General features: G+C 66.1%; 46 protein-coding genes (2 of these 46 running past the window's edge). 29 read left to right on the top strand and 17 right to left on the bottom strand.

The window, feature by feature from the left end; translation table 11 throughout:
- Window positions 1–872 carry the 5' portion of an ionic transporter y4hA gene (locus tag GJG85_RS19535; protein WP_124631091.1) on the bottom strand. The gene continues 217 nt to the left of window position 1, outside the view, so the window shows 872 of its 1,089 coding nt (coding positions 1–872); its start codon is at window positions 870–872; its stop codon lies off the left edge, out of view.
- Window positions 873–1,413: 541 nt separating this feature from the next.
- Here GJG85_RS19535 and GJG85_RS19530 point away from each other — a divergent pair.
- From GJG85_RS19530 to GJG85_RS19510, 5 genes are all read left to right on the top strand, one after another.
- Entirely contained in the window at window positions 1,414–2,970 is a 1,557-nt protein-coding gene (locus tag GJG85_RS19530; RefSeq protein ID WP_124631092.1) for a 3-hydroxyacyl-CoA dehydrogenase, read from the top strand.
- 55 nt (window positions 2,971–3,025) lie between these two features.
- On the top strand, window positions 3,026–4,348 hold the full coding sequence (paaK, locus tag GJG85_RS19525; RefSeq protein ID WP_089489422.1) for a phenylacetate--CoA ligase PaaK: 1,323 nt from the start codon (window positions 3,026–3,028) through the stop codon (window positions 4,346–4,348).
- A 38-nt stretch (window positions 4,349–4,386) separates the two neighbouring features.
- Window positions 4,387–5,187: an enoyl-CoA hydratase-related protein gene (locus tag GJG85_RS19520; protein ID WP_050012764.1), complete on the top strand. Its 801-nt coding sequence runs from the start codon at window positions 4,387–4,389 to the stop codon at window positions 5,185–5,187.
- Window positions 5,188–5,324: 137 nt separating this feature from the next.
- Complete coding sequence (locus tag GJG85_RS19515) at window positions 5,325–5,996, top strand: MarC family protein (protein ID WP_027780810.1); 672 nt, start codon at window positions 5,325–5,327, stop codon at window positions 5,994–5,996.
- Between the two features lie 160 nt (window positions 5,997–6,156).
- Window positions 6,157–7,137 (top strand): aldo/keto reductase, encoded by a 981-nt coding sequence (locus GJG85_RS19510; RefSeq protein ID WP_050012763.1) that lies wholly within the window; start codon window positions 6,157–6,159, stop codon window positions 7,135–7,137.
- A gap of 33 nt (window positions 7,138–7,170) precedes the next feature.
- Here GJG85_RS19510 and GJG85_RS19505 read toward each other — a convergent pair whose 3' ends face one another.
- The 4 genes from GJG85_RS19505 to GJG85_RS19490 all read right to left on the bottom strand — a co-directional run bounded on the left by GJG85_RS19505 (window position 7,171) and on the right by GJG85_RS19490 (window position 11,250).
- Window positions 7,171–8,037 carry a CPBP family intramembrane glutamic endopeptidase gene (locus GJG85_RS19505; protein WP_050012870.1) on the bottom strand — a complete coding sequence of 289 codons (867 nt, stop codon included), beginning with the start codon at window positions 8,035–8,037 and terminating at the stop codon, window positions 7,171–7,173.
- A gap of 85 nt (window positions 8,038–8,122) precedes the next feature.
- Window positions 8,123–8,779, bottom strand: coding sequence for a VC0807 family protein (locus tag GJG85_RS19500; RefSeq protein WP_050012762.1), 657 nt, complete (start codon window positions 8,777–8,779; stop codon window positions 8,123–8,125).
- A gap of 318 nt (window positions 8,780–9,097) precedes the next feature.
- Window positions 9,098–10,162: a 2,3-butanediol dehydrogenase gene (locus GJG85_RS19495; protein ID WP_089489421.1), complete on the bottom strand. Its 1,065-nt coding sequence runs from the start codon at window positions 10,160–10,162 to the stop codon at window positions 9,098–9,100.
- 347 nt (window positions 10,163–10,509) lie between these two features.
- Window positions 10,510–11,250, bottom strand: coding sequence for a GNAT family N-acetyltransferase (locus tag GJG85_RS19490; protein WP_089489420.1), 741 nt, complete (start codon window positions 11,248–11,250; stop codon window positions 10,510–10,512).
- 371 nt (window positions 11,251–11,621) lie between these two features.
- On the opposite strand from GJG85_RS19490, the gene GJG85_RS19485 reads away from it, so the two are divergent.
- Window positions 11,622–12,119, top strand: coding sequence for a DUF3331 domain-containing protein (locus tag GJG85_RS19485; RefSeq protein ID WP_089489419.1), 498 nt, complete (start codon window positions 11,622–11,624; stop codon window positions 12,117–12,119).
- Here GJG85_RS19485 and GJG85_RS19480 read toward each other — a convergent pair.
- A complete protein-coding gene (locus GJG85_RS19480) occupies window positions 12,088–13,290 on the bottom strand; it encodes a GNAT family N-acetyltransferase (RefSeq protein ID WP_050012758.1) in 1,203 nt (400 codons plus the stop codon). The genes GJG85_RS19485 and GJG85_RS19480 overlap by 32 nt on opposite strands.
- Window positions 13,291–13,485: 195 nt before the next feature.
- Here GJG85_RS19480 and GJG85_RS19475 point away from each other — a divergent pair, with 195 nt between their 5' ends.
- The 7 genes from GJG85_RS19475 to GJG85_RS19445 all read left to right on the top strand — a co-directional run bounded on the left by GJG85_RS19475 (window position 13,486) and on the right by GJG85_RS19445 (window position 21,621).
- Window positions 13,486–14,964, top strand: coding sequence for a PLP-dependent aminotransferase family protein (locus GJG85_RS19475; RefSeq protein ID WP_050012757.1), 1,479 nt, complete (start codon window positions 13,486–13,488; stop codon window positions 14,962–14,964).
- Window positions 14,965–15,006: 42 nt separating this feature from the next.
- Window positions 15,007–15,408, top strand: coding sequence for a hypothetical protein (locus tag GJG85_RS19470; protein WP_239468975.1), 402 nt, complete (start codon window positions 15,007–15,009; stop codon window positions 15,406–15,408).
- Between the two features lie 368 nt (window positions 15,409–15,776).
- Window positions 15,777–16,622: a type II CAAX endopeptidase family protein gene (locus GJG85_RS19465; protein ID WP_050012756.1), complete on the top strand. Its 846-nt coding sequence runs from the start codon at window positions 15,777–15,779 to the stop codon at window positions 16,620–16,622.
- A 44-nt stretch (window positions 16,623–16,666) separates the two neighbouring features.
- The gene (locus GJG85_RS19460; RefSeq protein WP_050012755.1) at window positions 16,667–17,572 is read left to right on the top strand and encodes a hypothetical protein; all 906 of its coding nucleotides are present in this window, start codon (window positions 16,667–16,669) and stop codon (window positions 17,570–17,572) included.
- Between the two features lie 348 nt (window positions 17,573–17,920).
- Window positions 17,921–19,516, top strand: coding sequence for a trypsin-like peptidase domain-containing protein (locus tag GJG85_RS19455; protein WP_179233170.1), 1,596 nt, complete (start codon window positions 17,921–17,923; stop codon window positions 19,514–19,516).
- A 227-nt stretch (window positions 19,517–19,743) separates the two neighbouring features.
- A complete protein-coding gene (locus GJG85_RS19450; protein WP_204384287.1) occupies window positions 19,744–20,955 on the top strand; it encodes an MFS transporter in 1,212 nt (403 codons plus the stop codon).
- Between the two features lie 126 nt (window positions 20,956–21,081).
- Complete coding sequence (locus tag GJG85_RS19445; RefSeq protein ID WP_050012752.1) at window positions 21,082–21,621, top strand: DUF4303 domain-containing protein; 540 nt, start codon at window positions 21,082–21,084, stop codon at window positions 21,619–21,621.
- 55 nt (window positions 21,622–21,676) lie between these two features.
- Here GJG85_RS19445 and GJG85_RS19440 read toward each other — a convergent pair whose 3' ends face one another.
- The 6 genes from GJG85_RS19440 to cobA form a co-directional block, all read right to left on the bottom strand.
- On the bottom strand, window positions 21,677–22,375 hold the full coding sequence (locus GJG85_RS19440) for a fumarylacetoacetate hydrolase family protein (RefSeq protein WP_050012751.1): 699 nt from the start codon (window positions 22,373–22,375) through the stop codon (window positions 21,677–21,679).
- Between the two features lie 117 nt (window positions 22,376–22,492).
- Window positions 22,493–23,434 carry a helix-turn-helix transcriptional regulator gene (locus tag GJG85_RS19435; RefSeq protein WP_050012750.1) on the bottom strand — a complete coding sequence of 314 codons (942 nt, stop codon included), beginning with the start codon at window positions 23,432–23,434 and terminating at the stop codon, window positions 22,493–22,495.
- A 90-nt stretch (window positions 23,435–23,524) separates the two neighbouring features.
- Complete coding sequence (locus GJG85_RS19430; protein WP_050012749.1) at window positions 23,525–24,124, bottom strand: uracil-DNA glycosylase family protein; 600 nt, start codon at window positions 24,122–24,124, stop codon at window positions 23,525–23,527.
- A 134-nt stretch (window positions 24,125–24,258) separates the two neighbouring features.
- Window positions 24,259–25,311: a CmpA/NrtA family ABC transporter substrate-binding protein gene (locus tag GJG85_RS19425; protein WP_050012748.1), complete on the bottom strand. Its 1,053-nt coding sequence runs from the start codon at window positions 25,309–25,311 to the stop codon at window positions 24,259–24,261.
- A gap of 5 nt (window positions 25,312–25,316) precedes the next feature.
- Entirely contained in the window at window positions 25,317–25,910 is a 594-nt protein-coding gene (locus GJG85_RS19420) for an ANTAR domain-containing protein (RefSeq protein WP_050012747.1), read from the bottom strand.
- A 120-nt stretch (window positions 25,911–26,030) separates the two neighbouring features.
- The gene (cobA, locus tag GJG85_RS19415) at window positions 26,031–26,792 is read right to left on the bottom strand and encodes a uroporphyrinogen-III C-methyltransferase (protein WP_050012868.1); all 762 of its coding nucleotides are present in this window, start codon (window positions 26,790–26,792) and stop codon (window positions 26,031–26,033) included.
- Between the two features lie 659 nt (window positions 26,793–27,451).
- On the opposite strand from cobA, the gene GJG85_RS19410 reads away from it, so the two are divergent.
- The 4 genes from GJG85_RS19410 to GJG85_RS19395 are packed head-to-tail and all read left to right on the top strand — an operon-like array spanning window position 27,452 to window position 35,968.
- On the top strand, window positions 27,452–28,777 hold the full coding sequence (locus GJG85_RS19410) for an MFS transporter (protein ID WP_050012746.1): 1,326 nt from the start codon (window positions 27,452–27,454) through the stop codon (window positions 28,775–28,777).
- A 21-nt stretch (window positions 28,778–28,798) separates the two neighbouring features.
- Window positions 28,799–31,372, top strand: coding sequence for a nitrite reductase large subunit NirB (gene nirB, locus GJG85_RS19405; protein ID WP_050012745.1), 2,574 nt, complete (start codon window positions 28,799–28,801; stop codon window positions 31,370–31,372).
- A gap of 38 nt (window positions 31,373–31,410) precedes the next feature.
- On the top strand, window positions 31,411–31,758 hold the full coding sequence (nirD, locus tag GJG85_RS19400) for a nitrite reductase small subunit NirD (RefSeq protein WP_050012744.1): 348 nt from the start codon (window positions 31,411–31,413) through the stop codon (window positions 31,756–31,758).
- 16 nt (window positions 31,759–31,774) lie between these two features.
- Entirely contained in the window at window positions 31,775–35,968 is a 4,194-nt protein-coding gene (locus GJG85_RS19395; RefSeq protein ID WP_204384286.1) for a bifunctional nitrate reductase/sulfite reductase flavoprotein subunit alpha, read from the top strand.
- A 139-nt stretch (window positions 35,969–36,107) separates the two neighbouring features.
- Here GJG85_RS19395 and GJG85_RS19390 read toward each other — a convergent pair whose 3' ends face one another.
- From GJG85_RS19390 to GJG85_RS19370, 5 genes are all read right to left on the bottom strand, one after another.
- Window positions 36,108–37,211 carry a type VI secretion system ImpA family N-terminal domain-containing protein gene (locus tag GJG85_RS19390; protein ID WP_089489414.1) on the bottom strand — a complete coding sequence of 368 codons (1,104 nt, stop codon included), beginning with the start codon at window positions 37,209–37,211 and terminating at the stop codon, window positions 36,108–36,110.
- Window positions 37,208–38,281, bottom strand: coding sequence for a type VI secretion system baseplate subunit TssG (tssG, locus tag GJG85_RS19385; protein ID WP_089489413.1), 1,074 nt, complete (start codon window positions 38,279–38,281; stop codon window positions 37,208–37,210). Before tssG ends, GJG85_RS19390 begins: the two co-directional genes overlap by 4 nt.
- A complete protein-coding gene (gene tssF, locus GJG85_RS19380; RefSeq protein WP_050012740.1) occupies window positions 38,281–40,170 on the bottom strand; it encodes a type VI secretion system baseplate subunit TssF in 1,890 nt (629 codons plus the stop codon). The genes tssG and tssF overlap by 1 nt, the downstream gene beginning before the upstream one ends.
- A gap of 32 nt (window positions 40,171–40,202) precedes the next feature.
- A complete protein-coding gene (tssE, locus tag GJG85_RS19375) occupies window positions 40,203–40,760 on the bottom strand; it encodes a type VI secretion system baseplate subunit TssE (protein WP_050012739.1) in 558 nt (185 codons plus the stop codon).
- 133 nt (window positions 40,761–40,893) lie between these two features.
- A complete protein-coding gene (locus GJG85_RS19370) occupies window positions 40,894–41,565 on the bottom strand; it encodes a TagK domain-containing protein (protein ID WP_050012738.1) in 672 nt (223 codons plus the stop codon).
- Between the two features lie 488 nt (window positions 41,566–42,053).
- Between GJG85_RS19370 and tssH the strand changes: the two genes are divergently transcribed.
- From tssH to GJG85_RS19310, 12 genes are all read left to right on the top strand, one after another.
- A complete protein-coding gene (tssH, locus tag GJG85_RS19365; RefSeq protein WP_204384285.1) occupies window positions 42,054–44,747 on the top strand; it encodes a type VI secretion system ATPase TssH in 2,694 nt (897 codons plus the stop codon).
- A 38-nt stretch (window positions 44,748–44,785) separates the two neighbouring features.
- Window positions 44,786–45,328 carry a type VI secretion system contractile sheath small subunit gene (gene tssB, locus GJG85_RS19360; protein ID WP_050012736.1) on the top strand — a complete coding sequence of 181 codons (543 nt, stop codon included), beginning with the start codon at window positions 44,786–44,788 and terminating at the stop codon, window positions 45,326–45,328.
- A gap of 27 nt (window positions 45,329–45,355) precedes the next feature.
- Window positions 45,356–46,849 carry a type VI secretion system contractile sheath large subunit gene (gene tssC / locus GJG85_RS19355; protein WP_050012735.1) on the top strand — a complete coding sequence of 498 codons (1,494 nt, stop codon included), beginning with the start codon at window positions 45,356–45,358 and terminating at the stop codon, window positions 46,847–46,849.
- A gap of 93 nt (window positions 46,850–46,942) precedes the next feature.
- Entirely contained in the window at window positions 46,943–47,428 is a 486-nt protein-coding gene (locus GJG85_RS19350; protein WP_050012734.1) for an Hcp family type VI secretion system effector, read from the top strand.
- Window positions 47,429–47,515: 87 nt separating this feature from the next.
- Window positions 47,516–48,022 (top strand): type VI secretion system lipoprotein TssJ, encoded by a 507-nt coding sequence (gene tssJ / locus GJG85_RS19345; protein WP_050012733.1) that lies wholly within the window; start codon window positions 47,516–47,518, stop codon window positions 48,020–48,022.
- Window positions 48,023–48,053: 31 nt separating this feature from the next.
- On the top strand, window positions 48,054–49,400 hold the full coding sequence (gene tssK, locus GJG85_RS19340) for a type VI secretion system baseplate subunit TssK (protein WP_050012732.1): 1,347 nt from the start codon (window positions 48,054–48,056) through the stop codon (window positions 49,398–49,400).
- 67 nt (window positions 49,401–49,467) lie between these two features.
- A complete protein-coding gene (locus GJG85_RS19335) occupies window positions 49,468–49,803 on the top strand; it encodes a hypothetical protein (protein WP_124631106.1) in 336 nt (111 codons plus the stop codon).
- 75 nt (window positions 49,804–49,878) lie between these two features.
- Entirely contained in the window at window positions 49,879–52,608 is a 2,730-nt protein-coding gene (gene tssI / locus GJG85_RS19330; RefSeq protein ID WP_176015749.1) for a type VI secretion system Vgr family protein, read from the top strand.
- A gap of 30 nt (window positions 52,609–52,638) precedes the next feature.
- Complete coding sequence (locus GJG85_RS19325; protein WP_204384284.1) at window positions 52,639–54,609, top strand: phospholipase D-like domain-containing protein; 1,971 nt, start codon at window positions 52,639–52,641, stop codon at window positions 54,607–54,609.
- A 12-nt stretch (window positions 54,610–54,621) separates the two neighbouring features.
- Window positions 54,622–56,268 carry a DUF6396 domain-containing protein gene (locus tag GJG85_RS19320; protein WP_239468974.1) on the top strand — a complete coding sequence of 549 codons (1,647 nt, stop codon included), beginning with the start codon at window positions 54,622–54,624 and terminating at the stop codon, window positions 56,266–56,268.
- Window positions 56,265–57,455, top strand: coding sequence for a DUF6396 domain-containing protein (locus GJG85_RS19315; protein WP_239468973.1), 1,191 nt, complete (start codon window positions 56,265–56,267; stop codon window positions 57,453–57,455). Before GJG85_RS19320 ends, GJG85_RS19315 begins: the two co-directional genes overlap by 4 nt.
- 16 nt (window positions 57,456–57,471) lie before the next feature.
- On the top strand, window positions 57,472–57,671 hold the 5' portion of the coding sequence (locus tag GJG85_RS19310) for a PAAR domain-containing protein (protein ID WP_080334197.1). 64 nt of this gene lie beyond the right edge of the window; 200 of the gene's 264 nt are visible here — the first part of the coding sequence; the start codon lies at window positions 57,472–57,474; the stop codon falls past the right edge of the window.

The raw sequence follows: 57,671 nt of genomic DNA, 5'->3' as shown, positions 1-57,671 counted from the left end.
AGGGCCGAACCGAGCGCGAGGTTCATGCTGGTCTGCAGGCGGTTCGCACGCGCGGCGGTGACGGCCGCGAGCCCTTCCGGCAGCAGCACGAGCGCGGCGATCACGATACCGACCGCGGCTTCGGGCGCGCCGAGCTTCAGCACCGCATGCTCGACGGCCGGCGACAGCAGCTTCGCGAGCAGCACGACCGCGACGAGGCTCGCGAACAGCAGCACCATGCTGATGATCGCGGTGCGGTTGCTCGGTGCGGCGGCATGCACCGCTTCGTCCGCGCTGTCGTGCGCGGCGAGGAAGTAGTCGCGGTGGCGCACGGTCTGCACGAACACGAACGCGCCATACAGCACGAGCGACGCGACGCCGGCGAACGCGAGCTGCGATTTCGAGAAGAACGGGCCGGGCGCGGCGCTCAGGTAGTTCGGCATCACGAGCGACAGCACCGACAGCGACGCGAGCACCGCGAGCGCCTTGCTCGCGCCGCGCCCCTGGAAGTCCTGTTCGCCGTGCTTCCATGCGCCGACCAGCAGGCAGATGCCGACGATGCCGTTACAGATGATCATCACGGCGGCGTACACGGTGTCGCGGGCGAGGCCCGATTTTTCCGGGCCGGCGCCGAGCATCACCGACACGATCAGCGCGACCTCGATGACGGTCACGGCGACCGCGAGCACCAGCGTGCCGAACGGTTCGCCGACGCGGTGCGCGACGACTTCCGCATGATGGACGGCGGCGAACACGGCGCCGGCCAGCGCGGCGGCGAACACGGCGATGACGAGGCCTTCGGCCGGCACGACGCGCGACAGCGCGAGTACCAGCCACGCGGCAAGCGGGGCCCAGAGGGTCCAGCGCGGGAGCTGGTTGGACGAGAGCGGCATGAGGGATTCCTTATGCGAGTGGCGGCGCGCGACGCGCCGTCACGGGTTGACGAAGCCCGGCCGTACTATCCGCCGAACGAGGACGATGAAACCGATGGGTGGCGGCACGCAGCGGTGCCGCCCTGGGTTCGCTGCCGCGAGGCGGCGACGGCGCGGGCGGGCCGAAGCCCGTCGCGGGATGAAACGATTCGATGCGGTTGCCCGCTGACAGCGCGACGAACATCACGTGGCGACGCGCGGGCCGGAGCCGCGATTCGACCCCGAAAGGGAGCGACGGACGGCGGTGATGTCGCGACACGCGTTTCCCCTGGAATCCGGCGATTTGTCGAATTTTATCAGGCGATCGGGGGGCACTATCTCATATTCGAATCATTACATTGACCTTTCGGTTTACAAAAAGTGCCCCGGCCTGTCGATTTTTTGTCGTTGCAGCTTCCGTAACGGTGTCTTGCACGACACATTCGGGCTCGCCCTGACATAAATCTACCGACCGGTCGGTTTATAATCGCTCGCACTTCCACTTCATGACGGATCGCAAGCGATGGCTGTTTCCTCTGCACATTCGGTGAATTCGGGCGCGCTGGCGCCGTCGGCCGTCGTCGGCGTGATCGGCGCCGGCGCGATGGGGGCGGGCATTGCGCAGGTCGCGGCCGCGGCCGGCCATCCGGTGCTGCTGTACGACCTGAACGAAGCGGCCTGCGACAAGGCGCTGGCGGGCATCCGCGCGCAGTTCGCGCGGCTCGCGGAGAAGGGCCGGCTCGAACCGGCGCAGGCCGACGCGGCCGGCAACCGAATTCGCGCGGTGCGCGCGCTGGCCGATTTCGCGGGCGCCGCGCTGATCGTCGAGGCGGCGGCCGAACGGCTCGACGTGAAGCGCGAAATCTTCGCGACGCTCGAGCGTCATGTCGACGACGCCTGCGTGCTGGCGACCAACACGTCGTCGATCTCGATCACGTCGATCGCGGCCGGGCTGCGCGTGCCGCAACGCGTCGCCGGCCTGCATTTCTTCAACCCGGCGCCGCTGATGGCGCTCGTCGAGGTGGTCTGCGGGCTCGCGACCGCGCCCGAGGTCGCGCGGATGCTGCATGCGACCGCCGCCGCGTGGGGCAAGCAACCGGTGATGGCGAAATCGACGCCGGGCTTCATCGTGAACCGCGTCGCGCGGCCGTATTACGCGGAGGCGCTGCGCGTGCTGAACGAACAGGGCGGCGCGCCGGCCACGATCGACGCGGTGATGCGCGAAGCGGGCGGCTTCCGGATGGGGCCGTTCGAGCTGATGGACCTGATCGGTCACGACGTGAACTTCGCGGTGACCGAGTCGGTGTTCCGCGCGTACTTCAACGATCCGCGCTACACGCCGTCGCTGATCCAGCAGGAGCTCGTGAACGCGGGCTTTCTCGGGCGCAAGTCCGGGCGCGGCTTCTACTCGTATGCGGACGGCGCGACGCCGCCCGCGCCCGACCTCGAACCTGCACGTGACGCGCCGGCCGACGTCGCGCTGTTCGCGCAGGACGGCCCGGCCGCCGCGCTGCATGCGCGCTTCGTCGAACGCATCGCGACCGCGCGGCGCCACGACGCGCATGCCGACGCGCTGCTCGCCGTGGCCGGCCGCGCGTCGATCGCGTTGACCGACGGCCGTACGGCGACCGCGCGCGCCGCCCGGACGGGCGTGGCGGATCTCGTGCTCGTCGACCTGGCGCGCGATTACGCGCAGGCGGGGCTCGTCGCGCTGACGCGCGCGCTCCAGTGCAGCGACGCCGCGTATGCGGACGCGGTCGGCCTGTTCCAGCACGCGGGCTTTCGCGTCGTCGGCATCGCGGACGTGCCGGGGATGGTCGCGATGCGCACCGTCGCGATGCTCGCGAACGAGGCGGCCGACACGGTGAACCAGGGCGTGTGCTCGCCGGCCGATCTCGATCTCGCGATGGAGAAGGGCGTGAACTACCCGTGCGGCCCGCTCGCATGGGCCGATGCGATCGGCATCGGCCGCGTGCATCGCGTGCTGTCGAACCTGGCGGCGAGCTACGGCGAGGACCGCTATCGCGTGTCGCCGCGTCTTGCCGCGCTGCACGCGGCCGGCCGCACGTTCCGATCGTGACCACCGCGTCACCTCGAACACGACAACGACATCACTCCATTGGAGGAGTACCCCGATGACTCACCCGACGCATCCCGCCGCCGCCCTCGAGCCGATCGAGACCGCCAGCCGCGACGAACTGCAGGCGCTGCAGCTCGAGCGCCTCAAGTGGTCGCTGCGCCACGCGTACGACAACGTCCCGCACTATCGGCGCACGTTCGATGCGGCGGGCGTGCATCCGGACGACCTGAAGTCGCTCGCCGATCTCGCGAAATTCCCGTTCTCGACCAAGAGCGACCTGCGCGACAACTATCCGTTCGGCCTCTTCGCGGTGCCGCGCGAGCAGGTCGTGCGCGTGCATGCATCGAGCGGCACGACGGGCAAGCCGACCGTGGTCGGCTACACGGCGCGCGACATCGACACGTGGGCGAACGTGACCGCGCGCTCGATCCGCGCGGCCGGCGGCCGCCCGGGCGATACGCTGCACAACGCGTTCGGCTACGGCCTGTTCACCGGCGGCCTCGGGATTCACTACGGCGCGGAGCGGCTCGGCTGCATGGTCGTGCCGATGTCCGGCGGGCAGACCGAGAAGCAGGTGCAGCTGATTCGCGATTTCGAGCCGAAGATCATCCTCGTCACGCCGTCGTACATGCTGAACCTGATCGACGAGATGGTGCGGCAGGGGATGGACCCGGCCGAATCGTCGCTGAAGATCGGCATCTTCGGCGCCGAGCCGTGGACGCAAGCGCTGCGCAATGAAGTCGAGACGCGCGTGGGCATCGACGCGCTCGACATCTACGGGTTGTCGGAAGTGATGGGCCCGGGCGTCGCGTGCGAATGCGTGGAGACGAAGGATGGCCCGGTGATCTGGGAAGACCATTTCTACCCGGAGATCATCGATCCCGTCACCGGCGAAGTGCTGCCCGACGGCAGCCAGGGCGAGCTCGTGTTCACGTCGCTGACGAAGGAGGCGATGCCGGTGATCCGCTACCGCACGCGCGATCTCACCGCGCTGCTGCCGCCGACCGCGCGCGCGATGCGCCGGCTCGCAAAGATCACGGGCCGCTCCGACGACATGCTGATCGTGCGCGGCGTGAACGTGTTCCCGAGCCAGATCGAGGAAATCGTCGTCGCGCTGCCGCAGTTGTCGGGCCAGTTCCAGATCACGCTGTCGCGCGACGGTCACATGGACCGGCTCGACCTCGCGGTCGAATTGCGCTCCGAGGCGGTGGCATCGGTCACCGATGGCGATCGCGCGGCGCTCGCGCGCGAGCTGCAGCACCGGATCAAGACGATGGTCGGCGTGTCGTCCGGCGTGACGGTGCTGGCGGCCGGTGGTATCCCCGCGACCGCGACCGGCAAGGCGCGGCGCGTGATCGATCGCCGCCAGGCCGCCTGATGTCGATGTGTGCCGTTCTACCCGAGGAAACCTGTTCGATGGATGAATTGAAGACCCTGGCCGTCGCGGTCGATGCGCGCGGCATCGCGACCGTCGCGCTGCAGCGCGGCGACGTGCTGAACGCGTTCGACGAGACGATGATCGCGGAGCTGACCGACGCGTTCGCGACGCTCGGCCGGCGCGACGACGTACGCGCGATCGTGCTGCGTTCGGATGGCCGCGCATTTTGCGCGGGCGCCGACCTGCAGTGGATGCAGCGCGCGAGCGCGAACGACGCCGCCGCGAACCTGCGTGACGCCGAGCGGTTCGCCGCGATGATGCGCGCGATCCGGCAGTGCCCGAAACCGACGGTCGCACGCGTGCAGGGCCACGCGTTCGGCGGCGGCGTGGGCCTGTGCGCGGCGTGCGATATCGTGATTGCGAGCGACCACGCGCGTTTTTCGGTCAGTGAGGCGCGCTTCGGAATCCTGCCGGCCGTGATCGGCCCGTATCTGGTCGAGGCGGTCGGCCAGCGTCAGGCGCGCCGGCTTGCGTTGACCGCGACGCAGCTCGCGGCCGCCGAGGCCGTCGCGATCGGCCTGATCCATCAGGCCGTGCCGCTCGATGCGCTCGACGACGCACTCGAGCGGACGCTTTCGGAACTCGGCCGCAACGGCCCGCACGCGCTGATGGAGATCAAGCGCTTTTTCGATGCGATCGGCGAGTATCCGCCGTCGGACGAACGCACGGCGTTCACCGCGCAGACGATCTCCCGCGTGCGGGCGACGCCGGAGGCGAAGGAAGGCTTCGCGGCCTTCTTCGCGAAGCGGCCGCCGGCGTGGGAGACGGGCACCGAATAAGGCCGCGCGACGAACTTTCACGACGATCGACGGCGGAACCGGGCCGGCCGCATTTTGCATCTCGGGCGCGGGCGCTTGCACTACAATGCGTGACCCCCGGCGCGCTGCCGGCCCCGTCCCGACCGATGCTTCGCACGATGATCGTCAATCGCCTTGTCTCCGAGATCCTGTTCGGCTTTACCGGCCTGATCGGCATCATCAATCCGATCGGTATCGCGTTCCTGTTTCTTGAACGAACCGAGGCGCTTACCGCGCACGAACGGGATCTGCTCGCGCGGAAGGTCGCGTTCAATGCGTTCGTCGTGCTGATGGTCGCGTTCTTCGCCGGCACGCCGGTGCTGCATTTCTTCGGGATCTCGATGGAAGCGCTGCGGATCGGCGGCGGCTTCGCGGTTGCCGTCGCCGGCTGGCAGATGCTGAACGAACCGGACGGTCCGGGTGGCGGCGACACGCCGGTCAAGCCGATCGACGCGAACGCGATCATGACGCGCGCGTTCTTCCCGTTGACGGTGCCGCTGACGGTCGGCCCCGGCTCGATCGCGACCGCGATCGCGCTGAACGCGAACCGCACGCACAAGCTGTCGGAATTCATGCTGTCGAGCATCGTGTCGATCGCCGTGTCCGTGCTCGTCGCGCTCGTGATCTGGCAGGTCTACAGCCGCTCCGCGCTGCTCGCGCGCTACCTCGGTAGCGAAGGGACCAAGGTCGCGAAGCGCGTGTCGGCGTTCCTGCTGCTGTGCATCGGCGTGCAGATCATGCTGACCGGCTTCTCCGCGTTCCTGCAGCCGATCGCCGACCAGGCCAAGTAACCGGGGCCTTCCGGTTCGTCCTTCGAGGTCCGTCCTTTCACGCAGCCTGCATGCGGCGCGCGGTCATACGCGTTCGCGGCATGCGGGATACCATGCAACGTCTGGCGGATGCGCGGCGCGCATCCGGCCGCAACCCCCAACTTGAGTGGCGAGGCGTGCAATGGAATACGTGAAATTCGGGTCGACCGGGCTGGATGTGTCGAAGCTGGTGCTGGGCTGCATGACATTCGGCGAGCCGTTGCGCGGCACGCACCCGTGGACGCTGCCGGAAGCGGAAAGCCGCCCGATCATCCAGCGCGCGGTCGAGGCCGGCATCAACTTCTTCGACACCGCGAACATGTATTCGGACGGGACGTCCGAGGAGATCGTCGGCCGCGCGCTGCGCGATTTCACGAAGCGCGACGACGTCGTGATCGCGACGAAGGTGTTCTACCGGATGCGGCCGGGGCCGAACGGCGCCGGCCTGTCGCGCAAGGCGATCATGACCGACATCGACCAGAGCCTGAAGCGGCTCGGCACCGACTACGTCGACCTCTACCAGATTCACCGCTGGGACTACGGCACGCCGATCGAGGAGACGCTCGAGGCGCTGCACGACGTCGTGAAGGCCGGCAAGGCGCGCTATATCGGCGCGTCGTCGATGTTCGCGTGGCAGTTCGCTAAGGCGTTGCACACGTCCAAGCAGAACGGCTGGACCCGCTTCGTCAGCATGCAGAACCACCTGAACCTGCTGTATCGCGAGGAAGAGCGCGAAATGCTGCCGCTGTGCGAGGACGAACGCATCGCGGTGATCCCGTGGAGCCCGCTCGCACGCGGGCGCCTGACGCGCAACTGGGACGAGTCGTCGGAACGGCAGCAGAAGGACGACGTTGGCCAGCGGCTCTACGACGCGACGGCCGACGCCGACAAGGCGGTCGTCGAGGCCGTCGCGGCGATCGCCGCCGCGCGCAACGTGCCGCGGGCGCAGGTCGCGCTCGCGTGGGTCGCGCAAAAGCGCGGCGTGACCGCGCCGATCGTCGGCATTTCGAAGCCGCGGCAACTGGACGATGCGCTCGGCGCGCTCGCGCTGAAGCTGACCGACGACGAGATCGCCACGCTCGAACGCCCGTACGTGCCGCACGCGGTGGCCGGGTTCAACTGAGCGGCGGCGCGGGCGACACAGGCGTCGGCGCGATCACCGCGCGGTAGCGAGCATTGGATAGGTGAACAGGCCGAAGTGCACGACGTTCAGCCCCGCATGCGCGAGCGCGGCGGCGAGCAGGCCGCCGCGCCGCCACGCGAGCCCGTAGCCGACGCCGGCCACCGTGCCCAGCACGATCCATGGCCAGCCGCCGGCCGCATGCGCGGCGCCGAACAGCACCGCGCCGGCCGCGAGCGCGACCCACGGGCCCCATGACCAGGCGCGGAGCACGCGGGTCAGCCCGCCTTGCACGTAGCCGCGGAACAGCGCTTCCTCGGCGAGCGTCACCAGCAACAGGTTGTTCGCGAGCCACAGCCAGCCGGACGGCGGCCATTTGGGCGCCCAGCCGACCATCCCGAACGCGAGCGCGCCGACCAGGCACGCGGCAGCCGTCGCGACGGCCGCCACGACGCCGGTGCGCAGCGCGCGCGACAGCGCGACGTCGGGGGCGACCCACGGCAGCATCCACAGCAGCCACAGGCCGACGAGCGGCTTGTCGAAATTCAGGTACATCGTGAACGGCACGGCGTCCGGCGTGAAGCGGATCGGCCCGATCACGCGCGGATTATGGAAGCCGGGAATCAGGTGCAGGCTCAGCGCGATCGCGAGCGCGGCAAAGACGACGTGCGCGGCGATGCGCACCGCGAGCGGGCGCCCGGGCAGCACGCCCCAGCCGGCCGCGATCAGCAGCGCGAACGGCGCCAGCGTGATCGGCGCAAGCTGGCCGAACGCCAGCGCGCCCGCATAGCCGAGCGCGGCGAGGCCGATGCTCAGGCCGTGCAGCGGGCGATGCCATGCGAATGCGGCGGCCGCGAACAGGGCGATCCAGATCGTGGCACACGGAAGGAGCGAAAGGGACATGACGGGAAACGGATCGGCGGACGAGACGCCGCGCATCATACAGCAGGCGCCGTGACATGCCGCCGGGCAACGGGCCAGCCGCGTGTCAGCGGCCGGCCGTCTCGGTGACGCCGCTGCGGCCGGGGATGTCGACGCTGTTGCGCACGCGCATCCGCCGTCGGTACCAGAACGTCCACAGCAGCAGGCAGGCAAACACCGTATAGCCCATGACCGGCGACACGACGAGCACGCGCTCGACCGGCCAGTTGACGACCATCCACCAGCGCAGCAGCATCTCGATCGTCATGATGGCGCCCCACACGAACGTCATCAGCCGCAGCATCTGCCGCAGGCCCGGCTGCGCGTCCCAGACGGCTTCGAAGTGTGCGGCGCCGCCGTCCATCTCGCGGGCCACGGTGGCGCGGGCCAGATAGTAGATCAGCGGGCGTTCGCGGAACAGCGACAGCAGGAACACGATGCCGATCGTGCCCGACCCGATCGATTCGCGCATCAGCAGCGTGCGCGGGCTGCCGCCGAACGCCATTCCGACGATCGACAGCGTGATGCCGAGCAGCACGATGGCCGCCACCGCGTCGACACGGCGCGAGCGGATGAATTCGACGATCGACCAGACGATCGGCGGAACCGCCGACGCGTACAGCGCGCCGGTTTCGCCGAAATACGGATGCGCGACCCGATAGGCCACCCAGGGCAGCACGAGGTTGACGAAGAGTTCGAGAATCAGTCCGGCTCGCGGTTTCACGGTGCGCTAGTCCACGCAGGTCGGGGCGGACGCGCGAAAGGCGCCGTTGCCCTTGTTGCCCCGAAAAGGGTTCGGCCCAGTATATCGAAGAATCGTGCGCGGTTGCGGTGTCGCCTGCCGCGACGGCGATCCGCCGGACTCGCGTGCGGCGGCCGGCGGATTGATCGGCGCACGCGGCAGCAGGGCCGGGGGCGTCCTGCACGATCGCGCCGTGGTGTCGTGTCGTGTCGCGGCACGTCGTCGATCGGGATGCGTTGGCGGTACGCGAGCCTGCGCGGCGCGGCGTGAATCGACGCCGCGGCCGCGCATGCCGTGCGGTCAGGAGACGGCCGGCTGGACGATGATCTTCACGTTGCGGTCCTTGTGGTTGACCAGTTCCTCGAAGCCGCGCGTGACGATGTCGCCGAGCGCGATGCGTCCGGTGATGAGCGGCTGCACGTCGATGCGGCCGTCCGCGATGAAGCGGATCACGTCCGCGAATTCGCCGTTGTACGCGAGCGAGCCGATCACTTCCTTCTCGGTCGACACGATGTCGAAGAAGTTGAACGGCGCCGGTTCCTCGAAGATGCCGACCATCACCGACTTGCCGGCCTTGCGGATCACGTCGATCGCGAGCTTCGCGGTGGTCGTGTGGCCGATGCACTCGAACGACACGTCGGCGCCGTAGCCGCCCGTCAGCGCCCTGACTTCCGCGATCGCGTCGGACGTCTTCGGATCGATCACGACGCTCGCGCCGACCTCCAGCGCCTTCTGCTTGCGCGCGGCCGACATCTCCAGCGCGATCACGCGCCCCGCGCCCGCGGCCTTCGCGCACATGATCGTGCACAGGCCGATCGTGCCCGCGCCGACCACGACGACGGTCTGCCCGACGATGTTGCCGGCTTTCTTCACCGCATGCAGCCCGACCGCGAGCGGTTCGATCAGCGCGCCGGCCTCGGTCGGGAAATTATCGGGGAGCTTGTACAGCAGTTCGGCCGGCACGTTCACGTATTCGGCGAACGCGCCGTTGTTCATCAGCCCGGTGAACGCGAGGTTCTCGCAGATGTTGTACAGCCCGTGCCGACAGTACCAGCAGGTGCCGCAATGCTGGCACGCGTCGGCCGTCACGCGGTCGCCGACCGCGAAGCCCGACACGCCCGCACCGAGTTCGGCGATCTCGCCGCTGAACTCGTGGCCGAGGATGCACTGGCCTTTCAGGCCGGTCAGCGGATGCGGCGCGTCGACCGGGATGAACACCGGCCCGGCGACGTATTCGTGCAGGTCGGAGCCGCAGATGCCGCACCAGTGCACGCGGATCGTGACCCAGCCTGCGGGCGGGCGCTCCGGAACGGGAACCTGTTCGACGCGGATGTCGTGGCGGCCATGCCAGACGGCGGCTTTCATGCTGGGCGGGGTGATCGATGCCGGTGTACTCACGTTGCTGTCTCCGTCAGGTTGTCGTCGGGCGTGCGGCAACGCTGCCGGTGCGCCCGTCGCGCGATTGCGCGATCGACCGGTATGCAGGAACGGGGCCAGCGTGAATCGGGGCTGTGCGTGGCGGTCGGAAGATGCCGGTACGCGCACTGCACCATGTCGCTTTTCGCCGTCCGGTAAAGGTTCGGAAGAAATGGCGGGTCGAATTTGCTGCGATAGCGAAGCGGCGAGTCGAGTGAGACGCCGGGACGTTCGTCTCAGCGCAATGAGACGAATCGCGAGACGAACCGCCACGGGCAGCGTTGCTCGATCCGCAGTCAGGCGAGCACTTCGTCGACGGCAACCGTCGCGAGCGCCGTGAATCCCGCAGCGCGGTACAGCGGCTGGCCGGCTTCGGTCGAGATGAGCCATACGCGCTGCGCACCGCGGTGCCGCGCGTGCGCGACGATCGCGGCGAGCAGCTGCGTCGCCAGGCCGCGACGCCGGTATGCGTCCGCCGTCCCGACGCGGTCGACGACGATATCGCGCGGCGACGCGAAACCATAGCGCGCGGTGGCCGCGATCTGGCCGTCGATGCGGTGCGCGAACAGGACCGCGGCCGGATTCGGCTGGAACGGCGGGAAGACGCCGCTGGCGTTGAACGCCGCGATGGCGTCCGGCGTGTCGCAGGCGAGTGCTCGCGCGAGCGCGTCGTCGCCGGACAGCCCGTCGATATCGGCGGCCATGAAGTGCTCGTCGGTCAGCCGGCGCGTCCTGCCGTGCAGCGCGGGCGGCAGCGGGGCCGCGCCGTAGCGCGTGATCCACGCACCGACGGCAAACGGGCCGGCGCCGGCGACGGGCGCACCCTCGATCATGAAATGCTCGAACGGCCGGCCCATCGCGTCGTCGAACTGCACGACATGGCCGTCCGGGCCGTCGTGCAGCGGCGCATCGCGCCGGTCGCGCGCGGCGCAGTATCCGGCGATGAACGCGCGTACGGCCGCCTTGCGGCGCGGGAAGGCGGACCACGCCTCGTCGAGCGGAAACAGCGTGGCCGGGGCGGGGGAGGCGGTCGGCATGCGTAGGTGCGCAGCGTTGTCGGGGGCGAGGCCAACAGCTTAAATCAGGACGCCGTCGGGCGTCGCGCCGGCCATTGTCGTCATCGCCGAAACGGATCGTTGCGCACGCTACCCCTTTACTTGAAGTTAACTTCAATTTGTATCATGTGCGGCAGTCCGATTGCGCTCGCGTCAGGCATCCCGTTGCACGCTGCCGCTTCGATGGCGGTGACGATGACCGAAGCGCCGGTCGCGGCCGATGCCGCCATGCCGCCATGCCGCCGTCGCGCGGCTGCCGGCGCGGCGATCGGTCTGTTCCTGCGGCGCGAACCGATGGGGCGGCGCTGAGTGCTGCGCCTGCGTCGGTCCACCTGCACGGAAATCCGTCAAGCATGCTCGACATCATGGAAAGCCTGATCTGCGAAGAAGACCGATCGTGCGATGTGCTCGCGTCCACGCTCGACGGAGACGATGCGCCGCCGTCGCGCGACGGCGTGGTCGCGCATCCGCTCGCGCCGATTCCGGCGCACGCGACGGCCGCGGCGTCGCCGTTGCGCCCGCAACTGTTCGTCACGGTACTGGAGGCGGGCGACGATGCACTGCTGGTGCGATGGGTCGAGAGCGGCCGCTGTCATTACGGCGAGCAGCGCTGGCGCCTGCGCGTCGCGTTGCAGCCCGGTCGCTGCGCGCTCTCGGGGCAGACGATCGAGCCGGGCGAGCCGGTGTTCCGGCCGGTGCGGCGGCCCGTGCCGGCCAATGGCGACGAGATGATCCACCCGGCAGCGGTGTCGGGTATGGACGGTTCGGCGTGTGATGGCGCGCCGGAGGACGGCGACGCACGCCGTCCGGGCGACGACGTTACTTCTTCAGATCGTGCCGGTACTGGATGAACCCGGCGTTGTTCGCGAGCTTGTCGTACAGCGCACGTGCGGTCGTGTTGGTTTCGTGCGTGAGCCAGTACACGCGGCTCGCGCCGGCTTCGCGGGCCCGTTCGTACACGGCCTCGATCAGCGCGCCGCCCGCGCCTTGCCCGCGCGCGTCGGGCGCCGTGTACAGGTCCTGCAGGTAGCAGTACGGCCCTTCCGTCCAGCACGAGCGGTGGTAGATCGCATGCACGATCCCGACCATCGCACCGGACGCGTCGAACGCGCCGAGCACGAACATCGGCTCGGCCGGGTCCATCAGGCGCGCCCAGGTCGTCGCGAACACCGCGCCGCTCAGCGCGGTGTCATAGAACGTCTGGTAACCCTGCCACAGCGGACGCCACGCGGCTTCGTCGGCGGCGACGAGCGGGCGCACCGTGACGCGCGTGGCGTCGTTTGCGCGGCTGGCCGCATCGCGCGCGGCGGCTTGCGCGTGGCGGATCGCGGTGAGCGACTGGCGCTGGTTGCCTTCGGCGTCGAAGTTATCCGGGGCGAGCCACGCGTCGAACGCGGCGCGGACGTCCGGCCATTCGCCGTCGATGATCGAGAACCACGCGGTGTCGCGATTGCGGCTGCGGTAGACGATCGCCTGCCGGAACGTGCCTTCGTAGCGGAAGCCGAGGCGCGCAGCCGCCTTGCGCGACGGCGCGTTCAGGTCGTCGCACTTCCATTCGTAGCGCCGGTAGCCGAGCGTGTCGAACGCATACTTCATCAGCAGGAACTGCGCTTCCGTCGACACCGGCGTGCGCTTGAGCAGTGGCGAGAACGTGACGGAGCCGACCTCGATCACGCCGTTGGCCGGATCGATGCGCATCAGCGCGAGCGTGCCGACCGCGCGGCCCGTGGCGCGATCGATCACCGTGTAGTGGAGCGGATCGGCGCTCGCCTGCGCGCCGCGCGCGTAGTCGCGGTAGCTGGACGCGTCGGCGTACGGGCCGTGCGCGAGATAGGTCCAGTCGCTGCCGTCGGGCGCTTGCGCGTAGGCGGCGTACAGGTCGGCCGCGTGGCGCTCGGCGTCGAGCGGTTCGAGTCGGCAGTAACGGCCTTCGAGCGCGATGCGCTCGGGGCGCGGACGCGCGGACCAGTCGGGAACGGGGTGGCCGATGGGCTGCTGGAAAGCGTTGGTGAGCGTGGGCAAGGTCGATCTCGCTTCGGTTGTCGGCCGGCGACATGCCGGCATGCAGACGATCGTAGTCCCGGCGAGGTACCATGAGAAGCGCCAGAGTATGGCAAATTTATGGTGCCATGAGCGGTGGCCGTCAGGCGTATGAGCGCTTACCGGTGCGCCACCGCCCATCCGTCCCGTTCCCGCCTTTCACGCTGCAATGTTCCGATGACGACTGCCTTTCCTTCCGCCGACGCGCCGTTGCTGCCGCTCGATGCGCCGCTGGCGCGCGCGCCCGGCGCGCCTTCGCTGCAGCGCCAGTTGCTGCGCCGCGTGCGCGACGCGATTCTCGGCGGCGCGATGCCGGCCGGCACGCGGCTGCCCGGCACGCGCGCGCTGGCCGAAACGCTCGGCGTGTCGCGCAATACGACGGCCGCCGTGTACGAGCAGCTCGTCGCCGAAGGCTTCCTGCAGTCGGACCGTCGCGGCACGCGGGTCGTCGGGCTGTCGCGGCCCACGCCGCCGCGCCGGCGTGCGGCGCCGCCGGCCGTCGCGCAGCGGCTTGGCCGGATTCGCCCGAGCCTCGTCGGCACCGGCGAATCGGAGGGTTTCCGGCCGGGCGTGCCCGCGCTGTCGCATTTCCCGGTGGACGCGTGGCGGCACGCGATCGACCGCGCGTTGCGCCGCGCGGGCCGCGACCTGCTGGCGTACGGCGATCCGCTCGGCGAGCCCGCGTTGCGCGAATCGATCGCGCGCCATCTGGCCGTCACGCGCGGCGTGCGCTGCGACCCGGAGCAAATCGTGATCACCGAGGGCGCGCAGGGCGCGATCGCGCTGTGCGCGCAGTTGCTGACGAATCCGGGCGATACGGTGTGGGTCGAGGAGCCCGGCTATCGCGGCGCGCGCACCGCGATGCAGGCGGCGGACCTCGACGTCGTGCCGATGCCGGTCGACGCGGAAGGGCTGCGCGCGGAACCGGACGACTGGCGCGAGCGACCGCCGCGCCTCGTCTACACGACGCCGTCGAACCAGTTCCCGACCGGCGCCGTGCTGTCGATCTCGCGCCGGCTCGCGCTGATCGATGCGGCGCGCCGCCATCGCGCGTGGATCATCGAGGACGACTACGACAGCGAATTCCGTCACACCGGCGAGCCGATCGGCGCGATGCAGGGGCTCGCGTCCGATTCGCCGGTCGTCTATCTCGGTTCGTTCAGCAAGACGATGTTTCCGGCGCTGCGGATCGGCTTTCTCGTGCTGCCCGACACGTTGCTGGCCGCCGTGCGGCCGGCGCTGCCGGAGATGCTGCGCGGCGGGACGCGCCACGTGCAGCTCGCGCTGGCCGATTTCATCGAGACGGGCGAGTACGGCCGGCATCTCGGGCGGATGCGCCGGCTGTATCGCGACCGGCGGCGTTTGCTGCTCGCCGCGCTCGACAGCAGCCTGAGCGTGCCGCATCAGGTCGAGGGCGGCCCGTGCGGGCTGCATCTCGCGTTGCGGCTGCCGGCGCGTTATCGCGATCGCGCGATCGTCGAAGCGGCGCGCGCGCATGGCATCGGGCCGTTTCCGCTGTCGGGTTTCGCGATCGATGCGGCGCGGGCCGGCAACGGGCTCGTGCTCGGCTTCGGCAATACGTCGGCCGACGCGTTCGAGCCGATGTTGCGGATGGTGTCGACGATCGCGGAGCGGGTGGGCGCGGGTGGCGCGTGATGGTATGGTTTCTCGATTTCAACTGCTTGCTGCCCGATCGTGATGACGCTCCGCCCATCCCTGCTGTTCGCTGTGATTGCCTGCACGTCGTGGGCGACCGTCGCCGCTCACGCGCAACCGACGCGCGACGGCTTCGTCTGCGATACCGACAAGCATCACATCGTGATCGACCACGCGGCGGATCGCGCATTGCGCTACCGCGCATGGAACAAGCCGCATCCGGTCGACGGGAAGCCGGACGTCGACGTGCGCGGCGGCACGGAAACCACGGGCGGAACGAATCCGTGCGTGAGCACCGACTGGTCGTTCAAGCGCGGCAATATCACGTACGAGGTATCGGACAGCGCCGCCTGCACCGACGGCAAACCGCCGCGCGGCGCTTACGGGACGGTCTCGGTGACAATCAACAAGGAATTCGCCGCGCGTTACTGGTGCGTCAAGTAACCGGTGCTTTAAAACACCGAAAGGCTGCGCCGTCAGCAAAACATTCAATATTTTAAAAAATCGGCCGATATCCTGATATTGAAGTTTCCTGAACGCGCGACGTGAATCGAAAGTCTTGCTTTTTCGATCGTAAGGGATGTTCAATGTCGCTTGCCACGACACATGCCATGAGCGACGATTCTGCCCCGTGACAAGCGGTTACTTTTTCATGATGAATGGATAGTGGAGGACGAAGGCCGGCGCAAGTCGCGATGCGTCGCATCGGCCATGTGCTCCTATAAATAAAAATGCCGATCCGATGAGATCGGCCGCAGGCATCCGAGCGCGCAATCACCGCGTGTGCCGTCTGCGACATCGTACAGAGCCAGATGAAACCCGATTCAAGCCACTATTGCTTCCCGAATCTGCTGGAAGCGTTTTTTATCGTCGTCGTGCTGAACCTGGTCGAGTATTTGACGAACTCGATTATCTGGTCGCTCGGCCGCAACGCAGGGCTTCAGACGATGGCGATCGCCAGCATCGGAAGGGTGCTCGCGAACGGGCTCTTATTTACGGTGCTGCTTCATCACAGCAAATTGACCTACCGTAGCCTGCTGCACGACAGCGTGGATTCCTGGCGAACGACGATCAGGCGATTTCTCGTGCCCGTTTTGCTGATCACACCGGCATTGCTCGTGGCGATGAGCGTGCTTGAAGTCGGCGTCGGGCAGTTTTTCCCGTGGAGCGGAAGCCGGGAGGACGCCGACGAGGTTTATGCGAATGGCGGACTCGGCCTGATCGTATTGACCTGCGTGATTGCGCCGCTACTCGAAGAGATGTTGTTTCGCGGCGTGATGCTGCGCAGCTTCTTGCGACAGTACCCGGAGGGAACGGCTATCGCGCATTCGGCCGCCGTGTTCGGTCTCGCACACTTGAATGTGTATCAATTCGCGCTCGCATTCGGACTCGGTTTGTTGATCGGAAAGCTCTATGCGGCTACCCGATCGTTGTTGCCGGGAATGTTGATTCACGCCTGCTACAACACCGCGGTGGTCATCGTCGCACTGAAATCGCCGTTCGTCCTCACCAGGGAGAGCCTGCTCGAGATCTGGCCGACGTCCTGGTGGTTCGGCGCGCTCGCGTTGGGCGGCGTCGGCGCATGGGGGCTGGTCAAGTCGGTGGATGCGCTGCGAATGGCGCCCGCGCGTACGGCAAACGACAACGGCGCGAACTGAGCGCGCGTCATGATGGTTTCTACAACGAGAAAACGAGGTAAAGCATGCGGGGCAAGCAAGTCTGTCTGGTGGGTCTGGCGAGTACGGTGTTGATGCTGGCGGCGTGTGGCGGCGGCGATGACGGTGGCGCGGCCAAAACGGGCAGCAACGCATCGAACAACGATACGGCGGGAACGCCGACGGTCACGCCGCCCGCCACGCCGGCGCCGGGCGCGCCTGCCCAGCCGTCCGCACCCACGGCCTGCCGACCGAACGGCCGCTTCAGCTATTCGGGCGCGGCGTCGCCGGTTGCGGCGAACAACGGCCAACTGGCGGTGCTCGTAGTGCCGAATTTGCCGAGCGAGTGGGCGAAGAACCGCAACATGACGGCGGACAATGTGCCGGCGACGAGCCTGGTTCAGCAGGGAAGCGGCGCGTTTACGACGCTGGCGTCGTCGGCGGCGGCGACCGACTGCCTCGGGCTCGACCACGGGGCCGTGACCGAGATCCAGGGCGTCGGCACCGATGTGGCGATCGGCCGGTGGAATCGCGCGATGGACACCGACGGCAATACCTATACCGATGCGCAGGGCGTGCACTACGCGGTCGGCACGCCGCTGTCGTTGCCCGCCACGGGCGCTCCGCTTTCGTGTACGCAGGTAATCTCCGACACGGTGGCGAGCAACAACGGCGGCGCGGATGGGACGCTCGTTTCGGCTTCGGCCATGCTGGATCCGGTCACGCGCATGCTCACCACGCTGAACCTGTCGATCCAGCTCGGAAGTGCGCAACACGGGCTGACATATACGCAGGTGCCGTTGAACGGTGTGTTGAAGACCACCGGGCCCGCAACGATTCAATCGATCGTTGTCGGACATGACGCGGCCCAGCCGCTGGTCGCCGTCGGTTACACGGCTGCGTTGCCGAACACGCAAGGCGTCGGCGGGGTGGCGGTATTGTCGTGCCACTGAACGGAGCGGGTGCCGGCTCGTCGACGGATGCGGACCGATGACGGACCATCCGCGCTTCGCATGCTGTCTGTCGGTGATGCGCGACAGGCTGATGATTGCCCGCAGACCGTCACGCTGACGCCGGCACGCGCACCGCTGCGTGGTGGATATTCGGATTGACGAACCGCGCGCTTTGTTCGAAACGAACGCCGTCGCGGTTCCGCCGCCACGGCGCCTCCCGGCATACGGGTTTCGATTCGTGTGTTCCAACCGGCGCGTGCGCTATAAATGGTTGGGTGTACCGGTGCTTGTCGGGCGCCTGCGCGTCTCGCGCAGGGTAGCGTCGCGGCTGCCGGGGGAGGTGGCACCGTGGTTTGCCAGACGCTTGCTCGCGCCGTGCTTCGCACCGCGTTGATCGGGGGCGTGTTTGCCGGATGTTGGCCGCCGCCCGCCGCCGTTGCCGGCACCCTCGCACCGCACGCCGCACCACCGGCGATGAAGGTGCGGCCGCCCGCCGCGCCTTACGCGATGCCGGTCGATTTCCCGGCGATCGTCGAGCGCTACGGCCCGGCGGTCGTGACCATCGTGGCCGCCACACCCGATCCGCAAACCGGCGGGCCGGCCTTTGCCGCCCTCGATCCCGACGATCCGCTCGCCGCGTTCTTCCGGCACGGTGCGGCGCCGCCCGCACAGGCGGCGCCGGCGTCCGATACGCCGCGTGCGGTGTCCGGCAGCGGCTCGGGCTTCATCGTCAGCGCCGACGGCCTGATTCTCACGTCCGCCCACGTGGTCGACGAGGTGACCGACGTGACGGTGCGGCTCACCGACCGCCGCGAATTCAAGGGGACGGTGCTGGCCGTCGATCCGCAAAGCGACGTCGCCGTGCTGCGCGTCGACGCGACGAAGCTGCCGTTCGTGCGCGTCGGCGATTCGTCGAAGGTCCGCGCGGGAGAACCGGTGATGACGATCGGCGCGCCGGACGGATCGGGCAACACGGTCACGGCCGGCATCGTCAGCGCGACGTCGCGCCGCTTGCCGGACGGCAGCGCGTTTCCGTTCTTCGAGACCGACATCGCACCGAACCCGGACAACTCGGGCGGCCCCGTGTTCAATCGCGCGGGCGACGTGATCGGCATCGCGGTGCAGGTCTATACGGGCACCGATCGCTACGCAAGCACGACGTTCGCCATCCCGATCGCATTCGCGGCAAGGATGCGCGCCCAGTTGCGCGCGCAACAGCAGGCGCAGATGCAGACGCAACAGCAGGCGCAGCAGGCCCAGGCGCCTGCGCCGTCGGGCAATGCGCTGGGCGCGGACGTGCAGGACGTCGGCGTCGGGCTGGCCGCGGCGTTCGGGCTGCCGCGTCCGGCAGGCGCGCTCGTCAACGGCGTCGCGCCCGGCTCGCCGGCCGCCGCGGCGGGCCTGAAGCCCGGCGACGTGATCGTGAAGATGGGCGACAAGACCATCGGTCGCTCGGCGGAACTGGACGACCTGGCCGCCGCGCTGTTGCCCGGCGCAAAGGCGCCGCTGCGCGTGATCCGCAACCGTGCGCCGGTGAAGCTGACGATCACCGGCGCCGACGACGCGGGCATGAGCGCGGCCGCAACGGTCGGCATGGCCGCACCTAAGTCCGCTGGACGGCCGGGGCCGGGGCCGGCCGCCGGCGAGCCCGGCGACGGTGGTGCCAGCGGTGACCGCGGCGATCGCCTCGGGCTGACGATGCACGCGCTGAGCGACGCCGAGCGTCGGTCGACGGGGCTCGCGATCGGGATGATGGTGGACGCGGTGCACGGCCCGGCCGCGCGCGCAGGCATCCTGCCCGGCGACGTCGTGCTGGAACTCAACGACACGCTGCTGGAGACGCCGGACGACGTGCAGACGCTCGAAGCGAGCGGCGGCAGCGTGATCGCCGTGCTGATCCAGCGCAACAACGCGCGGAAGTTCGTCTCGGTGCGCGTGCGGTAGGGCGTTGACGCGGCTGCTAGCGTCCGCCTAACATCGTCCGGTATCGCTGGCGGTCCGCCACGCATTCAGGAGCCACTCGGCATGAAAACGGCTTGCTTCATCGTAGTAGTCCACAGGCGCAGGGTCCGGTAGCGGCACCGCGCCGGCACCCATGCGCCCCCGACTCGTTCGGGGGCTTTTTTTGTGTTGCGCACGGCCGTGCGGCCCGTGCGCGGGAGGGCATCCGCTTGTCATCGAACCTGTCGACCGCTTCCGATCCGGCGTCGCCGCGACACGCAACGTTGATCCTGTTGTGCGCGTTGTCGGTGCTGCCGCTGAGCCTGTTCCTGCCGTCGCTGCCGGCGATCGTGCGCGACCTGCACACCGACTATGCGCTCGTCGCGCTGTCGCTCGGTGGTTATGCGGCGGTGGCCGCGTCGCTCGAATGCGTGACGGGGCCGCTGTCCGACCGGTTCGGGCGGCGGCCGATCGTGCTGACGAGCGTCGCGATATTCGCGCTCGGTTCGCTCGGCTGCGCGATGGCGACCGATATTCGCGTGTTTCTCGGCTGCCGGCTGATGCAGGCGGCGATCACGTCGGTCTATCCGGTGTCGATGGCGGCGATCCGCGATACCGGCGGCGGGGCGCGCGCGGCGAGCCGGATCGGCTATGCGGCGATGGCCGCCGCGTTCGCGCCGATGCTCGGCCCGACGCTCGGCGGCGTGCTCGATCAGACGGTCGGGTGGCGCGCGAGCTTCTGGCTGCTCGGCGCGGTCGGCAGCGCGCTGTTCGGCTGGTGCGCGTTCGATCTCGTCGAAACCCATACGCGCCGGCCGTCGAGCTTCGCGCAGCAGCTTCGTGCGTATCCGGCGCTGCTGCGTGCGCGCCGTTTCTGGGCCTATGCGCTGTGCATGGCGTTTTCGACGGGCACGTTCTATGCATTCCTGGCCGGCGCGCCGCTCGCCGCGAAAACGCTGTTCGGCATCGCGCCGGCGGAGATCGGCTTCTACATGGGGACGATCACGGCCGGTTTCGTGGGTGGCAGCTTGCTGGCCGCGCGGGTCGCGCGCCGCTACGCGCTGGCCACGACGATCCTGTGCGGGCGGGTCGCGGCGTGTGCGGGTCCGCTGACCGGCCTCGCGCTCGTGTCCGGCGGCGCGACGCACGCGCTCGCATGGTTCGGTCCGTGCGTGCTGGTCGGCATCGGCAACGGGCTGAGCAATCCAGGCGCCCATGCGGACGCGGTGTCGGTGCGCCCGGAGCTGGCAGGCAGCGCGTCGGGGCTGGCCGGCGCGATGACGATCGGCGGCGGCGCCGCGCTGTCGTCGCTGACAGGCGCGCTGCTGACCCCGCGCAATGCCGGCTACCTGCCGCTCGCGATGATGCTGCTGTCGGCGGCGATCGCGCTGGCGGCCGCCGTGTGCGTGCGGGCGTTCGACGGGCAGGACGCCGGGCGGTGAGCGCGGGTGCGCCCCGGTACCGGCGCGCGGCCGAATGACGGACAATCCGCCGCATGCCGGGAGACGACGCATGATCCGCGCGCCGCGTGTCCCGGCGAGCGCAAAGGGCGACTGGACGAGGATGCGATGAGCGACTTTTCTGATTTCCAGCGGGACATTGCCGACGCCGCGAGGGCGACCTTCAGGGCGCTGCGGGCGTTGCACCCGGACGAGCATTTCTATGCGTTTGCGCTGTACACCGACAGCGGCGCGATGACGGTGGTGCCGGCCGCCAATTCTGTCGAAGGGCTGCGCCGAATCCGCGCGCAACAGGCGGTGGCGGACGACGATCCGTGGTTCGTGTGGGGCGTGTCCGAATGGGCGTACGCGGCGGCCGAGGCGTCGCCGTTCAACGCGATCTGCGGCAGGCTCGCCGACGAAGTGCTGAGCCCGCAGTTCGTCCAATCGCGCTTCAGCGAATTTTCCCGGCAACTGCACGTCGACATGATCGCGGCATTGCGGCTGCTCGATCGCGACGGCGTGTTCGGCACGGGTGACGACAGGGCGGCCATCACGCTGTTCGTGTCGATCAGCGACGACGACGCGGCCGAGGCGCTGGAAAACGCATCGGCGAAAGCGCTGAATCCGCCCGCCGTCGCCGACGCGTTCCTGCGCCGCTACGACTGACCGGCATCAGAATCTCGCACGGCGGCCCGGGCACGCGGCCGCCGCGCATGTCGCGTTACGGCTTCGCGCCGACCACGAATTCGAACGTCGCGATGCCGTCGACGCCGCCCGTCACGCGATCGCCCGGCTGCAGCGCGCCGACGCCGGCCGGCGTGCCGGTGAAGATCAGGTCGCCGGCCTTCAGCTCGACCGAGCGCGACACGTACGCGATGACGTCGGGCACGGGCCAGATCATGTCGGCGAGGTCGCCTTGCTGGCGCGTGTCGCCGTTGACCGCGAGCCAGATGCGGCCGGTCGCCGGGTGGCCGGTGGCCGTCGCCGCGCGCAGCGCGGTCACCGGGCCCGATGCGTCGAAACCCTTCGCCCAGTCCCACGGCCGGCTCAGCTTCTTCGCTTCGGCCTGCAGGTCGCGGCGCGTGAGGTCGACGCCGACGCCGTAGCCCCACACGTGCGACAGCGCGTCGGCCGGGTCGATCGACCGGCCGTCCTTGCCGATCGCGACGACCAGCTCGATTTCATGGTGGAGGTCGTTCGTCAGCGGCGGATAGGCGACCGTGCCGCTGGCCGGGACGATCGCGTCGGCCGGCTTCGTGAAGAAGAACGGCGGTTCGCGGTCGGGGTCGGCGCCCATTTCGCGGGCGTGGTCGGCGTAGTTGCGGCCGACGCAGAAGACGCGGCGCACCGGAAAGCGCGCGGACGACTGTTCGACTTCGACGGAAGGACGCTCAGCGGCGTCGATGACATAGGCGGACATCGGATTGGCCTCGTTCGGTAGGAAGACGGACGACCGGCGCGTCGGCCGGCATGCGTGCAACGATACCCGACGCGCGTGCGCGCGGATGCGACGCAACTGCGTTTTACCGGGACAAAACTACGCGTCGGCGGCCGGCTGCGCGTCGTCGGCGGCGGGCAGCGCGGCGTTCGCGTCGCGGTACGCCTTCGGCGACACGCCGACCCGCGCACGAAAGCGCCGTGCGAAATAGCCTTCGTCGCGAAAGCCGACCGAGCGTGCGATGTCCGCGATGCGCCGGCTGGTATGGGCCAGCAGCGACTGCGCGAGCGCGATCCGGCGCTCGGTCACGAGATCGGTGAAGGTGCTGCCGGTTTCCTTGCGCACCAGGTGCGCGAGGTAGTTCGGCGACAGAAACGCGGCTTCGGCGGTCGCGGCGAGCGTCAGGTCCTCCCGGGTCAGGTTCGCCCGCACGTGGCGCAGCACGCGGGCCAGTGCGTCGCGCCGGCCGGCGCGCTGGGCGCCGCGTTGCGCGAGCTTGTCGAGCGCGCCCGCGTACTGCGTGCAGACGAGCCCGATCAGTTGCAGCAGGTAGCCGCGCAGCAACGTGGTCGAGCCGAACGTGCGCACGCGATCGGCGTCGAGCATGCACAGCGCGAGGCGGCGCGCTTCGTCGTACGTATCGCCGGTCAGGATGAAATCGACGTGCTCCTGGAAGCGGAACGGCGTCAGCTCGGGGAAGCGGTGCGCGGGCACGTCCTCGAGATCGAGCGGATCGACGTCGAGATCGGCGCGCAGGAACGCCTGGCTGAAGTTGATCACGATGAAATGCGCGCCTTCCGGGTGCGGAATCAGGTGCTCGCGGTGCGGCAGCACGAACGCGAGCGCGCCGCGCGGAAACGGTCGCGTGACGCCGCCGATGCGCTGCTCGGTGTCGCCGCCGAGATTGAACTGGATCTGGAAATACGCGTGCCGGTGCGGCTCGGTGATCGCCTGGCGCGACGCCTGGTCGCGGATGTAGAAATCGAGCCGGTCGCTGCGTTCGGGCATCCCGTACAGGCGCGGCGGGGCGGTGGAGGGCATGAAGGATTGTGCTGTTCGTGACGCGGTGGAGCCGCGATGGTACAGCGAACCGGGCGCGACGGGGACGGGCGCGGCCCCGCGCCTACCTGGTCAGCCCGTCGCGAGCGGCGCGACCCGGCGCCGCAGTTCGGGCACGACGTCGGCGTCGAACCACGGATGGCGCTTGAACCATGCCTGGTTGCGCGGCGACGGATGCGGCAGCGGCAGGATCGCGGGGCCGTAGTCGCGCCACGCATGCACGGTGTCGGTCAGCGTCGCCTTGCGCGCGCCGCGCAGGAAATGCCGCTGCGCGTACTGGCCGATCAGCAGCGTGAGCCGGATCGACGGCAGTTCGGCCAGCAGCCGGTCGATCCACAGCGGCGCGCATTCGGGGCGCGGCGGGTTGTCGCCGCTCGCGCCGCGGCCCGGGTAGCAGAAGCCCATCGGCACGATCGCGAAGCGCGTCTCGTCGTAGAAGGTGTCGGCGTCGACGCCGAGCCAGTCGCGCAGCCGCATGCCGCTCGCGTCGTCCCACGGGATGCCGCTCGCATGGACGCGCGCGCCCGGCGCCTGCCCGACGATCAGGATGCGTGCGTCGCGATGCGCGCGCACGACCGGGCGCGGGCCGAGCGGCAGGTCGGCTTCGCATGCACGGCACGCGCGGATTTCGGTGAGCAGCACGTCGAGCGGCGCGCGCGTTGGTTTCGGCATTGATTCGGAGCGGGGATGAGGTGGCAACGCGGTGTCGCCCGAGCGGCACGAGCGGCCGGCGGTCGGCGGCCGCGCCGCCTCCGGGGCGCCAGCGGGGACCGGCTGCACTGCGCGGTGCGCGCTACGGCTACGCGCTACGCCAGCGACAGACCCGCCGCGCCGCCTTCGGCGACCGCAGCATCATACAACGCGGTCTGCGCGATCGCCGCGGCGATGCCCGCGTCGTCGTGCGAACCGTCGAGCATGCCCCAGCGCCGGTATTGCGACAGGAACCACTGGCCCTCGCGCGGGTCGGGCCGGTTCACCGCGCCGCCGTCGTGAAAGCGGATCGGCAGCGGCGGCGTCGCAAACGGCCCCGCGCCGTAGTCGCCGAGCAGGCGCGGCGCGATCAGCCGGGCCGGCACGCCCAGCGCGTCGGGCGACGCGAGCCAGTCGGCCGCCTCGCGGCGGTGCGCGGCGCTGTCGAGCCACGCGCATGCGTCGACGAGCGTGCGGACCAGCGCACGTGAGGCGGCCGGATACAGTGCGACGAAATCGCGCCGGGTCGCGAGCACCTTCTCCGGGTGATCGGGCCAGATCTCGCTCGTGACGGCGACGGTGCGGCCTGCGCCGCACGCTTCGGCCACCGCGTGCCACGGCTCGCCCGCGCAGAAGCCGTCGAGCTCGCCGCCCGCGAGTGCCGCGACCATCTCGGGCGGCGGAATCACGACGCTGCGCACGTCGCGCAGCGGATCGACGCCGTGCGACGCGAGCCATGCGTTCAGCCACATCGCGTGCGTGCCGGTCGGGAAAGTTTGCGCGAGCAGCGGCTTGCGGCCGAGCGTCGCGAACGCGGCGCGCACGCTGCCGGTCTCACGGTAAGCGTCGGCGAGGCCGCGCGACAACGTGATCGCCTGGCCGTTGCGGTTCAGCACCATCAGCGCGGCCATGTCGGCCTGCGGGCCGCCGATGCCGAGCTGCAGCCCGCAGACGAGCCCATACAGCGCATGCGCGGCGTCGAGCTCGCCGCTGAGCAGCTTGTCGCGCACGGCCGCCCACGACGGCTGGCGGCTTAATTCGAGCGTGAGGCCATGACGCGCACCGAGGTTCAGGCGTTGCGCGACGATCAGCGGGGCCGCGTCGCTGAGCGCGACGAACCCGAGGCGAAGATGCGCGCGTTCCGGCGCGGCGGGAGGAGAGGTATTCATTGGACTCATGACTGGGGTGACGCGTCGAGCAATTGTCGCGCGACGTCGACGATGCGCAGGCCCTGATCCATCGCGCGCTTGCGCAGCGCCGCATAGGCGTCGTGTTCGGACAGCTTGCGCTGGTCCATCAGCACGCGTTTCGCGCGGTCGATCAGCTTGCGCTCCTCGAGTTCGCGCTCGACGTCGGCCAGCCGGCGGCGCAGCGCGTCGTCGTGCGAGAAGCGCGCGAGCGCGACTTCGAGAATCGGCGCGAGGCGCTCGGCCGACAACCCTTCGACGAGATATGCGCTGACGCCCGCGCCGACCGCCGCGCGGATCAGTTCCTGGTCGGCGTCGTGGCTGAACATCAGCACGGGGCGCGGCGCGGTTGCATGCATGACCGCGAGTTGCTCGAGCGTGTCGCGCGACGGCGAATCGGTATCGATGATCACGACGTCGGGGCGTTGCTCCTCGACGGCCGCCGGCAGGCGCGCGGGCGTCGCGACGTCGTTCAGCATCTCGTAGCCGAGGCGCGCGAGCGCGTCGCCGAGTTCGCCGATCGGCTTGTCGGTATCGGTGACGAGCAGCACGCGCAGGCGGGCGGGGGCGGACGAACTCATGAGGCGGGCAACAGGAGCAGTGATGCGTCGGTGCAACCGGCGAGCGATGCAGGCAGGCCGCACGCGCGGCCGGGGCGAAAGGAAACGGGGAGCGGCTGAGGCCGCGCGATGCCGCGCATGTCAGGCGGCCCGCGCAAGCGCCGCGTCGGCTGCCGCGTCCGCGTCCTGCGCGGCCGCTTCGCCGATCGCGCCGCCGACGAGGATCACGGCCGGGCTGCCGAGCCGCGCCGCTTCGACGCCGCGCGCGAGCGTGCCGAGCGTGCCGGTCCAGCGGCGCTCGTCGGGCGTGCCGGCCCATTGCACGGCTGCCGCCGGCGTCGACGCGGGGAGCGCGGCGAGCAGGCCGGCCGCGATGCTGTCGACGCGGCTCATCCCCATGTAGATCGCGAGCGTGGTGCCGGTCGCCGCGAGCCGTGCCCAGTCGGGTTCGCCATGGTCCTGGCGGTGCGCGGTGACGAACGTGACGCCCTGGCAGTGCTCGCGGTGCGTGAGCGAGATGCCGAGGCTCGCGGCGGCGGCGAATCCCGACGAGATGCCGTTGACGATCTCGACCGGAATCGCGGCCGCGCGCAGCGTCGCGAGCTCTTCGCCGGCGCGCCCGAACAGCAGCGCGTCGCCGCCCTTCACGCGCACCACGTGCGCGCCGCGCAGCGCGTAGCGACGCATCAGCTTCTCGATGAACGCCTGCGGCGTGGAGCGGCAGCCGCCGCGCTTGCCGACGCGGATCACGCGCGCCTGCGGCGCGAGTCCGACAATGCCGGGCGCGACGAGATCGTCGAGCAGCAGCACGTCGGCGGCGGCCAGCGCCTTTACCGCCTTCAGCGTGAGGAGATCGGGGTCGCCGGGGCCGGCGCCCAGCAGCGTGACTTTGCCTGTCGTCATTGTCGTATTCCTGTGCCGCATCGCATCGCTGCGGCGGTCTGATGTCGCGTTGTTGCGCGGCGGCGGCGGGCGGTCGAAACGCACCGGCATCCGGCCGTGCCGTGCACGGGGGGACGCCGTTGTCCTGTCGGACCCGCCGTGAAGGGCGGGCAGGGTTTTGCGGGGACTGCCCACCGGCGCCGTTGCCGGTGATGCATAGCGTTCAGCAATATCCGGGCCAACCGACGCAACGCGCGGTCAGCGCATGCCGCGATGCACTGCGCGATGGCCGCACGCGTGCATGCGCATGCCTCACATAGGCCATCGCCATGTCGCATCGGTGTGCATCGTGCGCCGTCCGCGCGCACCGCGATGTCGCACGGCGACAGTGCTGCAGCGCACCACATCTGTGCCTCGGTGCATCGCGACGGAGAGCGCGCGATGCGTCGCCTCGCGTCGCGTGCTGTCCGGCAAGCCTTGTGCGACGAGGCTTTCGGCCGGATTCGTGCCGATATGGCACGGCGTTTGCGTAAGCTGGTTCGGGCGGATCAACGGCGATTCGCCCGCAGTACCGAATACTGACGCGCCCGGCAACGGGCTTCATGGGCAACGGCGTCCTACGCATCGGGTCTCGACGAGACCGGGTGCGCAGGACGCCGTTTTTCGTTTGGGCGGACGACATGACCGACAAAGCTACCCGTATCGATCTCTTCAGCCTCCGCACCGCGCCGATGCGCGCGTTCCATCTGACGTGGATGGCGTTCTTCGTATGCTTCTTCGCGTGGTTCGCGTGCGCGCCGCTGATGCCGCTGATCGCGCGCGAATTCCATCTCACGGCGGCGCAAGTCGCGAACATCAACATCGCCGCGGTCGCCGCGACGATCGCCGTGCGGCTGCTGGTCGGCCCGATGTGCGACCGCTTCGGCCCGCGCCGCGTGTATGCCGGGCTGCTGCTGCTCGGCGCGATTCCCGTGTTCGCCGTGTCGTTCACGCACGACTACCTGTGGTTCCTGATCTGCCGGCTCGGCATCGGCGCGATCGGCGCGGGCTTCGTGATCACGCAGTACCACACGTCGGTGATGTTCGCGCCGAACGTGGTCGGCACCGCGAACGCGACGACGGCCGGCTGGGGCAATGCCGGCGCGGGCGCGACGCAGGCGCTGATGCCGCTGCTCGTCGCCGCGGGCCTGATGCTCGGCTTCGGCGAGGATTCGTCGTGGCGCATCGCGCTGGTCGTGCCGGGCGTGGCGATGCTCGTGATGGCGTGGGCGTACTGGCGTTTCACGCAGGACTGCCCGCAAGGCGATTTCGTCGCGCTGCGCAAGCAGGGCGTAACGATCGACAGCGGCAAGAAGGGCGGCTGGGCGAGCTTCTTCGCGGCCTGCGGCAACTACCGCGTGTGGATGCTGTTCGTCACGTACGGCGCGTGCTTCGGCGTCGAGGTGTTCATCCACAACATCGCCGCGCTGTACTACGTCGATCACTTCAAGCTGTCGCTGAAGGACGCCGGCTTCGCGGTCGGGATGTTCGGGCTGCTCGCGCTGTTCGCCCGCGCGCTCGGCGGCTGGCTGTCCGACAAGATCGCCGCACGCCGCAGTCTCGACGTGCGCGCGACGCTGCTGTGCGCGCTGATCATCGGCGAAGGGCTCGGGCTGATCTGGTTCTCGCATGCGCAAGGCATCGGCATCGCGCTCGTCGCGATGCTCACCTTCGGCCTCTTCACGCACATGGCGTGCGGCGCGACCTACGCGCTGGTGCCGTTCATCGACCGCAAGGCGCTCGGCGGCGTCGCGGGCATCGTCGGCGCGGGCGGCAACGTCGGCGCGGTCGCCGCGGCTTTCCTGCTGAAGGGCGTCGGCGATGTGCAGCACACGTTGAGCCTGCTCGGCCTTGCCGTGACCGCGACCGCGTTGTGCGCGATGGCCGTGCGCTTCAGCGAAGAACACAAGGCGCGCGAAGCCGAGCTGCGCGATCGCGCGCTGGCCGCCGCGAGCGCCGCGAACTGATCGACCGAAGGAACCGTCATCATGAAACTCATCGTCATCGGCCACGGCATGGTCGGCCACAAGCTCCTCGAATGCGTCGCGGCGCAAGCCGGCGTGGCCGGCGCGCTGCAGGCCACCGTGCTCGGCGAGGAGCCGCGCCCGGCCTACGATCGCGTGCATCTGTCGGAATTCTTCGCCGGCAAGTCGGCGGACGAGCTGTCGCTCGTCGAACCTGGCTTCTTCGCGCGCCATCCGCAATTCGACCTGCGCCTGAACGCGCAAGTCGCATCGATCGACCGCGCCGCGCATATGGTCACGCTCGCGTCGGGCGAAACGCTCGCGTACGACAAGCTGGTACTCGCCACCGGCTCGCGTCCGTTCGTGCCGCCGGTGCCGGGCCGCGATCGCGCGGGCTGCTTCGTGTACCGGACGATCGAGGATCTCGAAGCGATGCAGGCGTGCGGCGCGCACGCGAAGCGCGGCGTCGTGATCGGCGGCGGGCTGCTCGGCCTCGAATGCGCGAAGGCGCTGCGCGACATGGGGCTTGAAACGCACGTCGTCGAATTCGCGCCGCGCCTGATGGCCGTGCAGGTCGACGACGGCGGCGGCCGGATGCTGCGCGCGAAGATCGAGGCGCTCGGCGTGACCGTGCATACCGGCAAGAACACGCTCGAAATCGTCGACGGCGACGAAGGCGCGCACCGGATGGCGTTCGCCGACGGCTCGCATCTCGATACCGACATGATCGTGTTCTCGGCCGGCATCCGTCCCCGGGACGAACTGGCCCGCGCGTGCGGGCTCGAGATCGGCCCGCGCGGCGGCATCGCGATCGACGACGCGTGCCGCACGAGCGACGCCGACATCTACGCGATCGGCGAATGCGCGGCCTGGAACGGCATGGTGTACGGCCTCGTCGCGCCCGGCTACGACATGGCGCGCGTGGTCGCGAAGCAGCTCGCGGGCGACGCGGACGAAGCGGCGGACGCCGCGTTCGCCGGCGCCGACATGAGCACCAAGCTGAAGCTGATGGGCGTCGACGTCGCGAGCATCGGCGACGCGCACGGCACGACGGCCGGCAGCCGCACCTACCAGTACGCGGACGAGCGCCGCCAGGTCTACAAGAAGCTCGTGGTGTCCGACTGCGGCAAGTTCCTGCACGGCGCGGTGATGGTCGGCGATGCGGCCGAGTACGGCACGCTGCTGCAGATGATGCTGAACCGCATCGAGTTGCCCGAGTCGCCGGAATTCCTGATCCTGCCGTCGTCGGACGGCGCGGCGAAGCCGGCGATCGGCGTCGATGCGCTGCCGGAAGGCGCGCAGATCTGCTCATGCAACAACGTGTCGAAGTCGCAGATCTGCGCGGCCGTCGCAGACGGCGCGACGAGCCTCGGCGCGCTGAAGACGTGCACGGGCGCCGGCACGTCGTGCGGCGGCTGCGTGCCGCTCGTCACGCAGATCATGAAGGCCGAGATGAAGAAGCAGGGCCTCGCGGTCAACAACCATCTGTGCGAGCACTTCCCGTATTCGCGCCAGGAGCTGTTCCACCTGATCCGCGTCGAGCGCATCACGACGTTCGACGCATTGCTGCACAAGCACGGCCGCGGGCTCGGCTGCGACGTGTGCAAGCCGGCCGTCGCGGGCATCCTCGCGTCGTGCTTCAACGAGTTCGTGCTGAAGAAGGAGCACGCGGGCCTGCAGGATTCGAACGACTACTACCTCGCGAACATTCAGCGCGACGGCACGTATTCGGTCGTGCCGCGCATGCCGGGCGGCGAAGTCACGCCGGAAGGGCTGATCGCGGTCGGCCAGGTCGCGAAAAAATATGGCCTCTACACGAAGATCACCGGCGGCCAGCGCGTCGACCTGTTCGGCGCGCGCGTCGAGCAACTGCCGTCGATCTGGGAGGAGCTGATCGCGGCCGGCTTCGAATCGGGGCACGCGTACGGCAAGGCGCTGCGCACGGTGAAGTCGTGCGTCGGGTCGACGTGGTGCCGCTACGGCGTCGACGATTCGGTCGGCCTCGCGATCGACCTGGAAAATCGCTACAAGGGGCTGCGCGCGCCGCACAAGATCAAGTTCGGCGTGTCCGGCTGCACGCGCGAGTGCGCGGAAGCGCAGGGCAAGGACGTCGGCATCATCGCGACCGAGAAGGGCTGGAACCTGTACGTGTGCGGCAACGGCGGGATGAAGCCGCGCCACGCGGAACTGCTTGCGTCCGATCTCGATCGCGACACGCTGATCCGCTATATCGACCGCTTCCTGATGTTCTACGTGCGCACGGCCGACCGGCTGCAACGCACCAGCGTGTGGCGCGACAACCTCGAAGGCGGCCTTGATTATCTGGCCGACGTCGTCGTGCACGACAAGCTCGGGATCGCGGCCGAGCTCGAAGCCGACATGCAGCACGTGGTCGACACCTACGAGTGCGAATGGAAGCGCGCCGTCACCGATCCCGACACGCGCAAGCGCTTCCGCCACTTCGTGAACAGCGACGCGCCGGATACGACCATCGAGTTCGTCGAGACGCGCGGCCAGATCCGGCCCGCGACGCCCGGCGAGCGCGGGGGCGGGAAACCCGTGTCGATTCCCGTCGTCGCCGAACCCGCAACCGTTTGACTCTGACCGACACCAGCGTCTTTTCCAAGGAGCCCATCATGAACGATCGTCTTCCGCTGTCCTGGACCCGCGTGTGCCCGCTCGACGACATCGTGCCGAACACCGGCGTATGCGCGCTCGTCAACGGCGAGCAGGTCGCCGTGTTTCACGTCGCGCATGCCGAGGAAGGCGGCGTGTTCGCGATCGACAACGTCGATCCCGTGTCGCAGGCCGCCGTGATGTCGCGCGGGCTGATCGGCAGCCTCGGCGAGCGCGTCGTCGTTGCATCGCCGTTGTACAAGCAGCACTTCGACCTGCGCACCGGCGAATGCCTGGAAGCGCCCGAGAAATCGGTGAGCGCGTATCCGTCGCGGGTCGAGGACGGCTTCGTATGGATTGCGGCCTGAGCGCCCCGGAGCACGCATGACCGCCACCCCCGTCAAGAGCGTGTGCCCGTACTGCGGCGTCGGCTGCGGGATGGTGCTGCACGTCGAGGATGGCGAAGTCGTCAAGGTGTCCGGCGACGCCGACCATCCGACCAACTTCGGGCGGCTGTGCACGAAGGGTTCGTCCGCGCACGTCGCGCTGCGCCGCTCGGGGCGGCTCGACCGTGCGTTCGTGCGCCGCGCCCGCGAGGACGACCTCGTGCCGCTGCCGGCGCGCGACGCGATCGCCGAGACCGCGCGGCGGCTGCGGGCGGTGCTCGATACGCACGGGCCCGATGCGCTGTCGTTCTACGTGTCGGGGCAGATGTCGATCGAGGCGCAATACCTCGTCAACAAGCTCGCGAAGGGCTTCGTCGGCACCAACAACATCGAGTCGAATTCGCGGCTGTGCATGGCGAGCGCGAGCACCGGCTACAAGCAGTCGCTCGGCGCGGACGGCCCGCCCGGGTCGTACGAGGATTTCGATCGCGCGAACCTGTTCTTCGTGATCGGCGCGAACATGGCCGACTGTCATCCGATCCTGTTCCTGCGGATGATGGATCGCGTGAAGGCCGGCGCGAAGCTGATCGTCGTCGATCCGCGCCGCACCGGCACCGCCGACAAGGCCGACCTGTTCCTGCAGATCCGGCCGGGCACCGATCTCGCGCTGACCAACGGGCTCTTGCATCTGCTGCATGCGAACGGGCGCACCGACGCCGCGTTCATCGATACGTACACCGAAGGCTGGGACGCGATGCCCGCGTTCCTCGCCGACTACACGCCCGAGCGCGTCGCCGAGATCACGGGGCTCGCGGAAGCCGACATCCGCACGGCCGCGCAATGGATCGGCGACGCGCAGGAATGGATGAGCTGCTGGACGATGGGGCTCAACCAGAGCACGCACGGCGTGTGGAACACCAACGCGATCTGCAACCTGCATCTCGCGACCGGCGCGATCTGCCGCCCGGGCAGCGGGCCGTTCTCGCTGACCGGCCAGCCGAACGCGATGGGGGGACGCGAGATGGGCTACATGGGGCCGGGGCTGCCGGGCCAGCGCTCGGTGGCATCCGATGACGACCGCCGCTTCGTCGAGAACCTGTGGCGCGTGCCGGCCGGCACGCTGTGCAAGGACACCGGCAACGGCACGATCGACCTGTTCGAGCGGATGGCGGCCGGCGACATCAAGGCATGCTGGATCGTCTGCACGAACCCGGTCGCGACCGTGCCGAACCGGCGCAACGTGATCGCCGGGCTGCAAGCCGCGGAGCTCGTGATCGCGCAGGATGCCTTCCTCGACACCGAGACCAACCGCTATGCGGACATCCTGCTGCCCGGCGCGCTGTGGGCCGAAGGCGACGGCGTGATGATCAATTCCGAGCGCAACATGACGCTGATGCGCGCGGCGGTCGCGCCGCCCGGCGACGCGTTGCCCGACTGGCGCATCATCGCGGAAGTCGCGCGCGCGATGGGCTTCGGCGATGCGTTCGACTATGCGTCGGCGGCCGACGTGTTCGACGAGATCGTCCGTTTCTCGAATCCGGCGACCGGCTACGACCTGCGCGGCGCGAGCCACGCGGCGCTGCGCGATGGGCCCGTACAGTGGCCGGTCGCGCCGGGCGCCGCGCGCGAGCGGCACCCGATCCGCTACCTGAACGACGGCGTGAACCAGGCGCTGCGCCCGGCAGCCGGCGGCAACGACGCGCCGCGCCTCGCGTTCCCCACGCCGTCGGGCAAGGCGCGCTTTTTTGCGCGGCCGCACGTCGATCCGGCCGAGCTGCCCGACGACATGTTCCCGATCGTGCTGAACACCGGGCGGCTGCAGCATCAGTGGCACACGATGACGAAGACGGGCAAGGTCGCGATGCTGAACAAGCTCAACCCGCGCCCGTTCGTCGAACTGCACCCGGACGATGCGAGCGCGCTCGGCATCGCCGCGAAGGACAGCGTCGAGATCCGTTCGGCGCGCGGCCGCGCGGTGCTGCCGGCCGTCGTGACCGACCGCGTGCGGCGCGGCAACTGCTTCGCGCCGATGCACTGGAACGACGTGTACGGCGACGATCTGTGCATTAACGCGGTGACGAACGACGCGATCGACGCGGAATCGCAGCAACCCGAACTGAAATACTGCGCGGTCGCGCTGACGCGCGTCGACACGGACGCGTTCGCGTCGACCGCCGACGACACGGCGCGCACCGACGCACGCGAGGACGATGCACCGCCCGCGCCCGTGCCCGCGATAGCGCCGATCACGGCCTCACAGGAATCCGACATGGCAGACATCGACACTTTCGCGGCCGCGCTCGGCGTCGCCGATTTCGCGCCGCCGCCGCTGACCGACACCGAGCGGCTGTACGTGGCCGGCCTCGTCAGCGGGTTGAAGGCGAGTGCCGGCCGTCGCGAAGGCAGCGTGCCCGTGCTGCCGGCCGGCGCGCCGTTGACGCCGCCCGTGCGGTTCTGGCTCGACGGCATGCTCGCGGGGCTGTTCAGCCGCTCGCTGCCCGCGCACGCCGCGGAGCGTGCCGCGCCCGCGCTGCCGCCCGACGCTGCGGCGGCCGGCGGCGTGCGCATCGTGCGCCCGCGCCCGAAGGTCACGTTGTTGTGGGCGTCGCAGACCGGCAACATCGAATCGTTGACCGACGATTACGCGACCAAGCTGATGAACGCGGGCTTCGAGATCCGCACCGCGTGCATGTCCGACTATCCGGTCGCGTCGCTGGCCGGCGCGCAATACGTGCTGCTGATGACGAGCACGTTCGGCGACGGCGATGCGCCCGACAACGGCAGCGAGTTCTGGGACGCGTTGCAGGGCGGCAGCGCCGCGCGCCTCGACGGCGTGCATTTCGCGGTGCTCGCGTTCGGCGACCGCAACTACGACCAGTTCTGCGGCCACGGCCGCCGGCTCGACGCGCGGCTCGCGGAACTCGGCGCGGCGCGCCTGTGCGCGCGCGTCGATTGCGACGTCGAATTCCAGCACGATGCCGATCAATGGCTCGAGCGCGTCGTCGCGCGGATCAAGGAGGCCGATGCCGCGCTGCACGCGGTGCCGGCCGGTGGATTGAGCCCGTCGGGGCTGCTGCCGACGAAAGCGCATCCGGCGCCGTCGAAACTCGTCGCGAACCTGCGGCTGAACCGGCCGGGCGCCGCGAAGGACACGCGCTACGTGTCGCTGTCGACCCAGGGCGCGAACCTCGAATACGAAACCGGCGATGCGCTCGGCGTGTGGCCGACCAACTGCCCGGAGCTGGTCGACGAACTGCTGTCCGTCACCGCGCTGAAGGCCGATGCACCCGTGTCGGTGCCGGGCGTCGGCGATATCCGGCTCGGCGACGCGCTCGCGCGCCACTTCGACATCACGCGCCCGCATCCGGACACGCTGGCCTTCATCGCGTCGCGCAGCGCGAACGGCGCGCTGAAGTCGCTGCTCGGCGACGATCGCAAGGCCGACCTCAAGCAATGGTTGTGGGGGCAACAGCTTGCGGACGTGCTGCACGAATACCCGGTCGAGCTGTCGGGCGCGGAGCTGGTCGGCATGCTCAAGCGCATGCAGCCGCGCCTGTATTCGATCGCGTCGAGCCCGAGCGCGCACGCGGGCGAGATTCACCTGACCGTGTCGGCCGTGCGCTATCACAACGGCCGGCGCGCGCGCAAAGGCGTCGCGTCGACGTTCCTCGCCGATCGCGCGGACGACAGCCGCGTGCCCGTGTTCGTGCAGAAGTCCGCGCATTTCCGGCCGCCGGTGAACGGCGACGTGCCGATCGTGATGGTTGGTCCCGGCACCGGCGTCGCGCCGTTCCGCGGCTTCCTGCACGAGCGGCAGGCGCGCGGCGCGCGCGGGCGCAACTGGCTGTTCTTCGGCGAGCAGCACGCGCAGACCGACTTCTACTACGGCGACGAGCTGAGCGCGATGCGCGACAGCGGGTTCCTCACGCGGCTCGATCTCGCGTTCTCGCGCGACCAGGCCGACAAGGTCTACGTGCAGGACCGGATGCGCGAGCAGGGCGCCGAGCTGTTCGCATGGCTGGAGGAAGGCGCGCACTTCTACGTGTGCGGCGACGCCGCGCGGATGGCGAAGGACGTCGATACGGCGCTGAAGGCGATCGTCGCCACGCACGGCGGCATGTCGGACGAAGCCGCGAACGACTACGTCGCGCGGCTTTCGAAGGCACGGCGCTATATGCGGGACGTGTATTGACCGGGCGAGCGACGGGCGTCTTGGGGCGCTTGCCGCTCCGCCGTCAGCTTGGAAACGCTAACCACATGAATGGCGGGGCGATTAATCCGTCGCGCGCTCGATGAGCCTATACGATGTTTCGCTGACGAGGAGGCCATGGTCATGAACCGCTGGTTTCTTCCCACTGCGCCAGAAGCTCGGCCGGAATTGCCGTGACGACCTCAGCGTAAGGCTTGCCGACGAACCGCTCCGCACGCTTGAGCAATACGGGAATCGGGCTGCTGGGTTCGTGGGTCTCGAACCATGTTCGCGCCGTACGAATCAGAGTGAGCGCGGCCTGGCGGTCTGCGGGTGAGGATGTCGGTCGGGCCGTGATGTGGTCGTTGGCAGCAACCGTTTTGTCATTCGCCGGTTCTAGTTGCACCGACGCATCGCTCTCTGAGGATGCGTCGTGGACTAGAGCAGGATCGGGGGCTTCTTCCATCTGTTCGGGGGTGTTCGCCGACACCGTGACACTCAGCTTGCCGAGCAGCCGAGTGAGTGACGCCAGATCGGGCAGATATCCTTCGAGATGACGGGCGCACCACGCATCGACTGCAGCGAGATGCGCAATCGCATCATCGAAACCCGTCATCACCTCTGGCTGCACCGCGCGCACATCCAGCAACTGCTGCGTAACGGACTCGGGCGCGAGCGCATCGGCGGGGCGAGGGTGCGCAAAAGCACGCTCGACATCGCGCACCTGCAGTCGCGCCAGCGTCGACTTCGAAAGCACGATCTCGCGCACGTCTGCGAGCAGTCCTTCCGGATCGGCGAGGGCCTGTATCGCATTCATCCGCACTTCACTTGCGGCGCCGTGCCCACCGTCGATATCGGGCTGGGGATGGACGTGTTCGGCAAATGCATCGAGCCACGCGGCCAGCAGTTTCGTGCCATCCGCGAGACCTGCGGCACCGGCGAGCCGCGTGCGACACCGCGTATATAGCACGGCGACCCGAATGTCTTTCGTCCGCACCATGAGCCGTCGGCAGTCGCGCTCGAGCTCGCTCCAGTTGATGGGATCGGGTGCGCCGACGAACGCGCCGTACTGCACATCCTGCCTGGGTGCCGCACGCGCGAACAGCACGACGAAATCGTGGTCGTATTCGAGGTCGGGGCCGCAGGGCATGGAATCGCTCACGGGCGCGAGCCAGTCGTGATGCGGCGTGTCCTTCGCGGTACCTTGACCGGATACGGACCGTCGGGTTGATTGCTTTTTGCTCATGGTCGATTGTCGGATTCAGCCGTGCGCCGTTCGAAATGCCGTACGTAACGCTCGGGCTCGAACCGCATGCCGGTAATCGGCCGGTCGGGGTTCGGGCGGCCAAGCCACCCGGACCATCCGATGCGTTGGCGGCCGCCCATCACGGCCGGCGGCGCGCTTTCGGGCTTGATGCGCAGTTCAAGTTCCCATTCCAGTTCGTAGCCGACGAATGCCCGCACCCATTCGACGAGGCGCGGCAGATCCTCGCCCTGCGGTGTGAAGCGCAAATACGCGTCGAGATCGATGGGGCCGATCACGATGCGGAACCGGTGCTGACGGTCCGGTGCCACTCGACCGAGCATCGCGGCTTGCCCCATCGTCGCGGCGGGACCAGGCCGGCCCATGCGTCCCTGATCGGCCGGATCGATTGCGATCCAGTGGAACACGTGCTCGTCGATCGCGACCGGCACGCCGAAGTAGTGCTCGAGTGTGGCGCGCAGGCCGTCCGCGTCGCGCGACTCGCGGACGAGATGCGCGGACGCCGCCAATCGCGCGTGCGAGGGCAGGGGGCGCCGCGCGATTTCCGCGGTGTCGTGGCCCGTGAGGCTCGCAATGTAGAACGAAAACCGCTCGTCGTCTTTCCGGTCGAGGCCGGCTGTCGACTGTGCCGATGCCCACGCACGATAGAACAGCGTCAGGAACCGGTGATGGAAGATGTCGAAGAAGTCGACCGTCGTCGTGTCGCGACGGCTCTCTTCGCGTTCACGCGCCCATTCGGTCACATGGATCGGCAGGGGCCCGTTCGGACCGAGCATGCCGAGACCGAAGAGCCGTACCTTGAGCCGTCCCGCCGCTTCCTGGACGCTGGCGATTTCGCGCGGCGCGAAAGCGAGACTCGGTTGTTGTCCGAGCCGGAACGGCTCCGACCGTGGTCGGCGGGCAGTGCCGACGGGGTCGACCGCGGGATTCGCGCCGATGCGCCGCAGCAGTGACAGGAACCCGAAGCGCCACGGCTCCATTTGAAGACTCTCCAGCAGGTCGGGCGAGAGCGTGCTGTCGCGCACGAGCGCCGGCAAGGTAGCGCGTTCCATCACAGCACTCCGCGGGTCCCGGTGCGCACGGGCCAGCGTGCGATACGGCCGCGCTGCATCGAATGCAATTCGGTCTGCGTGAAGCTGTTGATCGATACATGCCGCGCCAGCCAGTGCTCGAGAATCGTACCGAACAGATAGGGGCTCACACCGGAGAAACCGGTCTCGTCGACCGTGACCGCACACTCGATGCCACGCCCGAACGTCATTGGGCCGGTGCCCGGCAGCTTGCGCGTGACCGCGCGAGTATTGACGCCGACGAGGCTTTCGATCTGCCGCAGCTGTTCATCGTTGTCGTTCGACACGGTCAGGCGCAGCAGGTCACGTATTCCCTGCCCCCCGTCACGATGATCGAGACCTTCGAGCGGCAGGTAGTTGAAGTTGAGCTGGCGGATCAGGCGCCACGCCATTTCTCGTTCCGCATACGGCGCTTTCGGCGGACTCGGCGGGCGAATGAGGCCAATACTTTCGACTGGCGTGGACGCGTCGGTTGTGAGGTCGCGCACGCCATTGCGCGGCACGAGCGTGGCGAGATCGCGGTTCGTCAGCAGCGCGGCGACCGACAGAAAACGAATGTTCTCGCCATAAGGCGCCTCGTTCTGATCGACCAGCGAGAGAAACACTTCGGTGCCGACATAGGGCGTCCGTGTGCCGTAACGGCGCGCTGAATCCGACACGATCCGTCGTTCGCGCCGTGTCGAGAAATACCGGCCGTGATTGCCTTCGTCGTTGTTCAGCGTCTGATAGAGCGGACGGAATTCCAGTTCGTTCGAGGTTGCAGCGACCTGTCCATGCACGGTCTCGACCGAGAACACTTCGTAATCGAGCGGTGCGAGCCGGGCGGGCACCAGATGAGACTCGGTCTCGCGGGGAGAAATCTCGATGCGGTCGGTATGCCGTTTGAAGAGATTGATGACTGGCGTGCAGAACAGCGCGAAGCGCGACGCGTCGACGAGGTTCGTGAGCAGGCCCGGCGCTCGGTCGAGCAGCACGACGATTTCGACCTCGCGACCGTTCACGCGAGACAGCCCTTGCGCCAGACCGTTGAGTGCGAAGAACCAGAATCGTGCGGGGCACGCGAAGTATTCGTGCAGCAGGTTATGGCCGTGAAACTTCGTCCAGGTCAGTGGCAGCAAGTTCTGATCGGTGCGCAAGCCCTCGTGTTCGATCGCGCCGTGCGTCACGGCGGCGGGAGCGCCCCCCGGTGCGCCGAACTTGCCCGGCGCGGCAATCACGGACGCGACGCCGGCGACGTGCAGCAGCTCGAACAGGTGAGAGGCGACCTGTTCGTCGCCGGCCAGATACACGGGCAGCCGATCGAGCCCCTTCAGATCGGCGATGAGCATGTCGCTTGTCGTCGCCAGCCGCAGGCGCAATGCGCCGCGCACCTGTCGGTCGGGTGGAACATAGCGGTCGAGCGCCGGGATGTCGGGCGGAATGCCCGTCAGGCGCGCATCGGTGATCGTGAGCGGCCAGAGCGTGACGTCCTGGCCACTCGTAAACTGGCAGGCGGTTTTTTCGCCATCGGGAATCCGCGCCTTGAACGACGTGCCGCGCGCGATACGGTAGCCTGCGGCCAGATTGCCTTCGGCTTGGCCGGGATACAGGCGCGCGACCGCGATCGACGGCGTGGGCGCGACGTAATTCGGGTAGATCACTTCCAGTAGCCGCCCGGTGAAGCGCGGAAACTCCGCATCGAGCTTGAGCTGCATGCGCGCGGCCATGAAGCAGAACGACTCGATCAGGCGCTCGACGTAGGGGTCTGCCACTTCGCCGGCCTGCATGCCGAGCCGGCGCGCGATTTTCGGATGCGCCTGTGCGAACTCGGTGGCGAGTTCGCGCATGTAGACAAGTTCCTGGTTGTAATAGTCGAGTAGCCGCGGGTCCATAGGAAAGGTCTCGTTGTGTCGTTGTGCCGTGCCTACCCGGCGCGCATGCCGGTGATCTGGATCTCGCTCGTCTCGAGATCGAGCGAGCTCTGCACCATGAATTCGAGCGGATACGGGTCCATGTGAACCAGGCCGCGCACGTCGAACGCGAGCACATTGTGATGACCGCTGGCGTCGTCACCTTGACGGGGCGACACCACCAGCGAATCGGCGATCAGCCGCGGCTCGAAATCGGTGATGGCCCGCCGGATCATCTGCTCGATGTCGTTCCATTGGCGCGACGCGAGAAAAGTGCCGGCGAGCGGCGGCACGCCGAAATTGACGGTGGACGCGGCCGCCTGCGGATAGTGCGCGCGCTCGATCTGGTCTTCGATGCTCGTCGTGTTCAGCAGATAGGCGAGATCGCGCTGGACGATATCGCGCATCTGCTTGCGCGTGACGGCGTATTCTTCGGGCGCTTCGACGAGTCGAAGCGGTGCGTCGTCCCGCAGCCGGTCCAGCAGGGTCGGCATCAGGTGCGCGTTTGCCTGCCTCGGTGGGCGGGGAACGGCCGAGTTGCCCCGCACTGGACGCTGTTTGCGCTCGGTCATCGACCGATTCTCCGGTAGTGGTGGCCGCCACACACGAGCCAAATTACGCGCGGGCCAGCTCGAAGAGACCGAAATCCCCGCGATTCGTTGTTCGGGGCGTGACTGGACGGCTCTGCGGCTGCAAATGGCATCTTCATGCTTCGCTCTCGCGTACAGGCGCGGACAGCGGGCTGTCGACCGACAGCGCGTGATGCTCACGCCGGGTGAGCGCGGGCGGCAGAGGCGGTGCGCGGTGCGCTTGCGCCGCATGGAATTCGGCCGGCGCAAAGAGGCGTAACACTTCCGGAACGGATTCGACTTCCAGATCGGGCATCAAACTCTGCTCCAGCTGTCCGAACGCGTCCTCGAGATTGTGTTTGCCAGATAGCAGCACTTCAATGGAACCAGCGCTGGCTGGATTTGCCGGTGTCAGCTGTACGTCGTGCAAATCGGGCATCACTGACGCGACAGGCGTCGCAGGGGAGTCGAGCTGTTCGCGCCATGAGTCGGACAGGGCGGTGTGCGGGTCCGTTAGCGCGCGCCAGTACTGCGCGTGAAGCGTTTCGACGAGGTCGTCGGTGCGTTCAGGGGCCGGCGTCGCAAGCGATCCGCCGCCGAGCTTCTCGCGGACGCCGTTTCCGCTGATACCGTGGCTGCCAATCAGATCAAGGATCGACTGACCGCGGCCAGCGAGACCCGACGATTCGAACGGGAGTGCGGCTGCGCCGTCCTCCTGCTTGTCGGGACCGCGCGGCGCGTTACGCAACTCGGGCTCGGCAAGCGAGGTGTCGAGTCGACGGTGCCACGGCAAGCGGAATGAGCGCATGGAAGAGTCAGTGATGGCGGATTGCGCATTTTACTCATGGATGTACGTAATTGGACGATTTTAAATGGGCCGATCGATTTGAAAATATTATCGAGATGAAATCTCCAAATAATAAATTCATGTGATGCATGGATTGCGCACGGCGAATATTGGGATGGTTGGGGTTGGCGGGTGATTGTAAAAAATTTCGTTCACGTTTAATTTCGTATTTTATCAATTTAATCAATTGGTTAGTAGGTTTGTCATGTGGGTGGTTGCCTCTCTCGTTCGGTACGTGGGACGAACGCGGAATATCTTTGATTGGCTGGGTGCTTGCCCGTTTGAGTGGATTGACGGCGGAGAAAGTTAATTGAAATAATGTTCAGCCTGAGATGCTTGCACATTATTTATGTGGGAAGTGCGGCAGCAGGCCAATGCCGCATGAACAGGATTCCTGATCGTTCCGGCCAGAGCCGGGAAAATATCGAATCAACAACAAGAAGGTTCGCATGACGATTTCACGCCAGGCGCTGTTCGGCAAGCTCGGGGTTCAGCTCTACCGCAGCATCGAATCGGCGACACGGTTCTGCAAGCTGCGCGGCAATCCGTACGTGGAGCTCGTCCACTGGTTGCATCAGCTCCTGCAGCAACCCGATAGTGACCTGCATCGCATCGTGCGGCATGCTGGCATCGATCGCGACGCACTGGATCGGGATTTCGCAACCGCGTTGGCCGCGCTGCCGGCCGGTGCCAGTTCGATCGGCGATTTCTCGTGGCACATCGAGACGGCGATCGAACGCGCGTGGGTGCTCGCGACGCTGAGTCATGGCGATCGCCGCGTGCGCGGTGCGTGGCTCGTCGCTGCGCTTGTTTCGACGCCCGAGTTGAGGCGCGTTCTGCTGTCAGTCTCCCCCGCGTTCGGCAAGATTCCTGTCGACGGGCTGGGCGACAAATTGCCCGCATGGATCGACGGCTCGCCGGAAGCCGCCGATGTGCCATACGATCACAGCGACTTTTCGGCGGCAACGCCGGGCGAAGCGTCCGGTGCAATTCCGGTCGTATCGAAGGGCGGTTCGCTCGACCAGTACTGCGCAGACCTGACAGCGCGCGCTCGCGCGGGCGAGATCGATCCGGTCATCGGCCGTGAACTCGAGATTCGCACGATGATCGACGTTCTGTTGCGCCGTCGGCAGAACAACCCGCTGATAACGGGGGAGGCCGGCGTCGGCAAGACGGCCGTCGTGGAAGGGCTTGCCCGGGCAATTGCATCGGGCGATGTGCCGCCGAAGCTGGCCGACGTGCGACTGCTGTCGCTCGACGTTGGCGCATTGCTCGCTGGCGCCAGCATGAAAGGGGAGTTCGAAGCGCGCCTCAAAGGGCTGCTCGAAGCCGCTGCAAAATCCCCGGCGCCGGTGATCCTCTTCATCGACGAGATTCACACGCTGATCGGCGCGGGCGGTCAGGCGGGTACGGGCGATGCCGCCAATCTGCTGAAGCCCGCGCTTGCGCGTGGCACGATCCGTACGATCGGCGCGACGACCTGGGCGGAGTACAAACGCCACATCGAGAAAGATCCGGCGCTTACCCGACGCTTCCAGGTGCTGCAGGTCGCGGAGCCGTCCGAGGCTGCCGCGGTCGATATGGTACGCGGGCTCGTGCAAACGTTTTCGCGGCATCATGGTGTCGTGGTGCTCGACGAAGCGATCCGCGCGGCGGTGACGCTCTCGCACCGTTACATTCCGTCGCGTCAGCTGCCGGACAAGGCCATCAGCCTGCTTGACACCGCCTGCGCGCGTGTGTCGCTGTCGCAGCATGCTGCGCCGCGTGAACTGGACGATGTGCGCCAGCGCTTCGCGGCCGCACGTGCCGAGGAAGCGTTGCTGGTGCAGGAAGCCCGTATCGGCCTGGATACCGACAGGGCGCTGACGGCCGTGCGCGCGCGCATCGATACGTTGGCGAGCGAAGAGTCGGCAATCGAACATCGCTGGCGCGCTCAGGCGGCTGCCGCACAGGCGCTGCTCGCCGCACGCGAAGCCATTGAACCCCACGACGGCGAAACCCCGCAGGACGATGCGGCAGCGCTTCCGAAGCTGCGCGAACTCGAACGCGCGCTCGCGGCGCTGCAAGACGATGCGCCGCTCGTCTTTCCCGAAGTCGACGAGGCGATCGTCGCGGCAATCGTGTCCGACTGGACCGGCATCCCTGTCGGCCGGATGTTGACCGACGAGGTCGCCGCGGTGCGCACGTTGCCCGACACGCTCGAGGCACGCGTGATCGGCCAGGCCGATGCGCTGCGTCAAATTGGCGAACGTGTGCAGACTGCACGCGCAGGTCTCACGGATCCGAAGAAACCACTCGGGGTGTTTCTGCTCGCCGGCCCCTCTGGCGTCGGCAAGACGGAAACCGCGCTGGCGCTCGCCGAAGCGCTGTACGGTGGTGAACAGAATCTGATCACGATCAACATGAGCGAGTATCAGGAGGCACACACCGTCTCGGGCCTGAAGGGCGCGCCCCCGGGTTATGTCGGCTACGGCGAGGGCGGAGTGCTGACCGAGGCGGTGCGCCGCCGTCCGTATTCGGTGGTACTGCTCGACGAGATCGAGAAGGCCCACCACGACGTGCACGAGATGTTCTTCCAGGTATTCGACAAGGGCTACATGGAAGACGGCGACGGCCGCTATATCGATTTCCGCAATACGACGATCCTGCTCACGAGCAACGTCGGTTCCGAACTGAGCACGAGTCTTTGCGCCGATCCGTCGCTTGCGCCGGATCAGGACGGCCTGCGGGCAGCACTGACGCCTGAACTCCTGAACACATTCCCGGCGGCATTCCTCGGGCGCGTGACCGTCGTGCCCTACCGGCCACTTGCCGACGGTGCGCTCGCCAGCATCGTCCGCCTGCATCTGGGCCGGGTCGTCAAGCGTATGGCCGACGGCCATGAAATCGCGCTGACGTACGACGACGCGGTCGTCGATTACATCGTCGACCGCTGTCTCGTGCAGGAAACCGGCGCACGCGTGTTGATCGGATTCATCGAGCAGTACGTGCTGCCCCGCTTGTCGTCGCTGTGGCTCGAGGCCTTCGAGGCGAAGCAGACCCTGTCGCGTATTTCGATCGGCGTGGTCGATCCGTCCGGCGCACCGGGGCAGGCCCTCGCGTTCGACGCTACCGCCCTTCATTCAGACGAGCCGGTTCGCTGAGCTCGCCGTCCCACCACCACTGTTCAGGAGTTTCATTCATGGCCGCTTCCAGCAGTTCGCAGAAATTCATTGCGCGCAACCGTGCGCCGCGTGTGCAAATCGAGTACGACGTCGAGGTCTACGGCTCGGAGAAGAAGGTCGAGCTGCCGTTCGTGATGGGCGTGCTCGCCGATCTGTCGGGCAAGCATCCGGCCGAGCCGCTGCCGGCGGTATCGGACCGGCGCTTTCTCGAAATCGACATCGACAATTTCGACGAGCGCATGAAGGCGATCCGGCCGCGTGTCGCGTTCGCCGTGCCGAATACGCTGACGGGCGACGGGCAGATGATGGTCGACATGACCTTCGAGAGCATGGAGGATTTTTCGCCTGCCGCGATCGCGCGCAAGGTCGAGCCGCTGCGCCAACTGCTTCAAGCGCGCACGCAGCTCGCCAATCTGCAGACCTACATGGACGGCAAGTCGGGTGCCGAGGCGCTCGTCACGCAGCTGCTTCAGGACCCGGCGCTGCTCAAGTCGCTGGCCGCGGCGCCGAAGCCCGAGCGCCATGCGGACGAAACCGCCGCACAAGACGGCGCGAACTGACCGACGAACCGATAAAGGATGACCATCATGGCGAAACAGGAAGCACGGGGCGCAGTGGCGCAGACGAATACCGAATCCGATTTCACTCAGCTGCTGGAGCGCGAATTCCGACCCAAGACCGACGACGCGCGCGAAGCCGTCGAACTGGCCGTTCAGACGCTCGCCGAGCAGGCGCTGGCTCAAACGGCAACGATCAGCGACGATGCGTACAAGAGCATCGCGGCGATCATCGCGCAGATCGATCACAAGCTCTCCGAGCAGATCAACCTGATTCTGCACCACGGCGATTACCAGGCGCTCGAATCCGCGTGGCGTGGCCTGAATCACCTCGTGTCGAACACCGAAACCGACGAGCATCTGAAAATTCGCTTCATGGATGTCTCGAAAGCCGAGCTGCATCGCACGATGCGTCGCTACAAGGGCTTGGCCTGGGATCAGAGCCCGCTTTTCAAACAGATCTACGAAGAGGAATATGGTCAGCTCGGCGGCGAACCGTACGGGTGTCTCGTCGCAGACTACTACTTCGACCATACGCCACCGGACGTCGACCTGCTCGGCTCGATTGCGAAGGTCTCGGCTGCCGCACACACGCCGTTCATCACCGGTGCCGCACCGTCAGTTTTGCAGATGGAGTCGTGGCAGGAGCTCGCGAACCCGCGTGACCTGACGAAGATTTTCACGCAGAACCTCGAATACACCGCGTGGAACTCGATGCGCAACACCGAAGATGCGCGCTATGTGGGGCTTGCAATGCCGCGATTCCTCGCGCGCTTGCCGTATGGCGCGAAGACCAACCCGGTCGACGAATTCGATTTCGAGGAAGACACGAACGGTTCGGACCATGGGCGCTATGGCTGGGCGAACGCGGCGTACGCGATGGGCGTCAACGTCAACCGCTCGTTCAAGCAGTACGGCTGGTGCTCGCTGATTCGCGGTGTCGAATCGGGCGGCACGGTCGAGAACCTGCCGACCCACACGTTCCCGACCGACGATGGCGGCGTCGACATGAAGTGCCCGACCGAAATCGCGATCTCGGACCGACGCGAGGCCGAGCTGTCGAAGAACGGCTTCATTCCGCTCGTGCACCGCAAGAACACCGATCACGCGACGTTCATCGGCGCCCAATCGCTGCAGAAGCCGGCCGAGTATCACGATGCGGACGCGACGGCCAACGCGAACCTGTCCGCGCGCCTGCCGTACCTGTTCGCGTGCTCGCGGTTCGCGCACTACCTGAAGTGCATCGTGCGCGACAAGATCGGCGCGTTCAAGGAGCGCGAGGACATGCAGCGCTGGCTGAACGAATGGATCATGCATTACGTCGACGCCGATCCGACCAACTCGTCGCAGGAGACGAAGGCGCGCCGGCCGCTTGCGGCCGCTGAAGTGGTGGTCGAGGAGGTCGAGGGCAACCCCGGCTACTACAACTCCAAATTCTTCCTGCGTCCGCACTTCCAGCTCGAAGGGCTGACCGTCTCGCTGCGGCTCGTGACGAAGCTGCCGTCGATCAAGGAAGCGGCTTAACCATCCGGTAGGTCCAGCAGGGACGGACATCGAACGCCTTTGGTGGACGATGATCGACCGGTTTCAAATCATTTAATAAGAGGAGTACTACGCATGGCGCAAGACATTTTCCTGAAGATCGACGGCATCAACGGTGAATCGCTCGACGACAAGCACAAGGACGAAATCGAAGTTCTGACCTGGGAGTGGGACATCCAGCAGGAATCGACGATGCACGCCGGTAGCGGCGGCGGCGCCGGCAAGGCCACCGTCAAGGACCTGACGTTCGAGCACAACATCGACCGCGCCAGCCCGAACCTGATGAAGTACGCGCTCACGGGCAAGCACATCGACCAGGCAACGCTGGTGATGCGCAAGGCCGGCGGCAACCCGCTCGAATACCTGAAGCTCACGATGAGCGACGTGATCGTCACGCGCGTGAAGCCGTCGGGCAGCAAGAACGACGCGGAAAAGAGCCGTGAATCGGTGTCGCTGTCGTTCGCGAAGGTCAAGCAGGAGTACGTCGTGCAGAACGCGCAGGGCGGCAGCGGTGGCGCCGTGACCGCGAGCTTCGACATCAAGGGCAACAAGGAAGCGTAATCGCATCGATGCCTCGCAACCGGTGCAGGCGAATCGTCTCCGTCGGTTGTGGGGCGTCCCACATTGGGAATAAGGGTTCATAGCTGCATGCGCTCGATACCGACCGTCGCCACACTTGTCTGCGCGCTCGCGCTTTCCGCTTGCGCAAGCAGTGGCGAGCCGAAGCCGAAGGAGCCGATTCGGCTCGATATGCGCGTGAACGCGCTGCCCGATGTCAATCCGGACGACCGGGGAAGGGCTGCGCCGATCGTCGTGCGCGTTTACGAACTGAAGAACGACGGTGCCTTCGAGGCATCCGACTTTTTCACGCTGCAGACCCAGCACAAAACGGTGCTGGCCGACGACGTGGTGAAACGCGACGAGTTGCAGTTGCGCCCTGGCGAGCACCGGACGTTCGTGCGCCGGCCCGATTCGGCCACGAAGGCCATCGGCGTGATCGCGGCTTATCGCGACTTGCCGAATGCGGTGTGGCGAGCAGTTTATGTGATGCCGACCGCACCGGACAAGGCGTGGTACCGCCTGTTCACGCCGAAGCTGAAACTGACCATCGATCTCGAGGCCAAGGCCGTCAAGATCACGGAAGCGAAAAAATGAAACACGTCGCGCAACAAAACGGACGGCACGCATGAGCTGGTACGCCAAGGTCGCCTGGCAGGAAGGGCTGTTCTTTCGCCCGCAGCTGTTCCAGCAGCAGGACCGCTATTTCGAGAAATACGCGCATCAGCGTGCGGCGCCGCTGTCGCCGTTCTTTTTCGGCTTCACGCACTACGCGCTCGACCATGAAGCGCTGGCGCTCGGCAAGGTGGTCGTCAAGTCGGCGGCCGGGGTGTTCGCCGACGGCACGCCGTTCGATGCGCCGGGCAACACGCCGTTGCCGCCGCCGTTGACGATTCGGCAGGAGCATCTGGATCAGGTCATCTATCTGGCCGTGCCTGTCCGGTTGCCGAATTGCGAGGAGACCACCTTCGACAACACACCCGATTCGCTCGCACGCTATCAGGTGTTCGACACGGAGCTGCGTGACACGAACTCGATCGGTCTTGCGCCCGAATCGGTGCAACTGTCGAACTTGCGAGTACGCCTGCTGCCTGAAAAGGAGTTGGGCGATGCGTGGATCGGTCTCGCACTCACGTGCGTGAAGACGATTCGCGCGGATGGCAGCATCGCGCTCGACGACACGCTTGTGCCGCCCGTATCCGGTTACGGCGCGAGCGACCTGCTCACGAGTTGGGTGACAAAGATTCATGATCTCGCGCGCTTGCGCGCGAATGCGCTGGCGCAGCGCCTGGCCGGAACCGATGACACCACCGCGAGCGCGGCGACTGTTACCGATTACCTGCTGTTGCAGATTCTCAACCGCTACGAGCCGCTGCTTCAGCATCTGCTGCGGGTGCCGGCGACATCGCCATCGGACGTATACGCGCTGCTGATCGGCATGGCTGGCGAGTTGTCGACGCATCTGCGCACCGATACGCGCCGTCCGCTCGAAACGCATCCGATGTATCAGCATACGACGCCGCATGTGTGCCTGAAGCCGGTTGTCGACGACACGCATCGGCTGCTCAACGCCGTGCTGGTGCGCAGCGCGCAGAGCATCGCGCTCGAGGATCGCGGTCACGGCATGCGCAACGCGGTGGTCGATCCGGTCGACATGCAAGGGTTCACCGCGCTGGTGCTGGCCGTGCATGCGGCAATGCCTGCGGATGCGCTGAAGCAGCAGTTTCTCGCGCAGGCGAAGGCGGGGCCGTCGGACAAGCTGCCGAGCCTCGTGCGCAGTCACTTGCCGGGTATTGGCCTCGAAGCGTTGCCGGTGCCCCCGCGGCAGATTCCATTCAACGCGGGCTACATCTATTACGAATTGACTCAGGGCGGGCCGCTTTGGGAGGAAGTCGTGCGGCATGGCGGCGTTGCGTTGCATGTCGCGGGGGAGTTTCCGTCGCTCAAGCTCGAATTGTGGGGCGTACGGGCATAAGCGCGTCCGTTGCGAGAGAGCTAGATAGCTAATTGGCCCAAGCTCTTAACTAACTCGAATCTGGAAAATGAAAAATATCACCAAGCGGTCTCCGAACCCAACTCAGAAAGAACTCATACGGCGCGGTATCGGACTGGCTTGGTTGATTGTGGTCGTAGGCTATTGCTTTGTCTTATTTGTAGGTGTGGGATCGCAGTCGTTTTGGGGGGGCTATGGCCTTATCGTGCCACCGTTGCTAGCGGTCGGTTGTGCGATTGTCTTGTTTGTACGCGGCGAACCGGATATCGCCGGCGGAATCTTTCTTGGTCTTGTATATGTTTTTTGTGTATTGATTGTTTCGGTGGGTATTTTGTTTTTCTATTTCATTAATAATCCGCCTCAGCTCGTCAACGGCTGGAAATGAATCGGCGGATAGGCGTCGATACCCGAACGCACTATAGGTAAACCGCAGCTCAAGTGATTCAATGGAGATGTCGGAATGGCTTTGTTTGATGCACCACGGACACTATCAGTCTCAGGCGCGGCCCTGCCGCTGTATGCGGGACAGTCGATCCTCACTCCGGTGAAACTCACCGGTGGCGAGACCGTTGGCGAACTGTTCGAGTACACGCTTGAGCTGAAAACTCCGGATGCGCTCGGGTTTTCGCAGAGCATCGCGGCGAACGTCAAGCTCGACACGCTGATCGGTACGGAAGTGACCGTATCGATTCAGCTCGAGGGCAAGGGCCGCTTCATCCCCGGCTTGGCCGGCAATGCTGGCATGGCCAATCTCGGCGCGGGCGCACGCGAGATTACCGGTATCGTGAGCCATGCGACGCTCGTGCGCGAGGATGGTCGTTCGATCGTGTATGCACTCACGCTGCGGCCATGGCTCTGGCAAGCAACCAAGAATTGCGACTGTCGTATCTTCCAGGACATGTCCGTGGTCGAGATCACTGATGCGGTGCTCTCGTCGTATCCGTTCCCGGTCGAAAAACGGCTCACCACGCCGCGGCCGAACAACGCATGGCCCAAGCGTGACATTCAACGCCAGCACTTCGAAAGCGACTGGACGTTCCTGCAGCGCCTGTGGGAAGAGTGGGGCATCTACTACTTCTTCGAGCATGGCGAAGGCAAGCATCGCCTTGTGCTGTGCGACTCGATGGGCGCGCTCAAACCGCTTGGTGACGCGTATGCCGCGCTTCGCTACGAACCGCCGACCGGTCGACGGCTTGACGAGGAACACATTCAGGACTTCTCGGTCTCCCACGCGCTGACCGCAGGTGCGGTGACGAGCGTCGACTACGACTATACGTTGCCGCGTGCGGACCTGAAGGTGACGCGTGAGGATCCTCGCGATACGGGGCTTGCCCACCAGGAGCACTACACGTGGGGTGATTACGCACAGCCGCAGGCTGGTGCGGCTGGACTCTCGGGCGATCACAACGAGCCGCGCACGGAAGCGGAGTACCTGACGCTGGTGCAGATGGAGGCTCGGCGTTGTCAGGGGCTGAGGGCCTACGGCAAAGGCAACCTGCGCGGCATGGTGGCAGGCCAGACGTTCGTGCTGTCGCACTATCCGCAGGATGCGGCGAATCGCGAGTATGCGGTGATCGCCTGCAAGCTGACGATCGAGGAGATTGGCGAAGCGTCCGGATCCGGCCAGCGATACCGTTGCGAGGCGGATTTTACGGTGCAGCCGACAATTGAACCGTTCAGGCTGCTGCGTACGATTGCAAAGCCACGTGTGAACGGCGTCGAATATGCCGTCGTGACGTGTCCGGAGAATCAGGAAATCTGGACTGATGCGTACGGTCGGGTGAAGCTCCAGTTTCTGTGGGACCGGCTCGGCAACAACGACGAGCGTTCAAGTTGCTGGGTGCGCGTGGCCGGTGCGTGGCATGGCGATCAGTTCGGCGGAATCTTTCTGCCGCGCCGGGGGCATGAGGTCGAAGTCGCTTTCGTCAACGGCGATCCGGACTTACCGATCATCGTGGGGCGTGCGGCCAATGCATTCAACATGCCGCCGTTCGCATTGCCGAAAAACCAGACGCTTGCCGGCTATCGCAGCCGGGAGGTCGGCGGCCGTCGGGCGAATACGCTCGCCTTCGACGACACGAACGGAAAAATCCAGGCCCACCTGTCGAGCGACGAAGGCACTTCGCAGTTGAATCTCGGGTATATCACGCGCATTGCCGGCAATGCTGGGCGGCAGGATGAGCGTGGTCGAGGGGCTGAATTGCGAACGGACGGCAAAGCTGCGGTTCGGGGGGCCGAAGGGCTATTGCTCACGACCTTCAGTCGACCAGCCGCCAATGGCGACGCATTCAGCGTCGACGAGATCGATGCGCAGCTTTCCGAGTCCCAGGAGCTTGCAGAAGGGCTTGCACACACTGCTCAGTCCGTTCATGCGCACGATGGTGAACAAACCACCATTGTGACGTCTTTGAAAGCACAGGCGAATGCTATTCGGGGCGGCGGCAAGCTGAATCAGTTCCGGGACCCTCAGCTTGTACTCGCCAGTCCCGCCGGCATCGTTGCGAGTACGCCGGAACAGATTCATCTGAGCAGTGGCCGTGCTGCCGCGGTGACTGTCGGTACCGACATGTCGGTCAGCACGGGCGGTGGCTTGTTCGCGAGCATGCGCAAGGCGTTACGGTTGTTTGTCTATCAAGCCGGTATGCGCTTGGTGGCCGCGGCAGGTGACATCGATCTAAAGGCGCTGAAAGACAGTATTAACCTGCTCGCGAAACTCAATGTCACGGTCGTTGCCGACCGGATTCGCATCAGTGCTCAGCAGGAAGTGGAAATAAGCGGAGGCGGTAGCTACACGCGCTGGCGTGCCGGTGAGATCACAAGCGGTACAAACGGGAATTTCGAAGTGCATTCGGCTGGGCGCATATTCACCGGTCCGGACAACAAGAGCAGCCCGCTCGTGCTCGACGCCCCGGAATTGCCGGAAAACCTGCACTTCACGCTTGGCGCGCTACCTGGGGCCGCGAACCGGTACGTGGACGAGCCGTACGAATTGTTCAAGGGAACCGCAAAGATCGGAGAGGGCGTGACCGACGAGTTCGGGCGCGTGATCGTCATGAATCATCAGCCGGGAACAAGCGCGTATCGCGTCAAACTCAGCAACGGCGGTGAGTTCAATCTTAAGGTGCGCGATGCGCTTAATCACGATCCCGAGCATGTCGATCTGCGCTCGAATCGTGGCGAACGCGTGTGACGTGTGCTCGAAACGCTACGGGACAACTATATGGCCGACGACATCAAGACGCATAATCCAGTTGATATTGCAATCGACGAAGCTGGGCGTAGGGCGCAAGGCACCGTGCAATGGCTGCTGGAAAAGCGCGAGAAGAATCCGATTACTTACGGCAACGCATTGGATTTCTTTGTATGTGGCCGCGAAGGCTTCGAAAGAATCGAGAAGGACATCCGTGACGCCAAGGCAACCGTGGATATTGTCTGCTGGGGGTTCGATCCGGCAATGGAACTCGTCCGCTCTGGGGCGGAATGGAAGCGTGGAAAAACATACGGTGAGTTGCTGCATGAAGTCACTACTCGAGCGCGGAATCCCGTTCGCGTTCGCTTGCTGATTTGGTATGACTTGCTCGCATCGACCAAGCAGAACAACATGCCTGGTTACACCGATGCGAAGCACGGACCACTTGGATCGCCATACGCAAATCACGCTCGCCACGATTACTGCGTGAAGTGGTGGCAGGATCATCTCCCTTCGTCGCAAAGGGCGCAAGGAAGAAACCCAAATCTACAGATCGTTTTGCGAAGTATTTCCAGATCAGATGTCAAGGCTTTAATCGATCAGGCTCCAAAGGAGCAAGATCCACCCGCGTTCGAATGGTATAACCCCGTAGACGAGGCCGGGCTTCTGTGGAATTTTCCGACGCATCACCAGAAGCCGATACTGATTGATTACGAGCATGAAGGAGGCCTTCATGCCATTGGATATGTCATGGGCCTCAACTCCGTGACGGACTACTGGGACAGCGAAAACCATCGAATCGACGACTCGCTGCGCGAGACCTGGTCGGCAACAAATGTCGATGGCGAGCACGCGCAAGCAAAAGCTACGCAGAATCCCGGAAATCGAACTGGTACGGGGCAATACAAGCATGCGAGGCCACTGCAAGATTACGCTTGCCGGGTAGTCGGGCCGGCGCTCAAGCGTCTGCACCAGAATTTTGAGCAAGGCTGGAATTTGTTCGCGCCCAAAGACTGGAAGACGAAGGAGTTGGCAGCGTTGCCACCTCGGATCCCCACCTTGCCGAAAAATTCACGGCAGGCTGTACAGATAGTTCGGACTCAGGCTCACGAGCGGGAAAAAAGCATCAAGGAGCTGTATTTCCAGGCGACAAGCTACGCACGTAACTACATCTATATCGAAAATCAGTACTTTTATTACCCGGAATTCGCGCGTCATTTGAAGGATCAGCGAGAAAAGTTCTGTGATGCTTGGGATCGTCTGTCCAAGAAGCCGATTGCCGAAATTCCTAGGCTCCATCTGTTCATCGTCATTCCACATCCGGAGGACGACGGAATGGTGCCGCGTACCTTTGACACATTGACGGAACTCGGTCACGGAAAAGCGATGCCGAATCAGGCCGATTTGGTGGATTCCGGAAAGATGAGTCAGGACTATAAAAGAGCAAAGTATGTTCAATACGACCTGAATCTCAAGGATGAACACGGAAATCCGCTCAAGGTCAAGGCAAGGCACAAGGTGCTCGATCGTCCGAGCGTGGAGGCGTTGGAGGGCACGCTTGGCCTGAAAGTGAGCGTGGCGCGACTGCGCACAAGCGGGATGGTGGGAGGGAAGATGGCGTATCGCGAGATTTATATTCACTCGAAGCTGATGCTGATCGACGATGTATTCGTGACACTCGGGAGCGCCAACCTGAATCAACGAAGTATGTCGGTGGATAGCGAAATCAATATTGCTGCGACTGGGGAGGAGTGGGCTGCGAAGTTGCGTGAGCGGGTGTTTGGATTGCAATCGGGGGGGCGAATAAGTGGGGCGGGAGAAAGAGATTTGTTGTCGGAAGTATTCGATAAATGGAATAAGCAAATGGAAAAGAATGCTGATCTGAGGGAGCGCGAAAAACCGATGAATAGTTTTTTGCTGCCATTTGAGGACTATCGATCTACAGCGACCATGCACGCGGGAGTCACTGTTCCGTCGTTGAACGAACGAGTGACGGTGTGATAGGAGATGCCGATGACTGTTGCGATTGGCCTTGTACGTTTTCTTTGTGCCGCTCTGTTCGTGCATGCTATCCACGCGCATGCGGGGCCATTGACCACCTTGACCAACAAATTGATCCCCGCCATGTCTGACCAGCCCCGCTACGAGAAACTTCCGTTGTTTAATCCGCACCGCAAGGAATTCAAGTGCGTATATCAGGATCAGCACGTGCCGCCGATCGATCTACAGGCAGAGCAGTGGTTCCAGCAGGCGTTGGCGCTCGACGATCCGGACGTGTACTACAAGCGGCGCGACTACGCGAAGATTTATCGACTATACGAGCAGGCGGCCGAACACGATCACTGGAAGGCAATGCTGAATCTCGCGGGATTGATTTTGAGCAGCTATCCGGGCGTGCCTGAGCGTAATCCGGAAGTAGCGATTCGTTGGCTGGAGAAGGCGATGACGCTAGGTGTGCCGGATGCGTACGATCAGATGGGTGTGTACCACCAGAGGGGGCTGGTCAAAGGCGGAAACGCCACCAGTGCTTATGCGTTCTTCCAAAGAGCAGCTGATATGGGAAGCCCGTCCGCCATGACGTTCCTAGCCAGCAAGCTAGCCGGGACATATGACGATCCGGGGGGCGAGTTCTGGGGGAATGAACCCATTGCGACGCAGATGCTTGAGTGTGCTTTGGCGCAAGGGCATGGGGATGCCGCCAATAAACTCAGCTACATTTATGCCCGATCGATGACGCCATCGGCGAAGCGACGTGCACTAGAGGTGCTGCACGAGGGGGTGAGGCTTGGAAGTTCCAAATGTGCTAGCAATATCTTTACCGAATTCGATGGATTTGATTTGACCGACGGTAGCAATCTTGTCGGTTACATCGATCAAGCCCGCGCCCAGCGGTATAGCAAGATTGCCCGAGTCTTGGAGCATTACCGGGGTCGTCTTAAGCTCCCGAACCTAGACAAGGTTCTTCCGCTCCCGCCGGCGCCGTTGCCGAAATGGGATGGCGACGTTAAGACACTGATCGATGCAGCCAAGGCAGTGACACCACCTCCGAAAAAAGACCCGGCATCCAAATTGGAAGGTCGAGCCCGCATGCCTGAGGGGCAGGGTGTCATGTCGCTAGCGCAAAGTCCGTATGCCGTGAACGGTGACAAGGTGGTGCCGGAAAGTGGCTACTGGATGGCGCTCTACGGCTTGTCGACCATGCGTAAGGACCAACTGAAATTTGCCCGCGGCGGTCACCCCGAGCGCTATCGGGCCGGTGAGCGTTTCGACCCGCCGCACGTCAACTGGCTGGAAGCCGAACAGGTGCAGTGGCATTACCTGGGCGAATCTCGACCAGTGCCGCCGAGTCGATCGGTATTTCTGGCGCAACTGCGTGATGCCGGATTTTTGCGTCAACTTGAGACGCAGCCTGAGAAGTTGTCGTGCCACGGATCGGAGCGATGCCCGCAAACGGGTATTTGGGAGGCAAGCGTCGGCGTGGATCATCCGCTCGCGGCCTTGTACAACCGCTGGGATCAGCAAGCATTCGTGCCGGAGGGGCAGCCGTTTCCGAAACCAGTTGATCGTCACCTGGAGATTGACCCAGTGCATGTGCAGTGGGTCTTCATGGGTAGCCCCAATGCACGGACGGACGACGGTTTCGAAAGGATTGCGCTGTGAGCAAATCCGGAACGAGTGTGGTCGGGCGGCGCTTGTGCGTTGTGGTCATGAGCCTTTGCTTGTTCGCGGTCAGCGTGCAGGCGGGGCCGCTAACTACCGTGACCAACAAATTGACTGCCGCGATGTCTGACCAGCCCCGCTACGAGAAACTTCCGCTGCTTAATCCGCACCGCAAGGAATTCAAGTGCGTATATCAGGATCAGCACGTGCCGCCGATCGATCTACAGGCAGAGCAGTGGTTCCAGCAGGCGTTGGCGCTCGACGATCCGGACGTGTACTACAAGCGGCGCGACTACGCGAAGATTTATCGACTATACGAGCAGGCGGCCGAACACGATCACTGGAAGGCAATGCTGAATCTCGCGGGATTGATTTTGAGCAGCTATCCGGGCGTGCCTGAGCGTAATCCGGAAGTAGCGATTCGTTGGGTGGAGAAGGCGATGACGCTAGGTGTGCCGGATGCGTACGATCAGATGGGTGTGTACCACCAGAGGGGGCTGGTCAAAGGCGGAAACGCCACCAGTGCTTATGCGTTCTTCCAGAGAGCAGCGGATATGGGAAGTCCGGCGGCCATGACGTTCCTAGCCAGCAAGCTAGCCGGAACGTATGACGATCCAGGCGGCGAGTTCTGGGGGAATGAACCCATTGCGACGCAGATGCTCGAGTGCGCGTTGGCGCAAGGATATGGGGATGCGGCCTATAAGCTTAGCTACATCTATGCCCGACAGGAGACCCCGGATGCCAGAAGGCGGGCGCTTGAGACGCTGCATGAAGGTGTAAGGCTCGGAAGTAGAAAATGTGCAAGCATGATTCGCGCCCAATTTAGGGGATTCAACCTGGCAGAAGGGCGCAGTTTAGTCGGATACGTAGACAGCGCACGCGCTGAGCGCTATTACAAGATCGGAGAAGTACTCGAGCATTATCAAGGTCGTCTGAAACTCCCGAACCTAGACAAGATCCTTCCTCTCCCCCCGACACCATTACCGAAATGGAACGGAGATATCAAGACACTGATCGATGCGGCCAAGGCGACGACACCATCGTCCACGAAGAACGCGGTGCCGCCGCCTGACGGTCGAGGACATATATCGCGGGACGTCGACGCATTACCGTTCGATCACGGTCTTGATGCCATATCAACGATTTATTTAATTTCCGCAGTCGATCGATTTCTTGTCCATAATTGACTTCAATGGAGAAAACATGTCCCGACAGATCATTGTGGTCAGTGACACGCTGGCACCTCACGGCGGCGAGATATTAACGGGAAGTAGTACGGATAGTATTGAAGGAAAAGCCATTGTTCGTAAATTCGACCTCGTCCGTTGCGCAGAGCACGGCGTGAATCGAATCGAGGAAGGGGACGAAACTTTCCTGGTCGATGGAGTGCCGGTTGCTCTCGA

The sequence above is a fragment of the Burkholderia sp. MS389 genome (assembly GCF_016899425.1).
Classification (GTDB): domain Bacteria; phylum Pseudomonadota; class Gammaproteobacteria; order Burkholderiales; family Burkholderiaceae; genus Burkholderia; species Burkholderia sola.
This window is presented reverse-complemented; position numbering and strand designations above follow the sequence as displayed.

What these genes read in the sequence shown, in the direction of transcription:
- GJG85_RS19530 (WP_124631092.1), top strand. Translation starts at nt 1,414, where the DNA reads ATGGCTGTTTCCTCTGCACATTCGGTGAATTCGGGCGCGCTGGCGCCG.
- paaK (WP_089489422.1), top strand. Translation starts at nt 3,026, where the DNA reads ATGACTCACCCGACGCATCCCGCCGCCGCCCTCGAGCCGATCGAGACC.
- GJG85_RS19520 (WP_050012764.1), top strand. Translation starts at nt 4,387, where the DNA reads ATGGATGAATTGAAGACCCTGGCCGTCGCGGTCGATGCGCGCGGCATC.
- GJG85_RS19515 (WP_027780810.1), top strand. Translation starts at nt 5,325, where the DNA reads ATGATCGTCAATCGCCTTGTCTCCGAGATCCTGTTCGGCTTTACCGGC.
- GJG85_RS19510 (WP_050012763.1), top strand. Translation starts at nt 6,157, where the DNA reads ATGGAATACGTGAAATTCGGGTCGACCGGGCTGGATGTGTCGAAGCTG.
- GJG85_RS19505 (WP_050012870.1), bottom strand. Translation starts at nt 8,037, where the DNA reads ATGTCCCTTTCGCTCCTTCCGTGTGCCACGATCTGGATCGCCCTGTTC.
- GJG85_RS19495 (WP_089489421.1), bottom strand. Translation starts at nt 10,162, where the DNA reads ATGAAAGCCGCCGTCTGGCATGGCCGCCACGACATCCGCGTCGAACAG.
- GJG85_RS19490 (WP_089489420.1), bottom strand. Translation starts at nt 11,250, where the DNA reads ATGCCGACCGCCTCCCCCGCCCCGGCCACGCTGTTTCCGCTCGACGAG.
- GJG85_RS19485 (WP_089489419.1), top strand. Translation starts at nt 11,622, where the DNA reads ATGCTCGACATCATGGAAAGCCTGATCTGCGAAGAAGACCGATCGTGC.
- GJG85_RS19475 (WP_050012757.1), top strand. Translation starts at nt 13,486, where the DNA reads ATGACGACTGCCTTTCCTTCCGCCGACGCGCCGTTGCTGCCGCTCGAT.
- GJG85_RS19470 (WP_239468975.1), top strand. Translation starts at nt 15,007, where the DNA reads ATGACGCTCCGCCCATCCCTGCTGTTCGCTGTGATTGCCTGCACGTCG.
- GJG85_RS19465 (WP_050012756.1), top strand. Translation starts at nt 15,777, where the DNA reads ATGAAACCCGATTCAAGCCACTATTGCTTCCCGAATCTGCTGGAAGCG.
- GJG85_RS19460 (WP_050012755.1), top strand. Translation starts at nt 16,667, where the DNA reads ATGCGGGGCAAGCAAGTCTGTCTGGTGGGTCTGGCGAGTACGGTGTTG.
- GJG85_RS19445 (WP_050012752.1), top strand. Translation starts at nt 21,082, where the DNA reads ATGAGCGACTTTTCTGATTTCCAGCGGGACATTGCCGACGCCGCGAGG.
- GJG85_RS19440 (WP_050012751.1), bottom strand. Translation starts at nt 22,375, where the DNA reads ATGTCCGCCTATGTCATCGACGCCGCTGAGCGTCCTTCCGTCGAAGTC.
- GJG85_RS19435 (WP_050012750.1), bottom strand. Translation starts at nt 23,434, where the DNA reads ATGCCCTCCACCGCCCCGCCGCGCCTGTACGGGATGCCCGAACGCAGC.
- GJG85_RS19430 (WP_050012749.1), bottom strand. Translation starts at nt 24,124, where the DNA reads ATGCCGAAACCAACGCGCGCGCCGCTCGACGTGCTGCTCACCGAAATC.
- GJG85_RS19425 (WP_050012748.1), bottom strand. Translation starts at nt 25,311, where the DNA reads ATGAATACCTCTCCTCCCGCCGCGCCGGAACGCGCGCATCTTCGCCTC.
- GJG85_RS19420 (WP_050012747.1), bottom strand. Translation starts at nt 25,910, where the DNA reads ATGAGTTCGTCCGCCCCCGCCCGCCTGCGCGTGCTGCTCGTCACCGAT.
- cobA (WP_050012868.1), bottom strand. Translation starts at nt 26,792, where the DNA reads ATGACGACAGGCAAAGTCACGCTGCTGGGCGCCGGCCCCGGCGACCCC.
- GJG85_RS19410 (WP_050012746.1), top strand. Translation starts at nt 27,452, where the DNA reads ATGACCGACAAAGCTACCCGTATCGATCTCTTCAGCCTCCGCACCGCG.
- nirB (WP_050012745.1), top strand. Translation starts at nt 28,799, where the DNA reads ATGAAACTCATCGTCATCGGCCACGGCATGGTCGGCCACAAGCTCCTC.
- nirD (WP_050012744.1), top strand. Translation starts at nt 31,411, where the DNA reads ATGAACGATCGTCTTCCGCTGTCCTGGACCCGCGTGTGCCCGCTCGAC.
- GJG85_RS19395 (WP_204384286.1), top strand. Translation starts at nt 31,775, where the DNA reads ATGACCGCCACCCCCGTCAAGAGCGTGTGCCCGTACTGCGGCGTCGGC.
- GJG85_RS19390 (WP_089489414.1), bottom strand. Translation starts at nt 37,211, where the DNA reads ATGAGCAAAAAGCAATCAACCCGACGGTCCGTATCCGGTCAAGGTACC.
- tssG (WP_089489413.1), bottom strand. Translation starts at nt 38,281, where the DNA reads ATGGAACGCGCTACCTTGCCGGCGCTCGTGCGCGACAGCACGCTCTCG.
- tssF (WP_050012740.1), bottom strand. Translation starts at nt 40,170, where the DNA reads ATGGACCCGCGGCTACTCGACTATTACAACCAGGAACTTGTCTACATG.
- tssE (WP_050012739.1), bottom strand. Translation starts at nt 40,760, where the DNA reads ATGACCGAGCGCAAACAGCGTCCAGTGCGGGGCAACTCGGCCGTTCCC.
- GJG85_RS19370 (WP_050012738.1), bottom strand. Translation starts at nt 41,565, where the DNA reads ATGCGCTCATTCCGCTTGCCGTGGCACCGTCGACTCGACACCTCGCTT.
- tssH (WP_204384285.1), top strand. Translation starts at nt 42,054, where the DNA reads ATGACGATTTCACGCCAGGCGCTGTTCGGCAAGCTCGGGGTTCAGCTC.
- tssB (WP_050012736.1), top strand. Translation starts at nt 44,786, where the DNA reads ATGGCCGCTTCCAGCAGTTCGCAGAAATTCATTGCGCGCAACCGTGCG.
- tssC (WP_050012735.1), top strand. Translation starts at nt 45,356, where the DNA reads ATGGCGAAACAGGAAGCACGGGGCGCAGTGGCGCAGACGAATACCGAA.
- GJG85_RS19350 (WP_050012734.1), top strand. Translation starts at nt 46,943, where the DNA reads ATGGCGCAAGACATTTTCCTGAAGATCGACGGCATCAACGGTGAATCG.
- tssJ (WP_050012733.1), top strand. Translation starts at nt 47,516, where the DNA reads ATGCGCTCGATACCGACCGTCGCCACACTTGTCTGCGCGCTCGCGCTT.
- tssK (WP_050012732.1), top strand. Translation starts at nt 48,054, where the DNA reads ATGAGCTGGTACGCCAAGGTCGCCTGGCAGGAAGGGCTGTTCTTTCGC.
- GJG85_RS19335 (WP_124631106.1), top strand. Translation starts at nt 49,468, where the DNA reads ATGAAAAATATCACCAAGCGGTCTCCGAACCCAACTCAGAAAGAACTC.
- tssI (WP_176015749.1), top strand. Translation starts at nt 49,879, where the DNA reads ATGGCTTTGTTTGATGCACCACGGACACTATCAGTCTCAGGCGCGGCC.
- GJG85_RS19325 (WP_204384284.1), top strand. Translation starts at nt 52,639, where the DNA reads ATGGCCGACGACATCAAGACGCATAATCCAGTTGATATTGCAATCGAC.
- GJG85_RS19320 (WP_239468974.1), top strand. Translation starts at nt 54,622, where the DNA reads ATGACTGTTGCGATTGGCCTTGTACGTTTTCTTTGTGCCGCTCTGTTC.